Raw genomic sequence first — 56,581 nt, forward strand, 5'->3', positions numbered from 1 at the left:
TCTCGTATGTTTGCTACGGTTCTCAAGCGTGGACTTGAGACCGCACACGGCCTCGACGTCACCCATTGCGGCTCCCTGGAGGCGCTTCGCCAAGCAGTGGAAGCAGGCGACGGTAACTATTCCGTCGCGGTTCTCGATCTTAATTTGCCGGACGCGCCCAACTGCGAAGCACTTGAATATGTGATTTCCCAGAACATAGCCGCAATCGTTTTCACGGGCTCGTTTAACAGCAGCACGCGCGAGGACATCCTTTGCCGCAGGGTGGTCGATTGCGTTATCAAGAGCCAGCCGGATTCGATCAGCCATGTGATCTCGGTGGTCGACCGCGCGCTGACCAATATCGAGACGAATGTGCTGCTGGTGGATTCGGACCCGGCGTCGCGGGCGGAGCTTTTGAGCCAGTTGCGGCAACAGCAGTTTTGCGTGACGCCGGCGAGTGGCGGAAACGAAGCATTGCATCTGCTCGATACCAGCGATGGCTTCGATCTGGTTGTGACCGATTTTTCGCTGTCCGACATGTCTGCCTGTGCGCTGCTTGGTGAGATCCGTCAGCGATATGGCGAGGATACGCTAAGCGTCATCGCTCTCGCCGCAGCTGACGATCGTCAGCATGCCGCACGGTTTTTACAACGCGGTGGTACCGAATTCATCCAGAAGCCATTTCTGGTGGATGAGTTCAATAGCCGGGTGTTTCAGGTTGCCAGCATCCAGAAGCGCATCCAGGCGCTGCATGGGATCGCTGCGCGCGACTATCTCACCGACATCTACAACAGGCGCTACTTTTTCCAGCACGGCCCTCGGCTTGTCGAGCAGTGTTTGCGCCGGGGCGAGACGACGTCGATTGCCATCCTTGATATCGACCACTTCAAGCGCCTGAACGACACCTATGGCCACGAGGTTGGCGACTTGGTGCTGAAAGCCGTTGCTACGCGCCTGCGCGGGCTTGTCGGAGAGGAGCATCTGCTTGCCCGCTTGGGCGGGGAAGAGTTCGGTGTGCTTTTCAATGGGCTCGATGTCGCGGCCGCCAGCGATTTCTGCGAGATGTTGCGGCTCGATCTGGCGCAGGCAAAGGTGATTGCCGACGATGAGGAATTGTCAGTGACCGTCTCGATCGGGCTTGCCACGATCGAAGGGCTCGAAACCTTCGACAACTACCTGAATGCTGCCGACCAATTTCTCTACATGGCGAAATATGATGGGCGAAACCGGATCGTCTCCGAACTGACCCTGCTCAAATCCATGGCGTCGTGAAATGTAGGGCGGCGCCAGGCTGGTATGCCGCGCCGCCGCCTTCGCAGAGGGAATGCTTATCGCGCTGCCTGCAGGGTCAGCTTGCGCTCGGCGCGCTCCTGCTGAGGCGAACGGTTATAGAGTTCGCGATAACACTTCGAGAAATGCGAAGCCGAGACGAAGCCGCAGGCGACAGCGACTTCAACCACCGGCATGGCCGACTGCACCAGCAGGTGCCGGGCGCGGTCGAGGCGGATTTCAAGATAGTAGCGGGCAGGGGAACGGCCCATTTCCTGGCGGAACAGCCGCTCGATCTGGCGGCGCGACAGACCGGCACCATCAGCGATTTCCAAAAGCGATAGCGGTTCGGACAGATTGCCTTCCATCAGCTCGATGATCGAGAGGACCTTGGCATTCTGCACGCCGAGACGGGCACGAAGCGGCAGACGCTGGCGGTCATGCGGTCCGCGGACGCGGTCCGTCAGGGCCTGTTCGCAAACGCGGTTGACCAGATTCTCACCGAAATCCTGATCGATCAGGTTCAGCATCATGTCGAGCGAGGCCGTGCCGCCGGCACAGGTGTAGATGTTGCTGTCGATCTCATAGAGATCGGCATAGACATCGACCTGCGGAAAGGTTTCGGCAAAGCCCGGCAGATTTTCCCAGTGGATGGCGCAGCGCTTGCCCGTCAACAGGCCGGCCGATGCCAGCACATGGGCGCCCGTACAGAGGCTCCCGACCGAGACGCCGCGATTGTAGACCTCGCGCAGCCAGGCATTGACCGACTTGTTGTTGAAGTCCTCGACATAGATGCCGGAACAGACCAGCACCATCGAAGGGCGGTTTTCTCCGCCCAGAAACTTCCGTTCGTCGGCAAGCGAGGTATTGACCTCCAGGCCGATACCACTCGATGACAGCACCTGGGTGCCGTCGGTCGAGGACAGGCGCCACGTATAGGCTTCATAGCCCAGCATACGGTTGGCGATGCGCAGCGTTTCGATCGCCGCAGAAAACGGCAGCATCGAGAAGTTGGGCACGAGAAAGAAGACGAGAGATCGCTTTTTGGTCAGTGGCTTGTTCATCGAAGGTCCCATGCGCCGCAGATGTCGCATTTGTCACGTGGAAAAGCGCTATCGAGCTTTCCTGAACGCGACATTGACATGGACGCCAGCGACTGGGAAGAAATAAATACTGCGCCTATTGGCCGGTGTGCCGCCGAAAGTGGCAAACTGATCAGAAAATGGCCGAAAGCTTCGTTATTAACGACATAAATGTCGCATTTTAGTCTTGCCTCTCCGAGTTGCAGTCCTGTTGTTCGATGCGTTTCCGGAGTTGTTTTCGACAATTTGCGACGTATAGGAACGGCAGCCGCAAGTGTCGGAAATAGGCCACGCAAGCTTCGATGTCGAAACAAGCAAAAAGGGCATTCCGCCGTCATGGCCGAAATGCCCTTTGCTAACCACGATTGACGGTTTTTCGACACGGCTGACCGTCACAGGCCGTTGCTGCCCGCATCATCGCGTCGACGTGATATTGGTCCGGTCGGCGGATGGGAAGCCGATATCCTTCAAAGTGTCATAGGAGAGGCCTTCGAGGGCCCGCTCGGCGCGACGGCGCTTCCACGAGGCGACAGCACGCGCGCGCAGGCCGAAAAGGGCCGAAGCAAAGGACGAATGCCTTGGCTTGGAGCTATGTTCTAAAGTTAAGAATGCCATTGTTCTGGTTCCTTTTGATTGGGAGGATTCAAAAGGTCGCGACCATGAGAGAGATATGCCGGATGGCCATTCATCATTCAAGCGAATATAATTGATCTCTTACATCAATAATCATGATGTATCCGGACTTTGGAACATCGTTGCCATGCAGGTCAAAACGGCAGAAAAAGCCACTTCCGGCGGCGATATTTCTAGGATTTTTTCGCCGACAGCCGTGGTGTCTCTCTTGCTGGTGATGGTCGCGTTTGTTCGGCGGTCTGGGCTGTCATGGCGGCTTTGACCAGATCAAGAGCGGTCTCGGGCGCTGTTCCATTCGACATCTCGGTCTTGACACGGCGCAGCCAGAGTTTGAGCTGAGCGTCGCTGAAGATTGGGCCGGGTGTCATTTTGGGTTTCTCTGAATCGGATAAGTATACAATTATCCTCATGTTGTTTTTTTTGTCAAACAAGCGTCGAAAACCATAAAATTGAAGGGGTTTATTGTTGCCTCAACTGGTATTTTTCAATGATGAATATCCATAGTTGAATATATTGTCTAAATTAGCGCAACATGGAGTGTCAAATAACGACAAGGCTGGAGCGCATGATGAAACCGCAGTCTCATATCGTCGATCTTCTGGGAGCCGCAAAACTTCTGGCCGACAACCAGTGTAATGTTCTGTTGAGCTACATCATCAACATGGCGATGATCGAAGCCTCGACAGGGATTGGGATCAGAAAGAATGAGGACGGCAAGAGCGGCGTTCACGCAGCCTAGGTGCTGATTGATACCGCCAACGGGCAGGTGGCTCTTAAACACCAATAGCCGATGGCTGAAATTATCGGGACTTTTTGAAGGGCTGGTCGGGAGACTGGCCTTTATTCATTTATGCGCTGTCTGATCGGCGGATCGCCGGCAGTTGCTGCCTGCCGGCGATCGTTGACACCATCAATATCAGTGTCGGGCTGCTGGCGATCAATCCTCTTCCTGGAAGACTGCTTCGCGCTTGGCCTTGACAGCAGGCAGGAAGACGACGACCAGCACGGCAAGGGCGATCAACAGCAGGATGGCACTGATCGGCCGTGTCACGAAGGTGGTCGCATCGCCGCGCGACAGGATCATCGCCCGCCGCAGGTTTTCTTCCAGCAGAGGCCCGAGTACGAAGCCGAGCAGGAGAGGTGCGGGCTCGCAGCGCAGCTTGACCAGCGCATAACCCGCCAAACCGAAGAAGGCGACGGCATAGAGGTCGTAGACGTTGGAATTGACGCTGTAGACACCGATCGAGCAGAAGGCCATGATGATCGGGAAAAGCACGTAGTAGGGGATCGTCAGCAGCTTCACCCAGAGGCCGATCAGCGGCAGGTTGAGGATGACCAGCATCAGGTTGCCGATCCACATCGAGGCGATGATGCCCCAGAACAGCGCCGGCTGCTCGACTGCAACGTTCGGACCGGGCACGATGCCCTGGATGATCATCGCACCCACCATCAGCGCCATGACCGGATTGGCAGGAATGCCGAGCGTCAGGAGCGGGATGAACGAGGTTTGGGCGCCGGCATTGTTGGCCGATTCGGGTCCCGCGACACCGGCGATCGCTCCATGGCCGAACTCCTCCGGATGCTTGGAGATGCGCTTTTCGACCGTATAGGAGGCGAAGGCGGCAAGAATGGCGCCGCCACCGGGCAAAATGCCGAGTGCCGAGCCGATTGCCGTACCGCGCAGGACAGGCGCAACCATCTGTTTGAAATCGTCGCGCGTTGGCAAAAGGCCACTGACCTTGGCCATCAGTATCGTTCGGGTCTTTTCACCCTCAAGATTGCGCAGGATTTCGGCAACACCGAAGACACCGACGGCGACGGCGACGAAGTTCAAGCCATCGGCATATTCGCGGATGCCAAGGGTGAAGCGTGGGGTTCCCGTATAAATGTCGGTACCGACGAGGCCGAGCAACAGTCCAAGCGCCACCATAGCCAGCGCCTTGACGATAGAGCCATGGGCAAGCGCGATCGACGATACCAGGCCAACGATCATCAGCGAGAAATATTCGGCCGCGCCAAACTGAAGAGCGATGGCCGTCAGCGGCAGGGCGAAAATTGCCACGAGGAAGGTCGAGACCGTTCCGGCGAAGAACGAACCAAGCGCTGCGATGGAAAGGGCTGCTCCGGCCCGGCCTTTGCGGGCCATCTGGTAGCCGTCAATGGCGGTAACGGCGGACGAGGATTCACCGGGCATGTTGATCAGGATGGCGGTGGTCGATCCGCCGTACTGTGCGCCGTAATAAATGCCGGCGAGCATGATCAGCGAGGAGACAGGCTCGAGCTGGAAGGTAATCGGCAACAGCATGGCGATGGTTGCGGTGGCGCCGATGCCAGGCAGCACGCCGATCAATGTGCCGAGCAGCACGCCGATCAGGCAAAAGAGGAGGTTTTCGGGCGAGCCGGCCGTGGTAAAGCCGAGTGCGAGATTGCTGAAAAGTTCCATCGTGACGTCCTACAATCTGACCCAGGGGCCGAAGCGCTGAAAGGGCAGGCCGAGCGCGTAGCTGAACACGGCAACCGAAAAGATCGTCAGGGCGACCGACAGTGCAAGTGCCGTCAGTGGCTTCATGCGCTGGGACGCGAAGCAGGCGATCAGGGCGGTGAAGAACAGCGATGGCACGAAGCCGAGGCCGCGCACGGTCAGACCGAAGAAGATCGGCGCTGGCAGGATGAACAGCATACCGCGCCAGGCGACCGGTCCGAGCGGCTCGCCTTCGACACGGGTCGATTGAACGATGATGATGATGCCAAGCAGGCTCAGGATGGCGGCGAGCACCAGCGGAAAGTAGCCCGGTCCCATCTTGAATGCCGTGCCGAGCTCAAGCCCAAGGCTTTGATAGACGAAAAAGCCGCCCAGTCCGATGAAGAGTGCGCCGCAGAGCGCGTTGGTGGTGTCGAAGGATAAGGATTTCATGATGCCTCCTTGATTTCAGCCCGGTCTCCTGTGCCCACCTGCTCATCGCACGGCCGTCGAAACGACATTGGGCAAACGCCTTCCTCTTTCAGGAAAGAGGAAGGCGGAGGGGCATATGACCCGTATCGGGTGTGATCAGTCGGCGTACTGACCAGCTGATTCGATCACCGGCTTCCAGCGGGCAATTTCGCTTTCGAGCTTGGTCTTCAGAGCCGCAGGCGTTGCTTCGGCTTCCGAAGACGGAACCGTGCCGAGCTCGGCGAAGCGAGCCACCACGTTCGGGTCCTTCAGAGCAACCTGAAGCGCCTTGGACAGGCGTTCGGTTGCTTCTGCAGGCGTTCCCTTCGGTGCATAGACACCGTGCCAGATGCCGACCTGGAAGTCAGCGAGACCGCCTTCGATGGCTGTCGGGACGTCTGGCAGGACCGGCAGGCGTGCAGGCGAGGTCACGGCATATGCCTTGATCGTGCCGCCGAGTATCTGCTTGGTGGTGTTGGTGGTCTGGTCGCACATGATATCGACCTGGCCGCCGAGCAGATCGGTCATGGCCGGGCCGGTGCCCTTGTAAGGAACGGTGACGAGCGGGGTTTCGATGGCGCTCATGAACATCATGCCGCAGAGGTGCGAGGCAGCGCCGATGCCGGCGTTTGCAACGGTGACGGTGTCCTTGTTGGCCTTGACGTAGTCGATCAGGCCCTTGAGGTCGGTCGGCTCAAAATCCTTGCGGGCGACGATCGTCATCGGCACGTCGGTGACGAGACCGACATATTCGAAGGCATTCAGCGTGTCATAGGCAAGCTTGCGGTAGAGCGTGGCGCTGGTGGCCATGCCGATATGGTGCAGCAGAACCGTGTAACCATCCGGATCCGCCTGCGCGACGCGGCCGGCACCCAGCGATCCGCCGGCGCCGCCGACGTTTTCGACGACGATCTGCTGGCCGAGATCCTTCGACATGGATTCAGCAACCAGACGGGCAACTGTATCGGTCGGGCCACCGGCCGAAAAAGGAACGACCATGGTGATCGAACGGTCTGGATAGGTCTGTGCATGTGCGGAAATGGAAATGAGCGAAACGGCAGCAAGGGCCGTCATGCCAAAAATGGCGGTCAGGGTTTTCATCGAAGTCCTCCCGGATGAAATATGTTGCCAGCCGGCGCAGCTCCTCCCGCGCCGATTCTGGATGGCGTATTTGCAAAGGTGGACGACCATGCGGCAATCGTTCAGGCGGAGCATTTGGTGTTTTTTGCAGACGGTGCAACGCAGCATGGGTAGAATTGGAAACAAACGGTGCCAAGCGCGGGTGGATTTCCACCCATTGCGTGATCAAACAACGTAGTCGTCATCCACCACGGACATCTTTTTATCGAGTCCGTATTTCTGCATTTTCTCGTAGAGCGTCTTTCGGGAGATACCGAGCAGCTCATAGACCGGGCGCAGACTACCGCCATGGGCGGCAAGGGCGCTGGCGATGATGCCACGCTCATAGTCGGCAACCTTGTCCGCTAGTCGCTGCTTTTCCGGTCGCGCTTGCCCTTCATCCGGGTTCAGGTCGAGACCAAGAACAAGCCGGTCGGCGGCGTTGCGCAACTCGCGCACATTGCCCGGCCAAGCGCGTTCGGCGATCTCGGTGATCAGGCTCGGGGGCACGTCGATATCGTTGCGCACATAGCGGGCGGCAGCCTCCCGTACCAGCTGCAGGAAGAGAAGCGGGATATCGGCCTTTCGCTGCGCCAGCGACGGCACATGCAGCGTTGCGACATTGAGCCGGTAGAGCAGATCGGCGCGAAAACGTCCGGCGGCAACTTCCGCCTCGAGGTTGACCTTGCTGGTGGCAAAAAAGCGCACGTCGAGCGGCACGATCTCGTTCGAGCCAAGCCGGGTAATCACCCGTTCCTGCAGCACCCGGAGAAACTTGGCCTGCAGGTCGAAGGGCATGGAGCCGATCTCGTCGAGCAGGATAGTGCCGCCACGGCCATGTTCGAACTTGCCGTAGCGCGGCCTGAGCGCGCCCGGAAACGCGCCGGCTTCATGGCCGAACAGCTCGCTCTCGATCAGATTTTCCGGCAGGGCGGCGCAGTTGATGGCAATCAGCGGCCGGTCGGCACGGGCGCTGATATCGTGTAGCGCACGGGCAACGACTTCCTTGCCGACGCCGGTTTCGCCGATGATCAGCGTATCGGCATCGGTGGCGCCAATGGCGCGCAGGCGGTAGCGCAGCTCGACCATCGCCTGGGTTCGCCCCGGCAGCCTTGCCTCGATATCGTCGCGCTTGCCAGCCACAGCCCGAAGGCGCCGGTTTTCCAGAACCAGACTGCGCCGGTCGAGCGCGCGCCGCGCAATCGCTGCCAGATGCTGGGCGGTAAACGGTTTTTCGAGGAAGTCATAGACACCTTCACGCATTGCCTTGACGGCAAGTTGCACGTCGGCATGGCCGGTGACGAGGATGACCGGGATCTCGGCATCGACCTCGCGGATACGCTGCAAAAGGGTCATGCCATCCATGCCAGACATGCGGATATCGCTGATGACGACGCCGGAAAAGCTGTAGCCGATCAGTTCCAGCACATCCTCGGCGCTGGAGAACGTATCGACATCCAGACCGAACAGGCCGAGCGCCTGTGCGGTGGAGTGGCGCATTTCCTCTTCGTCGTCGACCAGCAGCACGCGTGCATCACTCACTCAGCAGCCTCCCGGGCAGCAGTCGCGGCCTCAAGCTCGATACGGAAGACGGCACCGCCATCCGGATGGTTGGAAACGGACACGCTGCCGCCGAAATCCTTGATGATGTTGTAGGAGATCGACAGACCAAGTCCGAGACCCTTGCCAACACCCTTGGTCGTGTAAAAAGGGTCAAAGATCCGGTCGGCGATCGCTGCTGGCACGCCGGCACCATGATCCCTGACTGTCAGGATGATCTTCTCGTTCTGCCGTTCCGCCGAGACATGGATACGCCGGTCGGCAAGGCCTTCGATCGCATCCGCGGCGTTGGTGATGATATTGACGAGCACCTGCTGCAGCCGCACGAAACCGGCGTGAACCATAACGGCATCGCTCCCGAGTTCGATCAGCAGATCGGCATCGGCGGTCTTCAGGCGGGCAGAAACGATCTCCAGTGTATCGGCGATGACAGCATCGAGTTCGACCGATCCAAGCTTTTCGTTCGGCTTGCGGGCAAAATTGCGCAGGTGGCGGCTGATCGAGGCCATGCGATCGATCAATCCGGATATGCGCCTGACATTGTCGCGGGCTTCCGGCACACGTTCGAGATCGATCAGCATTGCAGCACTATCGGCATAGGTCTTGGCGGCGGCCAGCGGCTGGTTGAGTTCATGGGAAAGGGCCGCCGACATCTGTCCAAGCCCCGCGAGCTTGCCCGCCTGGATCAGGTCGGCCTGTGTCTTGCGCAGTTCCTGTTCGGTCAGGCGCCGCTCGGCGATTTCCTCCTCGATCCGCTCATTGACCAGTGCGAGGTCTGCCGTGCGTTCCTCGACGCGGTGTTCCAGCTCATTATGGGCCTCCAGCTGCATGCGCATGCGTTCTGCGAGGCGGGCGCGGCGTTGCATGACGATGGCAAGTGCCAGGCTGGCAAGGGCCAGAAACAGCACGATCGCAATGATGGTCGTGCGCGCCTGGGCGCGGACGGAGGCTGTGTCCATCAGCACGTTCACGGTCCAGTCGGCCTCGGGCATATATTGCGACAGGACCAGATATTCGCGGCGCTCCGCCGTGGTCATGGCGATCAACTCATGATTACCAAGCATGCTGCGGGTGATCGGCAGTGGTGCGATGTCCGTCTCGGCGTAGCGCCGCGAGACCTGTGTCCGTTTCAGGCGTTCGCTCGTTAGCGGCAAGGTGCTGGCATAGAGCCATTCCGGGCTGCCGGTCATGAAGACAATGCCTTCCGGGTCGGAGACGAAGATTTTGTACTCGCCGCCGCGCCATGAGGCCTCGATGGAGCTGATGTCGACCTTGAAGACGATGACGCCGGTAATCCGGCCGTTGACAAGGATCGGTGACGCGAAAAAATAACCGCGAACAAACGAGGTTGTGCCCAACGCGTAAAAACGCGATTGCCTGCCCTTGGCAGCATCCTGAAAATATGGGCGGTAGCTAAAATTCTGGCCGACGAAGCTGGTCTTCAGATCGTAGTTGCTGGCGGCAATGGTATCTCCGTCGAGGGTTATGACGTAGATATCTGACGATTCCAGCAAGCTGTTGATTTCCTTCAGATAGACATTCGCCGCGTCGCGCAGGCTCTTATCATCCGGGTGGGTGATCAGCTCCTTGATGTCATCGTGATCGGCAATCAGGGCCGGCAGAGGTTCATAGCGGCTGAGATGTCCACTCAGCGCCGACACCGCCAGACGCAAGGCCGAGTTCGCCTGAAGCGATGCCTCGTCCATATAGCTGCGCGTCGCCCATGTGCCGCCCTGGAAAACCACGGCAAAAAGCAGGAGGGGGGCAGCGCACAATGCGGCAAGCAGGCGAACTTTCACGGATTAAAGGCTCCTCCCTCGTTTCCAGCCAGCGGCTATGCGCCACTGGCGGCGAGTTTAGAGGCCTGCGCCGGAGTTTCCAAGGGCTGTTCTCAGGCGGTCCTCGCTTAACGCTGATCCAGAGCGATGACCGTGCCATCGGAAAAAGCCAGATCCTGTTGTAGACTGGCGGGCAGATGCGAGATTTCGCGCCGGGTTGCCATGCGCGTGTCAGCGATTTTGCGGACCTGGTGGCTTTCGCTCAATTGCTGGATGAGCGGCGTAAACACTTGACGCATGGAGAATGTGAAGCCACCGGCGCTAAGCCGAACGGCGTTTGTGTCAACCTTTGTGGTGTCGTGTTGCAGGGACATGGGAAGCTCCTTTCATCACGTCTTCGATGTTTGCAACTTGACTATCGCGCCCCTTTGAGGTTCAATCAAACGAAATGAAGTGATGCTCTTATTCAGAAAATCTGATCCGTGAGGCTCCCATGAACATGATGCTGCGGCATGTCCTTCCGCTTCTTGAACTGGACATCCTGAAAACCTTCGTCGCCATCGCCGAGACCGGAAATTTCACCACGGCGGCCGAGACCGTCTATCGAACGCCGTCGGCCGTTTCGATGCAGATCAAGAAGCTTGAAGAGATGCTGGGTTGCGTCCTGTTTCTGCGCGATGCCCGCTCTGTGTCGCTGACGCCGAAGGGCGAGGTGCTGCTCGGGTTTGCGCGGCGCATGCTGGCGCTCAACAACGAGGCCGTGTCGCGCTTCCTTCTGCCGGACATGAACGGTGTCGTGCGTGTGGGCGCACCGGAAGATATCGGCGAGCGCATCCTGCCGGAAGTGCTCAAGCGCTTTTCCGAGTCCTATCCAAACGTCACTGTTGATGTCACCATCGGCAACAGCAGCGTTATGCGCAAGCGTGTCGACGAGCACCGCATGGACATCGCCATCTTCAACAGCATGGCCGGCGAAAACACCGGCGGCGGTGAAATCCTCGTTTCCGAAAAGCTGGTCTGGGCGGGCACCAAATGCGGGACGGCCCACACGCGCGAACCGCTACCGATCTCGATGTGGGAAGATGGCTGTGTCTGGCGTGCCGATGCCGTGGAGCAGCTGACGCAGTCCGGCCGCAAGTTCCGTGTGGCGTTTTTGAGTGCCCACACGACGGGTCAGCGCGCCGCCATTCAGGCCGACCTCGCGATTGCGCCTTTGCCGCGTTATCTCGTCAAGGGCGATCTGGTTGCACTCGGCGAGGCGGAAGGCCTGCCTGAACTTGGCCATTACAATATCGGCCTGCAAGTCGTCGACAATGCATCGCCGCCGGTTCTGGCCGTTGCCGAGCATGTCCGCACCGCATTCATCGGATTACAATAAGCGATAGGCAAGGGCGGCGGCAGTTAAATGCCGCCCTTCTTCAGCCAGCGCTGTACCCGGATCTCATCCTGGTCCATCCAGCGCGTCAACGTCTCGCTGCGGCTTGGCCGCATCTTGGCTAGGTTCGCGAGCGTGCCGCTCTCAAACCCCTCAAAAATCTTTGGATGAATATAGGACGACCGGCAGACGGCGCGGGTGTTAACCAGCCGTGCCGCAACCGCATCCACCACATCGTTGATCTGCCGTTTCACCTGCCGTTGGCTCGGGCCGGGCTTGATCATGCAGAGTGCGGTTGCTGCCATGCGTGTTGCACCCCAGGTGCGGAACTGCCTCGAAGAGAAATCGGCACCCGCGGCGTCACGGATATAGGCGTTGACGTCCTGCGAGCGGATCGCATGGCGTCGGCCGTCCTCGTCGAGATATTGGAAGAGCTGTTGGCCTGGCAGTTCCTGCAGCATACGGATGGATTTGGTAATGCGCCGGTCGTTGTGGCTGAGGCGCCATTCCTTGCCGGATTTCCCCTTGAAGTTAAAGTGAACGCTGGAGCCTTCGATCTTGACGTGGCGATTGCGCAGCGTCGTAAGCCCGTAGGAGCCGTTCTCCTCGGCGTAGGTCGCATTGCCGACGCGGATATAGAGATTGTCCAGCAGCCAGACGATCGTCGCCAAAGCCTTGTCCATTCCCGGCTTGCGCATGCGTAGATCGCTATCGACCCTTTCGCGGATTTTTGGCAGCCGCGCGGCGAATTCCGGAAATTGGGCAAATTTCGTTTTGCCGCGCTCCGCCGACCATTCCGGATGGTAGCGATATTGCTTGCGGCCGCGTGCATCCCGGCCGGTTGCCTGCAGATGCGAATGCGGATCGACCGATATCAGTACGTCGGTATAGGCGGGTGGAATGGCGAGCGCGGCGATCCGGTCCAGTTCGGCCCGGTCCTCGATCCGCCTGCCATCGGCATCATAGTAGAGGAAGGCGCGTTTACCGGGCTTGCGGCTTATGCCACCCTCGAGATTGGAAAGGTAGACGAGCTCAGCCGCCGCCTTCTGCATGGCGTCGCGCGATGAGGTGTCGGGTTTGTGCGAGAGCATCTGATCCACAGTGACGCAAAAACGCCGCCGGGATCATTTGGTTCCCGCTGGTCGAAAGCCGTTATTCGCGGCTGCGACGTCTGCGCCTGCCGCCGCCGTCTCCACCATCATCGGACATCACCTTGCGTTCGGGCAAAGTGACGACTGCCGACAATTTCGGGAAGGTGTCGACCTTGTTGGGCAGCGCCATCGCATAGACGAAATGCTCCTGAAACTTTGATTCAAGAGCGGTCTCTATCTTCTCGATTTTGCTGACCATTTGCTCGATCTCGCGGCGATGGCCGCGGTTTAGCAACGCCATCAGGGCCCCGGTGCCGGCCGCGTTTCCGACAGCCTTGACCTCGGACAGGTCGCAGTCGGGAATGAGGCCGAGAACCATCGCATATTTCGGATCGATGAAGGAGCCGAAGGCGCCGGCAAAGCGGATCGTATCGACGTGCTCGATGCCAAGCTTTTCCATCAGCAGCTTGATACCAGCGTAGAGCGCTGCCTTGGCAAGCTGGATGGCGCGCACATCGTTCTGTGTCACGGTGATGCGCTGTTCGCCGTCATGCAGAAGATAGGAGAAAGTGCGGCCGTTCTGCAGGATGCGCGGGCTCTTTGACGCCATGCCGCCATCGACCACACCGTCCTCCGAAATGATCCCGCAGAGATACATTTCCGCGACGACCTCGATGATAGCCGAGCCGCATATGCCGGTGACGCCGACGGCCGCAGTTGCTTCGGCAAACCCCTCTTCATCCGACCACTTGTCGGCGCCGATAACGCGGAATTTCGGTTCCAGTGTTTGCGGATCGATGCGTACGCGCTCGATCGCGCCGGGAGCTGCGCGCTGGCCCGATGAGATTTCGGCACCTTCAAAGGCAGGGCCGGTGGGCGAAGAGGCTGCGACGACGCGATCCTTGTTACCCAGCACAATTTCGGCGTTGGTGCCGACATCGACCAGCAGCATCATCTTGTCTTGCCGGTAAGGACCTTCGGCAAGCGTTGCTCCCGCCGCATCCGCGCCGACGTGGCCGGCGATGCAGGGCAGCATGTAGAGACGGGCGCCACGGTTGACATCGATATCGATCTCGTGCGCCCAGTATTGCAGCGCGCCGGAAACGGCGAGTGCGAACGGTGCCTGGCCGAGTTCTGTCGGATCGATGCCGAGGAACAGGTGATGCATGATCGGATTGCCGACAAACACCATGTCGAGAATATCGTGGCGATCGACTTCGCCCTCGGCACAGACCTTGCCGATCAGCACGTTGATGGCTTCGCGCACCGCCTTAGTCATCGCCTCGCGGCCGTCCGGGTTCATCATCACATAGGAGACACGGCTCATCAGATCCTCGCCGAAGCGGATCTGCGGATTGGACGTGCCCGACGACGCAACGATGCGGCCGGACAGCAGAGAGACGAGATGCATGGCAATGGTGGTCGAGCCGATATCGCAGGCGATGCCATAGGCCTCGTTCTTCAGGCCGGGCCAGAGACCGACGATGAACGGGCGAGAACTGTCCATGTCGCGGTGGATCGCCGCGGTAACGCCCCAATTGCCCTTGCGCAGGATACCCTGGATTTGCGGGATCAGGTGCGGCGCGATCAGCGGATCCTTCCAGCCCCAATCCTTTTCCAACAGGACCTTCAACCGGTCGAGATCGCCGAGTGGCTTATGCATGTCGGGCTCATCGACCTCGACATAGCAGAGCTGCACAGCAGCATTGCGCTCGATCACCCGGTCGGTCGCTGCCTTGCGCACGACCTGGGCATTGATGACCGTATCCTGCGGCACGTCGATGACGAGATCGCCGAGGATCTGCGACGAACAGGAAAGGCGGCGGCCGTCGGGCAGTCCGCGAATACTCTCGTAGCGCTCTTCCTTCGGCCCCTTGGCGGAGATGTGGTCAAGCGAGGAGACGATCTTGTGCTTGGCGAAATTGCCTTCCTGCACGGACACCTGACAGCGCCCGCAGGTCGCACGGCCGCCGCAGACACTCTCGACATAGACGCCGAGCATGCGCGCGGCATCGAGCACCGGCGTGCCCACAGGAAAGCGGCCACGCTTGCCCGATGGCATGAAGAGGACGAGGGGATCGCTTTTGTTCTGTTCTGCCGACACGGTCAGTTCATTCCTATTTGCTCAAACGCTGTGCATTGGCACGTACCCGCTTGCCGAAGGGTTTCAGCGCCGCCACGGCGACACGGTCGGATGCACCAGCCATGCCGGCGCAGGTGCCGGTGGCGAGTGCCGTTGCGGCGATCATGCCTTCTTTCACCATCGCCATATTGACGGCCATAGCGCTTTCGGTGGCAGCCGAGAGTTTTTCGGTGATCATCTGGCCGATTTCGCTCGCTCCGCCTGGCGATCCACTCATCCCCGAGAGTGCAAAATCCTGCATTCGCGAGGAGATGACCATCGGGGCCTGGAACCAGAGGCTGGCGAATTCGTCGAGCAGATCGGTACTGAAAAACATGATGTCTCTTTTCTGGCGGTTATTCCGCCTTTGCTTCGGCCGGTTCATCTGCCCGGCCGCCGCCGCGTCCAGCACGGCCACCGCGACGCCCACTTGAGGCGCCTGGCGCTGATGCGGCCGGAGCCGCATGGCCACCTGCCGGATTGTGATCGCGGTAATTCATGATCCAGCTACCGCAATTCTGGTCGGTGCCGTTCAGGACATTGGCCGCGCGAACGGCTTCCATTTCCTGCGGACGGCAGGGATTCATGATCGCCGACGTCATGCCCGCACCGATAACCATGGGGATGAAGCCGGCATTGATGCCGTGGCGATGCGGCAGGCCGAACGAGATGTTCGACAGGCCGCAGGTAGTATTGACCTTCAATTCGTTGCGCAGGCGGTAGAGAAGCGCAAAAACCTGCCGGCCGGCATCGCCAAGCGCGCCGATCGGCATGACCAGCGGGTCAACGACGATATCGTGCGGCTTGATACCATAGTCCATGGCGCGTTCGACAATTTTCTTCGCAACTGCGAAACGGACGTCCGGATCCATCGAAATGCCGGTCTCGTCGTTGGAGATGGCAACCACCGGAACATCGTATTTCTTGCAGAGCGGCAGGATGGCTTCGAGCTTTTCTTCCTCGCCGGTGACCGAATTGACCAGCGGACGGCCCTTTGCAACCTTGAGGGCTGCCTCGATCGCGGCGGTGACCGAGCTATCGATCGACAAGGGAACGTCGACAAGGCCCTGAACGATTTCGAGCGTCCGGACGAGCAGAGCTGGCTCGGTTTCGTTCGGGTTGACCGAGGTGACGCCGGCATTGACGTCGAGCATGGTGGCGCCTGCAGCCACTTGTTCCAGCGCATCCTTGATGACGGTGTCGAAATTGCCGACGATCATCTCGGCGGCCAGCTTCTTGCGGCCGGTCGGGTTGATGCGCTCACCGATGACGCAGAAAGGCTGGTCGAAGCCGATGATGATTTCGCGGGTGGCGGAAGCGACGATGGTGCGGGTCATATCTGATCCTTAGGGTCGGTGAGCGCGTTCCGCTTGGGTGGCGCCGAATGGTTTGTCAAAAGGTGGCCGTGACCGGCCTTGTTCGTTCACGGTCTCGTCAATGCTGATGGTGCGCGGCAGCGTCCGCCATTTCCTGCTGATGCTCCGTCTTGCCGTCCTTCAACTCTTCCAGGCGCTGGGCAACCATGCTGTCACCGAGATTTTGCTCGCGCTTCCAAGGGGTCCGGCCCTTGAGAACGCCCGATTCGTGCACAATTTCGGCGACAAATTCTTCCTGCCGGTAAGCCATGACGTGCACGCCGGAAACGCCCTTGATCTCCTTCACCTCGTTGATGATGTCGATGCAGAGCTGCTTGCCTTCCTTCTTCTGGTCCTGCGCGCCTTCCAGCCGCTTGATGATCGCGTCGGGAATATGAATGCCAGGCACGTTGTTGCGGATCCAGTTGGCTGTTTTGGCAGAGGCCAGCGGTCCGACGCCGACAAGGATGAAGCATTTTTCATCGAAACCGAGATCGCGCACCTTGGTCATGTAGTCGCGGAACATCGGAATATCGAAGCAGTACTGGCTCTGGACGAACTGGGCGCCGGCCTCGATCTTCTTGCCAAGCCGGTAAGGGCGGAAATCATAAGGCGGCGCGAACGGGTTGATCGCGGCGCCGAGAAACACTTTCGGCGGGCTGGTCAGCTTGCGGCCGGAGAGGAATTTGCCGTTGTCGCGCATGATCCGCACGGTTTCGAGCAGCGACATGCAGTCGAGATCGAAGACAGGCTTTGCACCTGGCTGATCGCCGGCCTGCACGCCGTCGCCTGTCAGGCACATGATGTTGGCCACGCCCATGGCCGCAGCCCCCAACACATCGCCCTGGATGGCAATGCGGTTCTTGTCGCGGCAGGCAATCTGCATGATTGGCGCATAGCCCATGCGAGTCAAAAGCGCGCAGATGCCGACCGAGGACATATGGCAGTTGGCGCCGGAGGCATCGACTGCGTTGATCCCGTCGACCCAGCCTTCGAAGATCGCGGCGCGCTCGTAAACGTCTTCCGGATTGGCACTGTCGGGCGGGTTGAGTTCGGCCGTGACCGCAAATTCGCCGCGGCGCAGGACGCGCTCCAGGCGGCCGAGCGAGGAATGGCCGGGCAGGGGATCGAGAGGAAGATCGCGGCCGAGCGGGTTTTCGTCGATATGGGCCATGGCTCAGATGTCCTTGGCAGCGGCTGCTGCTTCGCGTGCTTCGGCGGCCTGCGCGGTGACGCGCAGCCAGGACGAGGTTTCGCGCAGCGACTGGTTGACGGGTTTCTGCACGTTCAGGATCGCATCTCCCTTCACCATGTTACGCGAGCCCTCCCAGGCCTTGACCCAGACACAGGGCATGTCGGGCTCGACTTCACAATTGCCGTTGGTGCGGACGCCGCCGCAGGGGCCGTTGCGCAGTTGCTTGGGGCAGTTCATCGGGCAGGACATGCCGGTCGATGACAGAGCGCACTGGCCGCACATGCGACAGTCGAACAGAAGGCCCTTGACGTTGCGCTCTATGAAGGTGATCGGCGTTTCCACCCGGCTGTAGCCGATTGCCTTCCAGAGCGGATGAAGCAGCAGGAACACATCGGCGAAGCGGTGGTAGAACCATTCGAGGAAACGCGAATGGCGCACGGCCCAGAGGCGGATGGTGTAGCTGCGGCGCGAGCGGCGATTGGGTGAAACGCCGGATGGCGTATAGGCGCCGGTGGCGGCCTTCTTGGCAGGCGCAGCGTTGCCGGGTTTTGCGTCAGCCATTGTCTTTGCCGCCGGATTTGACCAGAGCAACCAGCCGCTCCCTGTCATAGGCTGCTTCGAGTTCGGCGGCGGCTTTGTCGGCCTCCATTTCGAGATCGTCTGAGACCGGTGTCGGGTCGGCCTTGCGCCAATCGGCGAGGTAATCGCCGCTCTCGGCAGCGCCCGTGCGCATCGCACACATATCGATCGCCTCGGTAAAGCGCAGGGTCAGCTCGCGCTTGGCGGTCTTGCGCCCCTGCTTGATGATGACCTGCGCCGGAATATCGCGCCAGTAAACAATAATGCGATCTGCCATATGCCCGAATTCTCCTCTTGCCCGACAATGCGCATCTTGGCGCATCAGGGCTCACCTTGGCACGACGCGCGTCATGCTCAAAAGCGACTTGTCCCCAATGTCGACGATATAACTACCAGATGCCGCGTGTCACGCCGTTCCAGAGCCACGTCCAGACCGGCGGATGATACCATTGGCGGGAATTGCCGTTTATCGGCAGAGGCTTGAGATTGCCCGACAGCGCATCCTCGACAGCGCGGATCGCAATCTCCGTGGAGGCTGCTGTCTGCAGCAGCGGATAGGTGTGCATCGTGTCGTTTTTCGACGGCGTCATGCGCGATTGATAGAGAATGCCGCCGGTATCGACACCCGCATCGACCAGGTGCACCGTTGCGCCGAAATTAGCCTCGTCATTTTCCACGCGCGCCCAGTATCCGCCCATCAGGCCACGATATTGTGGATTTATGCCTGCATGGAAATTGATGACGGGGCAGGGCATGGCCGACAGCGTCGATGCAGAAAGCATGCGGCAGCTGACAAGGAACACGACTGCCGGATTTATCGCTCGAATTTGTTCGATTGCCGCTGAAGTATTGACCGATTCGACGGCGCTCACTGGAATAGCCGGACTTTCCCGTTCATCCACATCGTATTGCCGCAAAATCTCTGCCGTGCGTTTCTCGGTGAAGCGCTTGCCGAACTTCGAGGCCACCATAGTCGCAAACTGGCCAAGCGCTGTGACCAGCCCCAGTTTGCGGATACGGCGCTTCAGGAAAACGGACTTGGATTCAGGCTGTTCGAGCAGAACGGTGACATGGCCAAAACGGGCGTGCAGCGCATTGATCAGGATCTGTGGATTGTGTCCCCCGGCGGTCACGACGAGGATCTGATTGTTAGCTGGGGAATTCATGCCGGCGGCCTGTCTCAAAAGATGAAAGTCAGGAGCGCGCCTGCGGCCAGGATGACAGTGCCTGCGACGGCAAGGGAGACGATGCCGATCAAAGCACCGGCGATAAGACCAAGGCCATCCCGCTCCGTATGGGCAAAGCCGATGACCGCAAGCGCGAACGCAGGCAGCCAGTTGCCGAATGGAATGGGCAGGAAGATCACCACCGCGAGTATGAGAGCCAGCAGGCCGATCAGCCGCTCGGCAAACCGGCTGCCGAGAAACCAGCCGCGCGGCTTGATCAGGGTTTCGGCGCGTTGCAGCCAGGGCGAGATACGGTTGACGAACACGAAGAATGTGGTGTTGTCAAAGGCGTAGTCGCCCATGCGCTTCGGCAGCCAGATGCGGGACTGGCGGGAGGCAAACATCTGCCAGGCAATGAATATCAGCGGCAGGCCAAGGATGAAGGTCGCGCCCGGCGGCAGCGGGATGAGGTTTGGCAAGGCAAAGACGACAAGAAAGGCACCGAAGGATCGGTCTTCCATTGCGACGGCAAGCTCGCGCAGGGTAATTTTCGAGCCGGCGTTGAGCGAGAGATTGCGCAGGAGCTGGGAGAGTTGCTGCGGGTGATGACTGTGTGCCGCCGTCCTTGACGATAGGTCCGTTGCAAAAATGTCCGTCATCCCCGCCACCTTTTGTTGTGTTTGTTCGGGCGAGTGTGGCGGGCAGCCGTTACGAACGACTTAAATCAAATGCAACCGTCGCGGCAAAATTCGGCGCAAGGCTAACAAATGGTTTCGGAGCGGGTCCGTCAGGCGTGCAGAAGCGCTGGCGTTAAATCGCCATAACCGGTGAAACGATATTCATAGGCGAGCCCCAGTGTTTTGGCGGCGGCCTTTGCCTTGTCCTGCAGTTTTTCATCCTCCACCTGCGAGAGGTAGATAAGCTTCTTGTAATGGCCAAAATACATGTCGCGCAGTTCCGGATGGCGGTCGAGGCCGAGCGGTTCGACGACGAAGGCCTCGAATTGGCGGGCGAGAAAATCCGTCAGGAAAAACGACGTGAAATCGTCGTCCCATCCGGCTTCAAAAGCGGCATTACCGGCGAAGAAGGAAAAACAGTGCGGGCCGGCAATGCGCTCGACCTTTTCTTCTTCGCAGAGCCTGTCCAGCAGGCCACCGGTGCCGCAATCCGCATAGGCAACGAAGATGCGCTCGAAGCCTTCGGCGCGGGCTTTGTCGATAGCGATCTTGATGCCGGGCGTGATCTTGTCGGGGGTATTGTGCCAGATGGCGGGAAGACAGGTTAAGTCGACATGATCGAGCTTGTTGGCCTCGCAAACGGCAAGGATTTCACGCGCAATCGCGCCGCAACCGATGACGTGAACTTTTTCCGCTTTCATGCGTTCCATAGCCGAAGATCTTTCTTCCACGTCCATTCACCTGTCACCAGTCTCAAGGAACCCCGTCATGACAGCAAAGACAATCGCCACCATCGGTCTCGTGCTCTTCTCGATCACTACGCTCGCGTCTTGCGGCAACACCATTCGTGGCATGGGCCAGGATACGGCCAATACGGTGAATGCGACACAGGATGCCGGCCGCAAGGTCGAGCGCGCCGCCAACTAAGCGTCTCGTCCCAATATAACAAAACCGGCCGCACTTTTCATCAGCGCGGCCGGTTTTGTGTGTTCAAACGGATGTGATCAAGCGCCAGCCAGCTGGTTGTGCTTGCGCTTCATGAATTCCTTGGCGGTTTCGACTGCGACTGCGGCGTCGCGGCAATAGGCGTCTGCACCGACGGCCCTGCCGAATTCCTCGTTCAACGGTGCGCCCCCCACCAGAACAACGTAATCGTCGCGCATGCCTTTTTCCTTCATCGTATCGATCACGACTTTCATATAGGGCATGGTCGTGGTCAGAAGGGCGGACATGCCGAGAATATCCGGCTTTTCGCGCTCGATGGCATCGAGATAGTTTTCGACCGGGTTGTTGATACCAAGGTCGACAACGTCGAAGCCGGCGCCTTCCATCATCATGCCGACCAGATTCTTGCCGATGTCGTGGATGTCGCCCTTGACGGTGCCGATGACCACTTTGCCCTGCTTTGGCGCGCCGGTGGCGGCGAGCAGCGGGCGCAGGATGAACATGCCGGCCTTCATGGCGTTGGCAGACAACAGAACTTCGGGAACGAACAGGATGCCGTCGCGGAAATCGACGCCGACGATGCGCATCCCTTCGACCAGTGCCTGGGTAAGCACGTCATAGGGCACCCAGCCGCGCTTCAAAAGGATATTGGTCGCATCCTCGATTTCTTCCTTCAGGCCGTCATAGAGGTCGTCATGCATCTGCTGCACGAGTTCGTCGTCGGAAAGATCCTCGAGAATGATTTCGTCGTCTGCCATGATGGTTTTCCTCGGTTCCTGGCGCTGTCAGGCTCAAACCTCCCCGACGCAATTACTATACTTAGCTTTGTTGGTTCCAAAAGCTCTTTTCGAAAGCGACGTCGCATACGATGAAAAACGACGGCGGCCTCGTGTCGGCAGCATTTCTACCGGGTTGATCCTAACAAAAACAACATATTGTCCGCATCCGGCGGAAGAAAATATGTTATCCGGAATGTCGATTGAACTGCCGTGAAGGCGCTGATAGCAAGCAGCCGATAGAACACGAGAGCCCGGCAAGCTCCGATCGTGTCCGAGTTGCGCCACTCGTTGGCGCATTGAGAACCGTTCGGATTCTGCGGCTTGGTAGCATAGGCTCGACAAGTGCGCAGACAAGGCGCGGGAGAGGATAAAGAAATGGTAGATGTGACCGAGCAAACGGAAGAAACTGGCGGACGCCGTTCCCGCGGCGAGGGCCGGGGTGCCGCAGCCCGCCGTGCTTCGCGCACCGGCGGCGGCGCACCGCCATCGCTTCCCTATATCACCCGCAAGATCCGCGAGTATGAAGTTCTCGATGAGGACGGCCTGGCGCTGATCGAAGCCAATGCTGATCTTATTCTTGAAGAGATCGGCATCGAATTCCGCGACGACGAAGAGGCGCTGGCGCTGTGGAAGCAGGCCGGAGCCGATGTGCGCGGACAGCGGGTGCATTTTCCCAAGGGCCTGTGCCGCGAGCTTTTGAAGACTGCGCCCTCCACCTTCACCTGGCATGCCCGCAATCCGGAGCGCAACGTCCAGATCGGCGGCAAGGCGACGGTGTTTGCACCGGTTTACGGACCTCCCTTCGTGCGCGACCTCGAAGGCCAGCGCCGCTATGCGACGATCGAGGATTTCCGCAATTTCGTGAAGCTCGCCTATATGGCCCCGTCGATGCATTCGTCAGGCGGCACCGTCTGCGAGCCGGTCGATATCCCGGTCAATAAACGCCATCTCGATATGGTCTACAGCCATATCAAATATTCCGACAAGCCGTTCATGGGCTCGGTGACGGCGCCGGAACGCGCCGAAGACACGATCGCCATGGCTAAGCTGGTGTTCGGCGATGATTTCGTCGAAAACAATTGCGTCACGCTGAACCTGATCAACGCCAACTCGCCGATGGTATTCGACGAGACCATGGTTGGCGCCCTGAAGGTCTATGCCCGGCACAATCAGGCCTGTGTCGTGTCGCCGTTCATTCTTTCCGGCGCGATGAGCCCGGTGACGGTAGCGGGAACGTTGACGCAGATTCTGGCCGAAGTGCTCGCCGGTGCTGCATTCACACAGCTGATACGGCCCGGTGCGCCGGTTCTGTTCGGTACGTTCGCGGCGTCGATCTCGATGCAATCGGGTGCTCCGACTTTCGGTACACCTGAGCCGTCGCTGGTTTCTTATGGCGCCGCCCAGCTTGCTCGCCGTCTCGGCCTGCCGTTCCGTACGGGTGGCTCACTCTGCGGATCGAAGGTTCCGGATGCGCAAGCGGCCCACGAATCGGCCAATACGCTGAACATGACGCTGCTGGCCGGTACCAACTTCGTTCTACACGCCGCCGGCTGGCTCGAAGGCGGGCTGGTGTCGTCCTACGAAAAGTTCATGATCGATCAGGATCAGCTCGGCATGATGCAGAAGATGGCCGAAGGTGTGGATCTTTCCGAAAACGCGCAGGCGCTCGATGCCATTCGTGAAGTCGGCCCCGGCAGCCACTATCTCGGCTGCGCCCATACCCAGGCCAATTTCCAGACGGCGTTCTACCGCTCGGCGCTTGCCGACAACAATTCCTTCGAACAATGGGAAATAGAAGGCGAGAAGCGCGTCGAGCAGCGTGCCAACGCGCTCGCCCGCAGCTGGCTGGAACATTATGAGCGTCCGCCGCTCGATGCCGCGATCGACGAAGCCCTTCTCGACTATATCGCCAAGAAGAAGGATTCGATGCCCGACGCCTTCACTTGAAAAGAGCCCGAACAAGCCAGGGAGCAAGGCGGAGCGGCGCAAGTGGCAGATTTCATTCAGAAAGATGTCTGGCGCCCACATTACGACAGGCAGGGACCGAAACCGAAATGACCGGTCCCGTGACATCCAACGATGTTTTGAGTGAACTCCGTGCAGCGCTTGCGCCGCACGGAGTTTTTTTACGCGGTGTGGTTGGCTTTGCCGACGGCGAAACGGCGCCGGTCTTGAACGGCGGGCAGGCGGCGCGCAGTGTCGTTTTGCTGGGAAATGCCGGTGGTTCAATCTGGCCGGCGTTTGAAAACTGGCGTGACAGCGCGCCTGACCGCGGCGGTGAAAATCCGCTCGATGCGTGGTCGAAGACCGTGATCGAACCGGTGGCCCAGGATCTTGGCGCCACGGCCTATTTCCCGTCCGATCCCCCTTGGCAGCCGTTCCAGCAATGGGCGATGCGGGCGGAGGGCTTGAAGGCTTCGCCGCTCGGCATTCTTATCCATCCACACTATGGCCTCTGGCATGGATATCGTGGAGCGCTGGGTTTCGCGCAGGCTCTGCCACCAATAACGAACTCCATTCAACGCCATCCCTGCGACCACTGTCCCGATAAGCCGTGCCTGTCCAGCTGTCCGGCGCAGGCTGTGCTGTCATCCGGATTTCAGGTGATGCCGTGTCGAGCACACCTGAAAACCAGGGAGGGGCGGGCGGGCTGCATGGCCGCAGGATGTCTGGCCCGAAATGCCTGTCCGGTCGGAACCGGATATCGCTATACGGTGGAACAACTGCATTTTCATATGGCTGCCCTGAATTTATAAAGCGCCTGCCTCCATTTTGCTGTTGTCGCGCGACAGGGTCGGGCGGGTATAAAATGAGGTGGGTATGTTTCGTTCTTTAAGCATCGGGTTGGCCATGACCGCATCTATTCTTTCCACCGGGGAAGCCGAGGCTGCCTGCCGTAAGGTGATGCACCTGACGCAAAGTTATGCAGTTTGCAGCTTTGACCCCGCTGTCAGCGATATCCGTATCCTTCATCGCGGCCGCGATGGCCGGCCTTATTCAGGCTTTGAGCCGCTCTTGAAGGACCTGCGGCAAGAGGGCGAATATCTGGAATTCGCCATGAATGGCGGCATGTACGAGCGCGATCTGTCATCGGTCGGATTGTTGGTCACCGATGGTATCGAGCGCAAGGCGATCGACCAGGGGCATAGTTGGGGCAATTTTTACCTGAAGCCCAATGGCGTATTCTTCCTGCAAGGCGGCCGTGCCGGCGTTCTGGAAACCGAGGCCTATATCGATGCGGCGATCAAACCGGATTTTGCGACCCAATCCGGGCCAATGCTGGTGATCGATGGGGAATTGCACCCAGCCTTCCTGCCGCAAAGCGACAGCCTGCAGATCCGTAACGGCGCTGGCGTTGATCAGAACGGCACGGCTGTTTTTGCGATTTCGCTGGAGCCGGTGCGCTTCCATGATTTCGCGACACTGTTTCGCGATCGGCTAGGCTGCGCCAATGCGCTGTTCCTCGATGGATCAATCTCCAGCCTGTTTGCGCCGGCGCTCGGGCGCTATGACAACACCCATCCGATGGGGCCGATCATTGCGGTGACGCGGAAAATGCCGGGATCGTAAAAATAATTCCGGTCCTTACCCAAGGATCGGCCAAGGTCGAACGTCTCAGTACCAGTTGCAACAAATCCGGGCGGGTGATTTGGACGAGGATCTTATCGAACGTGCGCAGAAGGGGGATCGAAATGCCTTCGGCGTGCTCGTCGAACGGCATTATGATTTCGTCCATGCGGTTGCGTGGCGCTGGTCCGGAAATGCAGGCGATGCCGAAGATATCGCCCAGACGGTATGCCTGAAGCTGGGGCAGGCGATCAGGGCCTTTCGCGGTGCCAGCCGTTTCCGCACATGGCTCTATACGCTGACCCTGAATGCCGCCCGCGATCATCAACGCGGCCAGTCACGCGAAAGGCGCAACGCCGCAAATTTTCTGGCTGACCCGACCAGCACTGCGGCAAACGATAACCACGATCAGGCCGAGGCGCTTTGGGAAGCCGTGCGGCAATTGCCCGACAAGCAGGGGGATGCCGTTCTGCTTGTTTATGGCGAGGGATTGTCTCATGCGGCAGCGGCTGACGTCATGGGATGTTCCGAGACAACGGTGTCCTGGCATGTACATGAAGCCCGCAAACGGTTGAAAATCCTGCTCGGCAGGGAGACGATGTGATGAATGACGATCTGAAAAACCTTGGTCAGATGACCCCACCGGTGCCGTCCCCGGCTGCGCGCGCTCGCGCACTGTCATTGGCGATGGAAGCCTTCGACGCATCCGAAAATAATTCCGAAGCACCCCAAGGAACCACCGGTGCGCGGCGTCAAAGCTCCATATTCAACAGGCTATGGAGCCCCGTCATGAACAGGAAATTTCTCGCAGGTTCAGCACTCGCCACGCTTCTGGTGGTGCCCGCTGCCGCTTTTCTCACGCTGGAATTGACGCGGCAGGGATTGCCGGTGGCTACGAGCGAGCAGGGAGGCTTGGTGACGGATCGTAAGGAAAGATCAGCAGAAGGGATCAAAGTCCCCGGGCAGCTGAAAAGTACCGCCGAAGTTCAGAGACTTCGTGAAGAGGCTGCCGGGCAAAGCTCCGGGCGCGCGCTTTCCAAGCCTTCACAAAGCCAGAGTGTGAACGCTGAAAGAAAACGGTCGAATTTTTCTGCCGACGAGGTGGCCGCGCTTCTCAACAAACGGGATCAGCAAGGCGCGGGTCAAAAATTTCTGGGTGGAGCAAAACGGACAGCGCCCACCCCGACCGCCGATGGTGGCGTTGCTGATACTGAATCCGAACTGTCGCCGCAGGCTCAACGGCAGTTCATGCCAGCTCCGGTCGTTGCGGCTGAGGCGCCGATGATGGAGATTTATTCGGAGCCGCGAATCGTCTCAAGCCAAGAAACCCATGACAGGTTCACCGCGGCCAATACTAACCCGGTCAAATCTGTTGCCACCGACCCCGTCTCCACTTTTTCGGCGGATGTCGATACCGCTTCCTATTCCTTCGTGCGCAAATCGCTGATGGCCGGGCAGATGCCGGAGCGCGACAGTGTGCGTGTCGAGGAGATGATCAACTATTTCCCCTATGACTGGCCGGGTCCGGACAGCAAGGACGCGCCGTTCAAGGCGACGGTCACCGTGCTGCCGACGCCGTGGAACGCCAATACGCGGCTGATGCATGTCGGGATCAAGGGCTATGACGTTGCTCCTGCAACAGCACCACGCGCCAACTTGGTGTTCCTGATCGATGTCTCCGGCTCCATGGATGAGCCGGACAAGCTGCCGCTGTTGAAAAGCGCCTTCCGTCTTCTGGTCGAGAAACTGAAGCCCGAGGACACCGTTTCCATCGTCACCTATGCCGGCAATGCCGGCACGGTGCTGGAGCCGACCGCGATCAAGGACAAGGCAAAGATCCTGTCGGCGATCGATACGTTGCAGCCGGGCGGCTCGACAGCGGGCGCGCAAGGGCTGGAAGCGGCTTACAATCTGGCGCAGCAGGCCTTCGTCAAGGGCGGCATCAACCGGATCATGCTGGCGACTGATGGCGATTTCAATGTTGGCCCATCGAGCGATGACGACCTGAAGACGATGATCGAGCAGAAGCGCAAGAGTGGTATCTTCCTGTCTGTGCTCGGCTTTGGCCGCGGCAATTACAACGATGCGCTGATGCAGACGCTGGCACAGAACGGCAATGGCACCGCTGCCTATATCGATACGCTGGCCGAAGCGCAGAAATCGCTGGTCGAGGAGGCGGGATCGTCGCTATTTCCCATCGCCAAGGATGTGAAATTCCAGGTCGAGTTCAATCCGCAGCAGATCGCAGAATACCGCCTGATCGGCTACGAGACCCGCGCCCTGAAACGCGAGGACTTCAACAATGACAGGGTCGATGCCGGTGATATCGGTTCCGGCCATCGGGTCACCGCGATCTACGAGATTACGCCGAAGGGAAGCCCTGCCGTTCTCAACGATGACCTGCGCTATGGTGCTGCCCCGGCTGAGCAGGCCGGCGTCAAGCCTTCCGGGGAGCTGGCATTCCTGAAGATCCGCTACAAGCAGCCGGATAGCGATACCAGCGCGCTCATCACTACGCCGGTAACGGAAGGCGATGCCGTGGCGACACTTGAGCAGGCTGGACAGGATGTCCGCTTCTCCGTCGCGGTCGCGGCCTTTGGCCAGAAGCTACGGGGAACGGATGCCGTTTCCACCTATCCCTATGGTTCGATCGTTGACCTAGCGTCCGGCGCAAAGGGCGAGGATGGCGACGGCTACCGGGCGGAGTTTCTCAACCTGGTACGGCTCGCCAAAAGTCTCAGCGGCGAATGATGCAGCTGTCTTGAATGGTAGCTGAACGCCCTCCGGCGAAACGGAGGGCGTTCACCGATCGGCTTCTTGAGGCAGGGTACATTGCTCGCTTATTCAGGCCTTCGGATAGGCCTTTTCCAATCCGCCCGAACGGATAAGGCCGATACGGAATGCCTGATAGGCCGCATGCTGGCCGGATTTGGCTGCTTCCATCAGACGGATTTGCAGCCGGGCAGGGGCGCTGGAACCCAGCCACTCACCAAGCTTTTCGAGTTTGAGCGAATTCAGCAGTTTTGCTGCCGAGGCAAGGTCGAGCTGACGGTAGAGACCTTCAATCAGATTTTCATCCTGCGCGGCATTTTCCATCAGCAACAGGAGATAGGCTTTTTCGCTTTCTCCGAAGTCGGCCAGCTTTTCGGCAACAGAATCGCGGGCGGGAAACGGGGCGGGTGTACCGTTCATCTCTGGGCTTTCTTTTGTTCACGTTATGTCAGTTTGGAGGAGGGGTATCGGTCGAGGCTGGGGCAAGACTGGATTCACTCGCAAGGCTGGCGCAGCCTTGTTGGTGCTAATGGGCGGCTATTCGAATGTTTTCCGCGGCTGCCGCCGCCGAATGGAAGTTCGAGTATTTTTGAAATGGTGACTCGTATGGCCCAGCTTTCAATCTGCATGCCAAGCAACCGGCCGTTGACGAAGTCGCTCGGCGCGATCGAGAGTGCGCTCACCTATGCCGAAAAAACCGGTGCCCGGCTGATTGTATGCGACAATTCCCGTGATCCGGAAAAACGAGCATTTCTTGAAAACCACTCGCCCAACCTGCTTTATCATTATTCGCAGAGCGAGGATGTTTCCGGGAACTGGCAGGAAGCCATGTCACTGGCCGATACGCCGTTCCTGCTGCCGATGGGCGACGACGACGAAATTCATTTCAGCGCAAGCGAAACGCCTGTCGATCTTTCGTCGCTGCCGGATGACGTTATCGGCGTTCGTCCGCAAACGCAGATCTGGACCGCGGAAAACGGGGTCTGCCAGACGGAATGCTATACGATCGATGCGTCGTCGCCGGGCGATCGGTTGCAGGAATTCACCCGTAAGGTGATGGGCAACAACAGCATTTACTACAGCATATACCGCACGAATGTGTTCGTGCCGCTGTTGCGGTTTTTCACCCAGGCGCATCCGACCAATGGTGCCTATTGCGACTGGAGCCTGTCTCTTGCGTTGATCAGCGCCGGTAAAATGATCCACGATCCATCTCTGATTTACCGGTACGATCTCGGCGTCTGGGCGACGGAGCAAGGGATTGCTGCCGCCTCCAGCGATCTCTACCAGAAGGCAGGGCTTCCGGCGGACAGCGAAAAATTTGCCGCCCTTTTGCGTTTTTTAGATGTTCACGTTTTTACGCTTCGCGGTTCTCTGGCGCTTAGTCCGGCAGAGCGTGATGAGGTGCTCCTGATGAACGGCCGCCTTGCCATGGCGGAGTTTCTGCAGAGTGTGCGGACCAATGCTGCAGATTATGATGAGGTGGTGGTCTATCTCGCCGAAATGATCGAACAGGAGCGGGATATCCAGTCGATCTTCCATCTCGCGCTGCTGATGACCGACTGCATCAAACCCGGTCTGAAAGACGGCTATATTCGTTTTTTCCAGGCCGCTGCCTTGGCTTGAAGAGTGTGGGGCCTGCAACACGCCTCGTCTGTAACAAGAAAGGCCTGAAAATCAGCTGATTTTCAGGCCCAATCTCTTGATGAAAGCGTGGAACGATCAGCCGCGACGACGGCTGCCGCGCTCGCGCGCCGGGGCAGACGGAGTTTCGTTGGCGGTCTTGTTGCGCATCGGGCCGATGCGCTCGACAATGGCTTCGACGGTCGGCCGTTCGCCCGGTACATAAGTGTCGAGCGCCACCCGCATCGCGGCCAGATGCTCGCACGACGTGCCGCAGCAGCCGCCAATGATCTTGGCGCCGGCATCGCGGGCAAGGCGCGCGTAATCTGCCATCAGCGGCGGGGTGCCGGAATAGTAGATTTCTGAACCACGGAATTCCGGAATGCCGCAATTGCCCTTGATGATGATGTTCGCCTCTGGATTGGCATCCGTCATGTCGAGCAGAGACGACAGGATGTCGGACGCGCCGACGCCGCAATTGGCGCCGGTTGCGACCGGGCCTTCGCCGATATCCTGTGCGACCCCGAACATATCCTTCGGATGCAGGCCCATCATGGTCTTGCCGGCCGTGTCGAATGATCCGGTGTAGACGTAAGGCAGCCCGACTTTGACGGCTGCTGCAGCAGCAGCACGGATTTCGTCAACGGCGGACATTGTTTCGATCCAGGCGACTTCAGCGCCGCCGGCCTTCAGGCCTTCGATCTGTTCGACGAATGCTTCGACTGCATCCTCATAGCTCATGGCGCCAAGCGGGATCAGCAATTCACCGGTCGGCCCGACCGAGCCAGCGGTGATGACCTTGCGCGGTGCCTTGTCGGCAACGGCACGGGCGATTTCGGCAGCGCGTTTGTTGAGATCGTAAACCCGATCCTGCGCCTGATGCAGTTTCAGGCGATGGCGTGTGCCGCCGAACGAATTGGTCAGGATGATGTCGGCGCCGGCATCGACGAAATCCTGGTGCAGCTTGGTGATGTTTTCCGGCTTGGCCTCGTTCCAGAGTTCAGGTGCCTCGCCCGCTTCCAGTCCCATCGCAAACAACGAGGTGCCGGTCGCACCATCGGCGAGAAGCACGCCCTTTTCGGCGAGCAGTTCGGAAAGCGGATTGGCGTGCACGGTCATGGGGAATCCTGATTTCATCGGGGTTTTGCAATCATATAAAGATATCCTTATATGATTGCAAGCGCATTGCCCGATGGTCTCAATCCGTATTGTGCCGCAGGTTACAGCGCGCTGCCATGTTCAACCCGAAAACCGCCAGTGCCAGAAGCATCCACTGCGGATCGGCGCGGTTCAAGATGAAGGATTCAAGCATGCCGTTATAGGTCATGAAGATGATGACCATCATGCAGAATTCGGAGAAGTTGCGGCTGCCGCTGCGGCGGGCCGCACGAAGATAATCGGTAAGCGGTTTTACGAAGAGAAGCAGGATCATCACCGCGCCACCAGGAATGCCGAACGTCAGCAGTGCATCGAGATACGTGTTGTGGGCCGATACGATACCGCGCACGTCCCAATCCGCTTCGAAATTGGCTTCCATGCCGCGAATGACCGGCGACTGCCAAAAGCTGGCATAGCCATGCCCAAACCAGGGATGGGCGGCGATGCTTTCCGATGCAAACTGCCAGATCGCATCACGGCCGGTGAATGTTGGATCATCCAGCACGGCTGCGGTCATTGCAAGGAGATGGGGAGAGTAGATCGTTCCGACGGTGAGGCAGGTGACGATCACCGCGAAACACAGATGCACGATGACGATTGCACCGGAACTCCGGATGGCGTTGCCACAGAGCACGATACCGATTGCCAGGGGCAGGAAGCCGATCGTCGTCTTTGAGCCGGTATGAAGAACGAAAATGACGGCAAGCAGCGTGATGGCCCACCCGCGCAAACGCGCGCCTGATCGCATGCAGTAGATGCCGAACATGGCGAGCACCGAAAACACCGGGGCCGCTACGTTCTTGTGCGAGAGATGACCGCGCCAGTAGCCAGCATGCCAGGATTCCAAGGCGGACGCCTGATGGATGGCCCTTTCGGGCAGCAAGACAAGAGCGGCGTAGTTGACGACCAGCAGCAGCAGAACCGCATTGGCACAGGCCTCGACAAAGTCTTTCTCGCTGCGCGGCAACACCAGCACGCCGGCGACGATGAGCATGGCGACGAGACTGAGCGTCACGCCGCGTGCCGACGCGGATGGGTCATAGGACTGCATGCACGAGAAATAGGCGATGGCAAAGATGATCAGCCAGCTGGGGGAAAGCAGCTTCAGCAATGTGCGGGGATCAACGGAGGCCAGCATGGAAAAGATGAACAGCCCGCCCAAGCCGAGATAGCCGACCTGGTTGACGACATTCGCTGTACTTCCGACATCGCCCTCGGCGAAGGTATCGCCCATGAAGGGATTGAGGGTGAAGATCATGATGAACAGGCCAAAGCCCGACAGCAATGTCGTTGCAGCCCGCATCATCGTCGCAGCCCCTTCGGGCGCCCGCTGCGGTATGATTATTTTGGCATCTGCGTTGCGCAAGGCGGTTGTCCGTGACTGACGGCGAAGACGATGGCGACTGTTGCCACCCATCCATCTTCAGGTGCCGTCAGTGCCCGGCAACGCGACGCGCGTGCGCGAAAGCGGTTTGGGCTGCCTTATCGCACAGTGCCTTCACATGGTTAAATCGGGGTAAAGATCGTTTTTCGCCGTCAAAGGCGTGTTGACGCTGGTGATGATCATTCTGGTGGTCGCCACCGCGTTGCTGGTTCATTGAACGAAAAGCCTGGCATTCGCCGTCGAAGGCAATTGCAGGCAGATGGGGGAGCGAGCCCCGCAGGGAAGGCCTGGGACAGGCCGGCTTTCCCGCCCTGTCCTCCTGAGGCAAGTAGTTTCAGGCTGCTTGCAATTCATGGCCGATCGGCGTCACCATGGCCGAAATGATCGTGCGAAGATCGAGCGATCCGACTGGCCGGCCATTGGCATCGACGACATGGGCAACGTTCTGGTTGGCTAGCGTCATCATGCGAGCAGCACTTTCAAGCACGGTTCCGATCGTCACCGGCACGCCCTCCGGATTTCCGGAGAGCGGTTTCATGATCGTTTCGACATTGATGACGCGGCCACGGTTCACTTCCTTGACGAAGGCGGTGATGTATTCGTCGGCCGGTTTCAGAACGATATCCTGTCCCGTTCCCTGCTGGATCACCTTGCCGTCGCGCAAGATGGCGATCTTGTCGCCGAGCCGAAGGGCCTCGTCGAGATCGTGGGTGATGAACACCACGGTCTTCTTCAGTTCCTTCTGCAGGTCGAGCAAAACCGTCTGCATATCGACGCGGATGAGCGGATCAAGCGCCGAATAAGCCTCGTCCATCAGGAGGATGTCAGCATCGTTGGTCAGCGCCCGGGCGAGGCCGACACGCTGCTGCATGCCGCCCGAAAGCTGGTTCGGATAGTGGTTCTCGAACCCCTTGAGGCCAACGCGTTCAATCCAGCCCTGCGCCCGTTTGCGGCTTTCAACCATCGGAACGCCCTGAATTTCCAGGCCGTAGACGGTGTTTTCGATGATTGTGCGATGCGGCAGCAGCGCAAATTTCTGGAACACCATCGCTGTCTTGTGGCGCCGAAATTCGCGCAGGTCGTTTTCGTTCATCTTGCAGACATCGACGCCATCATAGAGCACTTCGCCGGCCGTCGGATCAATCAGGCGGTTGATGTGGCGGATCAGCGTCGATTTACCCGAGCCTGATAGGCCCATGACCACCATGACGCCGCCGGCGGGCATGGAGATGTTGATGTCCTGCAGGCCGAGAACATGGCCATGCTTTTCATTGAGTTCGTTTTTGCCAAGTCCGGCCTTGACCTGATCGACATAATCGCGGCCGCGTGGTCCGAAGATTTTGTAGAGGTTCTTGACCTCGATTGCATGACTAGCCATGGATCACCTCCGAATGCTTCTGCAGCCGCTTGCCATAGGCCTGGCTGGTCCGGTCAAAAATGATGGCGATCGCAACGAGCGCGAAACCATTGAAGAAGCCGACGGTGAAGAACTGATTGTTGATGGCCTGCAGAACGTTGCGGCCGAGGCCGCCGACGCCGACCATCGATGCGACCACGACCATGGCGAGCGACATCATGATGGTCTGGTTGATGCCGGCCATGATGGTCGGCAGCGCCAGTGGCATCTGGACGTTCTTCAGCCGCTGCCAGGGCGATGAGCCGAACGCGTCTGCTGCTTCCAGAACTTCCTTGTCGACCAGCCGTATGCCGAGATTGGTCAGGCGGATCATCGGCGGCACGGCATAGATGACGACGGCGATCAGGCCGGGAACCTTGCCGATGCCGAAGATCATCACCACAGGGATCAGATAGACGAAGCTCGGCATCGTCTGCATGACGTCGAGGATCGGATTGATGATCGATTGGGCGCGCTCGGAGCGGGCCATCAAGATACCGATCGGAAGGCCGACGATGATGGCGATGAACGTACAGACAGTGACCATGGCGAGCGTCACCATGGTGTCGTTCCATAGACCGACCAATCCGATCAAAAGCATGGAAACGATTGTGCCAAGAGTGACGCGGATATCGCGGCTGCCGTAATAGACGATCGCGACCATCACGGCCAGGATGATGACCCATGGCGAACTGACGAAGAGCTTTTCGAGATAGTTCAAAAACCATTGAAGCGGTTGGACGAGAGCATCGATGATATTGACATACTCGCGCACGAGGGCCTTGAAGCCATCATCGACGCTTTTTCGAGCCATTCGTATCGTCGTATCGTCGATTGCCGGAAATTTACAAAGCAGATCTGGCAAGTAACTGCATATTGCCATGTTGTTCCCCTTTAAACCGGAAGTTTTATAGTGCCGGCTGCGTCGTCGATGCCTGTTTCAGGCTTGTGCGCAGACTTGGGTGGTTTCTTTCCGAACCCCGGCATGTCGAAAATGTGACAGCTTTTCGTCACAAGCGACTATGCCGTTTGCGACGATTTTCGTTTTCATATCCATATCTGGTGGAAATACCGGCGGCATCTCGGGTCGCCGGTATCGAGGTCTCCTGTCTTCCGGCGCTATGGCAAGGTGCCGTGTTATCGGCCGAAAGCCGGCAGCGAAGTCTGCTCCGCTGCCGCTAAGGCAATCCCTTAGAGGGCTGCCTTGACCTTTTCGGCAACATCCGGTGCGACCCACTTGGTCCACATGTCCGGATAGGTTTCGAGGAAGTACTTGGCTGCGTCTTCGTTCGTGCCCTGATTGTCGGTCATCCAGGCGAGAACTTTGTTGACGGTGCCGTTGTCCCACTGACGGACCTTGACGTAGTCCATGGCGACACCAGCCTTCTCGGAGAAGGCCTTTGTGACGACCGTGTAGACGTCCGAGGTCGGGTAGGAGTTTACCTTCGGATCCGCGCAATCCGGAACCGCGGTGCAGGCATCCCAGTCTGCTTTGTTGTGCTCGACGCCGAAGCTCAGGCGGGTCATCTGGTACTTGCCTAGGATGGCTGTTGGGGCCCAATAGTAGCCGAGCCAGCCGGACTTCTTTTCAAAGGCGTTGGAGATGGAACCGTCGAGACCGGCAGCCGAGCCAGTGTCGACCAGTTCAAAACCGGCCTTCTCAGCGCCCAGCGCCTTGTAGAGGTTTGCGGTCGAAACCTGGCAATTCCAGCCCGATGGGCAGTTGATGACGGCGGCCTTTGAAGGGTCTTCAGGTGCCGGGAACAATTCAGGGTGCTTCAGCGCGTCCTGAACGGTCTTGATGTCCGGGTGGGCGTCAGCCAGGAACTTCGGAATCCACCAGCCTTCAACGCCACCTTCGCTGAGCAGCGGTGCTGCTTCGATCAGGCGGCCTTCCTTGATCGCGGCATCGAGCGGCGTACGCACGGCATTGACCCACAATTCGGGCGCCATGTCGGGCTGGGCCTTCTCGTTCATGGAGGTAAAGGTCGGCATCGTGTCGCCGGTCACCAGTGTCACGGTGCATCCGTAGCCGTTTTCAAGAATGTACTTGTCGACGTGGGCGGCGACGCCGGCCGATGCCCAATTCATTTCTGCGATGCTGACTTCGCCGCATTCTGCGGCTTGAGCGGAACCGGCAAGCGCGTAAACGCCGGCGGCGAGGATGGTGGAAGCGAGGAGCTTCTTCATGGTTAAGACCTCCCAGTCTTAATGCAGCCAAAATCTTGGGGTCCATCGGGATACTGCATCTCCCGGAAACCCAATCGTTCAGGTTGAAGCAGATCGGGGGGCTCTTGTGGCAAGGCCAATCTTTCATCCCCGCTGCGACGGCGTTGGAGTTTTGTTGTCTGGCCGCGGAACTCTGTCGACAGCCATCTCTCTTTTTACCGTTGGGGGCAGCGTAAGTATTCCACAGGAGAAATCAACCTCCGGAATCGTTTTAGGCCGAGCGCGCGGCGTTTGCGGGGCCCCAGAAGGTGCGCGCAAGCTGTTGAATTTTAATGAGCCGGGCAAGATTTTTGTGCAAACGCACCGCTCTTTGGCGCAAAATTAGCACTGCTTCACACAAGAGTTGCATCGCGTGTTTTATCCCAGACAAATTGTGTTCCGTATGCGTCTTCACATTGATTTTCATCTGGCGTGAAAAAAAGTGAAAAAAAGGCGGAATTCACCTTTGGTTAAGCTCCCGCTAACCATCCGGTAACACTGTCAGGCTAATTGTTTTCCTGCGGCGGGGGATCCTTGGCCGCCCTGCCGGATCAGGTTTTGCGTCCCGGCTTGAGCGATCTCCGGGTGTATGCCGGAGCGGCCATGTGTAATTTTGGCAGACCGCACGGTTCCGGAAGGAGCGGGTGCGGTTTTCGCGTTTATGGAATGTCGCTACCCGTAGAATAGGCACAAAAAAACCGCGCGATCCGAAGGGAGGCGCGGTTCGAAGTGTCAGTCTGGGAGAAGATGTCAGCCGACGCTGCGTGTCCGGATGAAGCCGAGCGGGCCGAAGGGTGCGGACATGACCGTGTTGCGAACACGCGACTGGCTGTCGGGAACCTTCGAGTTCCAGGCGATCTGAACGAAATTGGGCTTGCTGAAGATGAACAACATCGGGGTTTGACCTTGGGTGTGGAGCGCCTTTTGCTCCGTGCTTTGATGATGCTCATATACGCTTGTTTTTGCCGAAAGCAACGAGTGTTTTTGCCACGAAATGTCGCTTTCCAGATAGTTAGGCGGGCGCGCTGAACAAGCCTTGCAGCAGCCTGAAATGTCGCGTGAAAAACACGCACCAAAGACGACGGAAATGCGGCGGAATATGGCTTTTCTTGCGGTTGCCGCGATGCTAGGTGAAGTGCCATGACAAAGACGATCATGCTCCAGGGAACCGGCTCCGATGTCGGAAAAACGGTACTCGTGGCGGGGCTCTGCCGCATCGCTGCCAACCGCGGTGTGAGGGTCGCTCCGTTCAAGCCGCAGAACATGTCGAACAATGCTGCAGTTTCAGATGACGGCGGCGAGATCGGCCGGGCACAATGGCTGCAATCGATGGCTGCCCGCATTCCATCGTCGGTGCATATGAACCCGGTTCTCTTGAAACCCCAGTCGGAGACCGGCAGCCAGATTATCGTGCAGGGCAAGGTGGCAGGGCAGGCGAGAGGGCGCGATTATCAAGCTTTGAAACCGAAGCTGATGGGCGCCGTTATGGAAAGCTTCGAAACGATCCGCTCAGGCGTCGATCTGATTGTCGTCGAAGGAGCCGGGTCGCCAGCCGAAATCAACCTGCGGGCGGGCGATATCGCCAATATGGGGTTTGCCACCCGCGCCAACGTCCCGGTCGTTCTGGTCGGCGATATCGACCGAGGCGGCGTCATCGCCTCTTTGGTCGGTACCCACACCATTTTGTCCGGCGAAGATCGCGCCATGATCAGCGGTTATATCATCAACAAGTTCCGCGGAGACGTGTCGCTGTTTGACGATGGCATCGCGGCCGTCGACGGTTTCACCGGCTGGTCCTGTTTCGGCGTCGTGCCGTGGTTGAGAAGTGCCGCCCGATTGCCGGCCGAAGATTCCGTCGTTCTGGAAAAGCTGGCGCGCGGGACCGGCAGAGCTTTGAAGGTCGCCGTGCCGGTTCTGTCGCGCATTGCCAATTTCGACGATTTCGATCCGCTGGCGGCCGAACCGGAGGTCGATCTCATCTTCGTGCGGCCGGGCGAGAGCCTTCCTGCCGATGCCGGTCTGGTCGTCATTCCGGGGTCGAAGGCGACGATTGCCGATCTCGCCGATTTTCGCGCCCAGGGATGGGATCGTGATCTGCAGGCACATGTGCGGCGTGGCGGCCGTGTCATCGGCATTTGCGGCGGTTATCAGATGCTCGGAGACCGGGTCACCGATCCGCATGGCATAGAAGGCAATACCGCCGAAATCCGCGGGCTTGGCCTTCTGGCGGTCGAGACGGAGATGGCGCCGGAAAAAACGGTGCGCAACAGCAGTGCCCGCTCGGCGGTTTACGATGTTGCGCTGGAAGGTTACGAAATCCACCTCGGCCGGACGACCGGCGCGGACTGTGCTCGCCCCTCGGTGATCATTGACGGCCGGCCGGATGGGGCGGTGTCAGCTGATGGCATGATCAGCGGAACCTATCTGCATGGGCTGTTTAGCAGCGACGCTTTTCGCGCGGCCCTTCTGAAAAGCTTCGGCATCGAGGGCGGCGGCGAAAACTACCGGCTATCGGTTGACCGTGCGCTCGACGACGTTGCGGCGGAGCTGGAAGCGGTGCTGGAGCCGAGATGGCTTGATAGCCTGATGTCCTGACCAGGGCTTGGTTCAAATCTCTCCCGAAGCTTCACGGCGCCTGCGGTCCAGTTCTTCGCTGTAGCGGCGCAACGTGTGGCTTTCTGTCAGCAGGCCGACGACGCGCCGTTCGATGAGGTTGTTGACCACGGCCAGCGCATCGCTCTCCGTCGTGTCGAACAGGGCGGCCGCCTGCTTGGCATTCATATTTGGCTGCAGGAAGTCATTGGCAAGCCGGATGAAGCCGGAGAGGTCCTGTCGCTCTTCGGTGGCCTCGATGGGGCTGGCATAGATTTCGGGCACCTGAATGATGCCGGCATATTTTGCGCCATCGACGACGACGACCCGTTGCGTTGACCCCAGCGGAAAGTCGCGGCGGAAATCCTCCAGCGATGCCTGGATATCGATCGTGCGGACATCGGTGCGCATCAGACGGCCGACAGTGAGGTTTCTGATCCAGCCGACATCATGGGCGCTGCGGATACTTTCGCCGCGCAGGTGGAAGCGCCATGTGGCGAACGAGTAGCCGAAGGTGGTTCGCACGACCAGCGATGAGGTGATCACGGCTGCAAGAACGAGGACAGTGATCGGAAAGTCGCCGGTGATCTCCAGCGCCAGGAAGGTCATGGTCAGCGGACCGCCGATGACGGCGACCGCCAGCGAGCTCATGCCGACGACGGCATAGATGACCGGTGTCAGCGTCGCGTGGGCAAAGATGTAGGGCGCGGAAAAGGCAAACAGCTTGCCGAGCAGCGCGCCCATGAACAGTGACGCGAAAAACAGGCCGCCGCGAAAACCGGAGCCGATCGATACCGCCGAGGCGAGCGATTTCAGCAGGAACAGGCCGATCAGCATCGGGATTGCCGGCGAACTGGCGAGATTGAGGTGCAGGGCGCCGTGACCGGCTGAAAGCACCTGCGGAGAGACGAGCGCCAAAAGGCCGACGACGATGCCACCGAGCGCGGGGCGTATGGGAGCGGGGATTGAGCTGCGGCGGGCAAGCCCCTCAATCAGCGAGACGCCCTTCATCAAAAGGATGCCCATGCCGGCGCAGAAGCAGCCGAGCAGCAGCGCCGGCAGATAGTCGGCCGGAACGACCGCGCCGAACTGGCCGACATCGATGGTGAAATCGCCAGCATAGAGCCATCGAGCGACGAGGTTGGCAACCAGGGCGGAAACGATGACGGGTGTCAGCGACACGATCGTATAGGTGCCGATGATCAGCTCGAAAGCATAGAAGGCGCCGGTCAGCGGGGCATTAAAAGCGGCAGCAATGGCACCGGCAGCGCCACAACCGACCAGGGTGCGCAGGTCCGAGCGGCGAAGCTGCAGCGAAATGCCAAGCTTGGAGGCAATGCCTGACGCAAGCTGCGTGTAACCGGCCTCAAGCCCGACGGAGGCGCCAAAACCATTGGAGATCAGGTTCTGGACTGCGACGATAATGCTGTCTGTCAGAGAAAGGCGGCCGCCGTGCAGCGCGTTTGCTTCAATCGGGTCGACCATCGGCTTCTTGCGCCACGACGCCAGCAGGATCATCACCAGGCCAAGGATGATGCCGCCGACGACCGGCGCGATCAGTACGGAAATTTCGCCCTGAAGATCGCTCGCGCTCAGGCGCTGGTCATCTGAAATTCCAAAAATCAGGCTGTGCATGCGGCTGGAGATGATGCTCATCGCCGTCACGGCGAGGCCTGACGTGATACCAACAATGACGCCCGCCACCACCAGTCCGAGTTCACTTCGCCGTGCAAAGGCCCGCATCCGCCCGATATCGAAAAGCAGCGAGAGATAGCCGAGCCGCCGCAGGTCGAGTTTCGGTATAATTTTCATCTTCATCGCCTGGCCATCCTGTCTCTGCGCCGTCCTAAAAGGCATGGCATGGGAGATCAAGTGAAGTCTTGCCGAAGCCCGACCTAACCATGGGGCGGGAGATAGTGCCGCAATTGACTTGATCCAGGTGAGCGCCTAATCATCAGCCATTGGATGGTTCCCGGTATGCGGTTGCATGCTGGGAGTAAATGGGAATGCGACGGGCCGGACCCAGACCGGGCGTCCTTATCGCAGCCGACCCCGCGACTGTAGAACGGTCAGGGTTCGCCATCCGGGAAAGCCAAGCCTCCGGACTGTGCGCATTTCGCGGCAGCGGCAAGGATCGGCCCAACCGGAAAAGCCACTGGAGTGGCATCACGATCAGCCGGGGCCGGACGCCTCTAAGTCTACGAATCGTCCACCTCTTCGTGATGTCCGTCGATTGCGACAGCGCAATCTGGCGCAAAACACTCCGGGAAGGCGAGGCGAACCCGTTCGTGCCCCTTGAGGGTGCGTGGCGCCGTGAGCCAGGAGACCTGCCATCCTCAAGGGCCCCATCTTAGCTTGGGGTTCGCCCGATCCAGGGAGAGACACTCCCGATGCCAGCACGGAGGTTGTCATGGCACTATCATCCCGTTCCCGGAACGGCCCATCTTGCGTTGCCGCAAATCCCGGTTTGCGTTGCCCAGGGATTGCACTTTCTGCCGGCTTACGCTGAGGCCTGGATCATTCCATGACATCGATACAGTCAGGCAGCGTGCTGGTTCTGGGCGGCGCGCGTTCCGGTAAATCCGCCTTCGCCGAGAAACTTGTCAAGGCGTCGGCTCTCGACATGCATTACGTCGCGACCGGAAGGGCGTGGGACGGCGAGATGCAGGCAAGGATTAGCGAACATCGCGATCGCCGCGGGGGGGATTGGCAAACCCATGAAGAGCCACTTGACCTTGCCGCCTGCCTGGAGGCGATCGACGCACCCGATCGCATCATTCTGATCGATTGCCTGACCCTGTGGGTCACCAATCTGATGATGGAAGAACGCGATATGGTCGCTGAATTTGAAACACTCGCGGCCTATGTGCCGCAGGCCAAAGCCCGGCTGGTGTTCGTTTCCAACGAGGTCGGGCTGGGCATCGTGCCGGAGAACCGGATGGCGCGCGACTTTCGCGACCATGCGGGCCGGCTGCACCAAATCATTGCGGAGATATCCGCAGACGTCTATTTTATCGCGGCTGGATTGCCGCTGAAAATGAAGGGTTGATCCATGACCACCGAAAAAGCCGCCCACGGTAAGATCCCGGCCACTGTCATCACCGGTTTCCTCGGCGCCGGCAAGACGACGATGATCCGCAACATCCTGCAGAATGCCGGCGGCCGCCGCATTGCGCTGATCATCAACGAGTTTGGTGATCTCGGCGTCGATGGCGATGTCTTGAAGGGCTGCGGCGCAGAAGCCTGCAGCGAGGACGATATCATCGAGCTGACCAATGGCTGCATCTGCTGCACCGTCGCCGACGATTTCATTCCGACCATGACCAAGCTTTTGGAGCGCGAGAACCGCCCGGACCACATTATCATCGAGACATCCGGTCTGGCGCTACCGCAGCCGCTGATTGCTGCCTTCAACTGGCCGGATATCCGCACCCAGGTGACGGTTGATGGTGTCATCACCGTTGTTGACAGCGCCGCCGTTGCCGCCGGACGGTTTGCTGACGATCATGACAAGGTCGATGCGCTGCGCGTCAACGACGACAATCTCGATCATGAAAGCCCGATCGAGGAATTGTTCGAAGACCAGCTGACCGCCGCCGACCTGATCATTCTCAACAAGACGGATCTGCTCGATTCGACCGGCCTTGCCTTTGTCCGCAACGAGGTTTCGTCGCGCACCAGCCGCAAGCCAACGATGATCGAGGCGAAGAACGGCGAGGTTTCCGCTGCCGTGCTGCTCGGCCTTGGTGTCGGTACCGAAAGCGACATCGCCAACCGCAAATCCCATCACGAGATGGAACACGAGGCAGGCGAGGAGCACAGCCATGACGAGTTCGACAGTTTCGTCGTTGAATTGGGCTCGATTGCCGATTCGGCAGCCTTCATCGAAAAGCTGAAGCCGATCATTGCCGAGCATGACGTGCTGCGTCTAAAGGGCTTTGCGGATATTCCCGGCAAGCCGATGCGCCTGCTGATCCAGGGTGTCGGTGCCCGCATCGACCAGTATTTCGACCGCCCCTGGGCTGTAGGCGAAGTGCGCCGCACTCGTCTGGTCGTCATCGGCCTGCATGACATGGACGAAGCAGCCGTACGCGCTGCCATCGCAGCGGCGATTTGAAAATGATGAGCGCGGCATATCTCCCTCTATCCTGCCGGACACTTCCCCTCGAGGGGGAGATGTCACGTCGTGACAGAGAGGGGTATTGCCGCCCTCGAGGAATATCATGCATCTCCTCCTAGCCCAGAAGGGCACGATCACTGACGGCGAGGAAGCGATTGACCTTGGTCAATCGCCAGCCGACATCCTGTTTCTTTCGGCTGCCGATACCGAGCTTTCGTCGATTGCCGGTGCGCAGCGCACGCGTGGGGCCGGATCGACCCTTCGGGTGGCAAGCCTGCTGACGCTCAAGCATCCGATGTCGGTCGATACCTATGTTGAGCGCACGGCACGCCATGCCAAGCTCATCATCGTGCGGCCGCTCGGTGGCGCCAGCTATTTCCATTATGTGCTGGAGGCGCTGCATGCGGCGGCTGTCACCCATAAATTCCAGATTGCCGTGCTGCCGGGCTGCGACAAGCCCGACCCGGGATTGGAGCCTTTTTCGACCGTCTCCGCTGAAGACCGCAACCGGATGTGGGCCTATTTCACCGAAGGTGGTGCCGATAACATGGTCCGGCTGCTGCGCTATGCCGAGGCACTGATCGACGGCACGGAAAAACCGGAATCCGCAGCGCCGTTGATGAAGGCGGGGATCTGGTGGCCGGGCCAGGGTGTGATCGGGGTTGACGCCTGGAAAAAAGCCGTGGGGCGTATCGTTCCTCATCCGGGAAACGGTCCCGTTGTCGCCCTCAGCTTTTACCGCGCGCTGGTTCAAAGCGGCGAAACCAAGCCTGTCGAAGCTCTGATAGAAGCACTGTCCGCCGAAGGCATGACGGTGCTGCCGGTGTTCGTGTCCAGCCTCAAGGATGCCGTGTCGATCGGAACGCTGGAGGCGATCTTCGGTGAAGTGCCGCCGACGGTAGCCATGAATGCGACGGGGTTTGCGGTTTCCGCGCCCGGCGCCGACCGCAAGCCGACAGTGCTCGAGTTTTCCGACGCGCCGGTCCTTCAGGTGATTTTCTCCGGCTCGTCGCGGGCCGCATGGGAAACCTCGGCGCAAGGGTTGATGGCGCGCGATCTGGCGATGAACGTGGCGCTGCCGGAAGTGGATGGGCGCATCCTGTCGCGGGCCGTCTCGTTCAAGGCCGCTGCTGTCTACGATACGGATGTCGAGGCCAATATTGTCGGCCACGAGCCCTTGGCCGACCGCGTCATTTTTGCCGCCAAACTGGTCGCCAACTGGGCGAGGCTACGCGAGGCAGCGCCGGCTGCGCGCCGCGTGGCGATCATCATGGCCAATTACCCCAATCGCGACGGACGGCTCGGTAACGGCGTCGGCCTCGATACGCCCGCCGGTACCATCGAAGTGATGAAGGCAATGGCTGCCTCCGGCTATGCTATCGATTCCATTCCCGCAGACGGCGATGCGCTGATCCGGCACTTGATGGACGGGCCTACCAATTCAGCGCGAGCGGATTGCGACATCCGCGAAACGCTTTCCTTGAGTCAATACAACGCCTTCTTTGCGACACTTCCTGTTCAGATTCAGGCTGAGGTTACAGGCCGATGGGGCAAGCCGCAGGACGATCCGTTCTTCCGTGACGGCCGGTTTGCCCTGCCGCTGACGCGGTTTGGCGAAACCCTGGTCGGCATCCAGCCGGCACGCGGCTACAATATCGATCCGAAGGAAACCTACCACTCGCCGGACCTTGTGCCGCCGCATGGCTATCTGGCCTTTTACGCCTTCCTGCGCCGAGAATATGGCGCGCATGCCATCGTCCACATGGGCAAGCACGGCAATCTCGAATGGTTGCCGGGCAAGTCTTTGGCGCTGTCGGAGACCTGCTATCCGGAGGCTGTCTTCGGTCCGATGCCGCATCTCTATCCGTTTATCGTCAACGATCCGGGTGAAGGTACGCAGGCCAAGCGCCGCACCAGCGCCGTCATCATCGATCACCTGACGCCGCCGCTGACCCGGGCCGAATCCTACGGCCCGCTGAAAGATCTGGAAGCGCTGGTCGACGAATATTACGACGCTGCCGGCGGCGATCCGCGCCGTTTGCGGTTGCTGAGCAAGCAGATCCTCGAACTGGTGCGTGATATCGGCCTCGACCACGATGCCGGCATTGCAGGCACGGACGCAGAGGATAAGGCGCTCGAAAAGCTTGATGCCTATCTCTGCGATCTCAAGGAACTACAGATCCGCGATGGCCTGCATATCTTTGGCGTGGCTCCGGAAGGGCGCTTGCTGACGGATCTGACAGTTGCTCTGGCACGTGTGCCGCGCGGGCAAAGCGAGGGCGGCGACCAGAGCCTGCAGCGCGCGATTGCGGCGGATGCTGGGCTGGGGGTTTCCCCATTGATCTCCCCCACAGGGGGGGAGATCAAGCCGGAGCAATCTTTTGACCCGCTCGATTGCATCCTGTCCGATCCTTGGGATGGCCCGAAACCGGCCATTCTTATGGAGGTATCGGACGCCCCATGGCGCACCGCTGGCGACACCGTCGAGCGGATCGAGTTGCTGGCCGCCCGCTTCGTCTCGGGCGAATTGCCGTGCCCTGAAGACTGGAGCGCCACCCGCGCCGTTCTCCACGAGATCGATACCCGCCTCAAGCCTTCGATCACGCAATCCGGGCATGCCGAAATCGCAGCGCTGATGACCGGCCTCGATGGCCGATTCGTCGCCCCTGGACCATCCGGTGCCCCGACGCGCGGGCGGCCGGATGTCTTGCCGACGGGGCGCAACTTCTATTCGGTCGATAGCCGCGCCGTGCCGACACCGGCGGCGTTCGAGCTTGGCAAGAAATCGGCGGAGCTGTTGATCCGCCGTTATCTGCAGGATCATGGCGACTGGCCGACCTCATTCGGCCTGACCGCCTGGGGCACGTCGAACATGCGCACGGGGGGCGATGATATCGCCCAGGCGATGGCGCTGATCGGCACCAAGCCGGTCTGGGATATGATGTCGCGCCGCGTCACCGGCTATGAGATCGTACCTCTTGCGGTACTGGGCCGTCCGCGGGTCGATGTGACCTTGCGTATTTCCGGTTTTTTCCGCGATGCCTTTCCCGAGCAGATCGCGTTATTCGACACGGCGATCCGCGCTGTCGGAGCGCTTGAAGAAGATGACGCCGACAATATGATTGCAGCCCGCATGCGGGCGGAGACCAAACGACTGGAGGCCGCTGGTGTTTTGTTGAAGGAAGCGTCAAGACGGGCGTCCTACCGTGTGTTCGGGGCGAAGCCTGGTGCCTATGGTGCCGGGTTGCAGGCGTTGATGGATGAGGGCGGCTGGGACAATCGTGCCGACCTTGCCGACGCCTATCTCACCTGGGGAAGCTACGCCTATGGCGCCGGCGAAGACGGCAAGGCCGAGCGCGGGCTTTTGGAGGCGCAACTGAAGACGGTCGAGGCCGTCGTGCAGAATCAGGACAATCGCGAGCACGACCTGCTCGACAGCGACGACTATTACCAGTTCGAAGGCGGCATGAGCCTGGCCGTCGAGCAGATGGCGGGCACGCGGCCAACCATCTACCATAACGACCACTCCCGTCCGGAAAAGCCGGTGATCCGCTCATTGGAAGAAGAGATCGGCCGGGTGGTGCGCGGACGTGTCGTCAATCCGAAATGGATCGAGGGCGTGATGCGCCACGGCTATAAGGGCGCCTTCGAGATCGCCGCCACTGTCGATTACATGTTTGCCTTTGCGGCAACGACGGGCGCTGTCCGCAGCCATCATTTCGAGGCTGTCTATCAAGCCTATGTGATGGATGAGCGCGTCCGCCGGTTCATGGAAGACAAGAACCCGGATGCCTTGCGCGAAATGACCGACAAGCTGATGGAGGCGATCGACCGCGGCCTCTGGTCGCCTCGCTCCAACTCCGCCCGCTTCGAGCTGCAGGGCCTTTCGGCGGCGGCGGAGTAGCGGCGATGATGGACCCGCGCGGGTTGCTGGCGACATTCAGGGACTATCTGGCTGCAATGGATGCGCCGGAGGTTAGGCGTTTCATCGCTGGTTTCGATTTGGACCTGCCATCCCGGCAGCTGGCGGCGGCTGATATCCCTGTCATTGAGCGTCTGCATTCGATCGAGACCGGACGGGGCGATGTGCTTCTTGAATCGCTCCTGCGGTACGCGCCCGATCTTCATTGGGCACGCACCTATACGTCGGCCGACTTCGGCAATCATTTTTTGCAAAACTATGGCTGGGTAGAAATGTTCGGTTCACGCGGACATTTTGTCAGTGACGAAATGGCTGGTGGTTTTCTGGTGCTCGGGTCCGGTATTGACTATCCGGATCACCATCACGCCGCCGAAGAAATCTACATTCCGCTGACGGACGGATCGCTTTGGAGCAAGGATCGAGGCGCTTTCACAGGCCGTAATGCAGGCGAGGTGATCCATCATCCATCCGGCGTCAATCACGCCATGAAAACCAAGGACCGGCTGCTTGTCGCACTTTACCTGTGGCGCGGCGGGCCGCTTTCAGAAAAACCAAAATTTCAAGGGGACACACCATGAGTGAAGACGACGTACAGGCAACCGAGACCGCCCCCGTGCATGACGAGGCGCGCCATGCCATGAAGATGGCAAAGAAGAAGACCGCGCGCGAAAAGATCATGGCGACAAAGACGGACCAGAAAGGTCTGATCATCGTCAATACCGGCAAGGGCAAGGGCAAATCGACGGCCGGCTTCGGCATGATCTTCCGCCATATCGCCCACGGCATGCCGTCAGCCGTCGTCCAGTTCATCAAGGGGGCGTGGGAAACCGGTGAGCGCGACCTGATCGAGAAGCATTTTGGCGATGTCTGCCAGTTCTATACGCTGGGTGAAGGCTTTACCTGGGAAACACAGGATCGTTCACGCGATATCGCCATGGCCGAAAAGGCCTGGGAAAAGGCCAAGGAGCTGATCCGTGACGAACGCAATTCCATGGTGCTGCTCGACGAGATCAACATCGCGCTGCGCTACGATTATATCGATGTTGCTGAAGTCGTGCGGTTCCTCAAGGAAGAAAAACCGCACATGACCCATGTGGTGCTGACCGGCCGCAACGCCAAGGAAGAGCTGATTGAAGCGGCCGATCTCGTCACCGAGATGGAATTGATCAAGCATCCCTTCCGCTCCGGCATCAAGGCGCAGGTCGGCGTCGAATTCTGAGCGGCCCTGATTTTACCAGCCAAGCCAGATCCGGACCGGGTGGCCCGGATCTGCCAGAAGCTTGATCGCCAGTGCGATGCAGGTGACGACCAGAAGCGGCTTGATGATCTTGGCGCCGTTCTTCATGGCGAAACGTGAGCCAACCTGCGCGCCGGCAAACTGGCCGACGCCCATCACGAGGCCGACTTTCCACAGAACCACGCCGTAGAACGCAAAGACGATGAAGCCGCCGACATTCGAGCCGAAATTGAGGAATTTCGTGTGTGCCGTCGCCTTCAAGACGCCGAAACCGGCCAAGGTCACAAACCCCAGCATGAAGAAGGAACCTGTGCCGGGGCCGAAGACGCCGTCGTAGAAGCCGATCAGTGGAACGAAGATGAGGCCGAATAGAAATGGCGTCATCCGGCGCGTCCGGTCGGTGTCGCTGATGTTCGGCTTGAGGCCGAAATAAAGGGCGATGGCGATCAGGAAAAATGGCAGCGCCACCTTGAGAACGTCTCCTGGAACGATCGTTGCAAGTGCTGCACCCAGCCCGCCGCCGATGAGCGCAAGCGCCACCATCGGCAATTGCTCCACCAGATTGACGTGGCCGCGCCGCGCATAGGCGATGCTGGCGGAGCCTGATCCGAACAGGGATTGCAGCTTGTTGGTTCCGAGCGATTCGAGCGGCGGAATACCGGCAATCAGCATGGCTGGGATGGTGATCATCCCACCGCCCCCGGCGATAGAATCGATGAAACCGGCAAGGAACGCGGCTGCAAACAGGAAGGCGAGGAGATGGGGAGCAAGATCGTGCACGGGGAGACTCGGACAGCCAGAGCGGATGGAAATTCAGCCACTGTGTGTCAGAGGTTTGCCGGAAATGCAAAGACAGGGGAAGGATCGTGCCGACCCCTCCTGAAAATCGCGCCGGGTTTATGCCCTATTTGAAATGCGCTTCGGTCAGCACATAGCTGTCGCGACGGTCGCGCCCATAGGCCTTGCGCGCGATATCCTGGACCGAACTGCGCGCCGCATCGAAGGCCGCAAGGCAATCGGCTTCGCTTGGAGCGCGCGAGGCGATCTTCGAAAATGCGCCGATATCGACGAAGAATTTCACTTCGAACATGCCGTCATGGCCGAGAAAGCGGACGCGTCTCGCGGTTTCATCGTAACTGCGGCTGGTGTTCGGAAACGTCAATGCCATGAAGCGATATGCCTTGGATTATGGAGGATTAGGTATTTAACGCATGCCGGACCGTGTGGCTTACAGAAGACGGTTGTCTTCGACGGTGCGCAGCATGCGGCGATGCCGGCCATCGCTATCGGGCTTGCTCGCCGTCTTGATCTTGATCTCGGCTGGGTAACGCGCCGGTTTGGGTACCGCTATGGCGAGGATCTTGATCAGGGCGGGTTTTCTCTTGAAAAACATCATGCGGCCGTCCTCCTGCATTGCACCGGCAAGCGGGAATGCGGTTTCGTTAAATGCCCGCGCGCCGAACGCGCAACGCTCTGCGGTTCGTGACGTCACTCATGTTGTTTGGTGGCGCGGTGACAAGCAGCGAATGGGGCTCGTCATCGTCAGAAATGTTCCAAAGCGGAATGCGGTGCCGCAGGCGTATGCGTCTTTAGTGGGGCACCTTTCCGAGGCGTGGGCGTCAAATGAGGTTTAAGTGAGTTCAAATTGCTGATGGGCGAATTTGACATTCAAAAGGCTGGTATTCGCCTGTATGACGCAGGCTGTTTCGCGAATGACGCAATCCGGTTTGACCGGGCAGGTGGCCTCCGGTAAACAGGAGGAACGTGCGACGGCGCCCATCACGGTGGGCTGAAAGAGCGTCCGGTACGGCCGACCCAGTCAGGGGGCTTCATCCGGTGCTGTCCAGACCGCTTCGACGCTTTTGGCTGTCGAAGGCCCCGGCGCATCTCGATTGTGCGGCTCGGGAGGCCCGTTTTAGTGATGCATCTGGATATCGGCGATCAGGCAGGCCGCAGGCCGGTCGTTCTGGGCCTTGGCTGCGAGCGCGGCACGCCTTGCGACGAAGTGATCGCGCTTGCCGAGGAGGCGTTGCGCCTCTCGGGTTTCGATCGCCTTTTGCTGACCGGTATTGCGTCGCTGGATAGCCGCGAGAGCGAGCCCGCAATGCTCGTCGCCGCCACTCATTTTTCCGTGCCTTTCATGGTCTTCGACGCTGATACGCTGGAGGCGCAGTCACCACGGCTGGAAAATCCGTCAGATGTTGTCTTTGCATTGACCGGTTGTCATGGTGTGGCGGAGGCTGCGGCACTGGCTGCTGCAGGCAAGGCGGGGGCCTTGATCGTTCCCAAGATCAAGTCAGCCCATGCGACCGCGGCGATCGCCCTTGGGGTATTTTCCGAATCAAGTCAGGATGTTGCCGCCGGGAGTTGGCAAAATGATTCTGCATCCTCATATCGAGAATCAGGTTGCGTTATGTCCGGCTTATCAGGAGCCGCATCATGACCGACGCATTGTTTTCCGGTCTGCCAGAACTGGCGCCGGGCTCGGTCTGGCTTGTTGGCGCCGGTCCCGGTGATCCCGGCTTGCTGACCCTTCATGCGGCCAATGCGCTGCGCCAGGCCGATGTCATCGTTCATGATGCTCTGGTCAACGCCGACTGCCTGAGCCTGGCAAAGCCCGGTGCTGTTCTGGAGTTTGCCGGAAAACGTGGTGGCAAGCCGTCGCCCAAACAGCGCGACATTTCCCTGCGGCTGGTCGAGTTGGCGCGTCAAGGTAAGCGCGTGCTGCGGCTGAAGGGCGGTGATCCCTTCGTGTTCGGCCGTGGCGGCGAGGAGGCCTTGACGCTGGTCGAGCATGGCATCCCGTTCCGCATCGTGCCGGGCATTACCGCCGGTATTGGCGGGCTTGCCTATGCCGGTATTCCGGTAACGCATCGCGAGGTCAATCACGCTGTGACGTTCCTGACCGGGCATGATTCTTCCGGACTGGTTCCTGACCGGATTCACTGGGAAGGCATTGCCAAGGGATCGCCTGTCATCGTCATGTATATGGCGATGAAGCATATCGGTCAGATCGCGGCCAATCTGATTTCCGCCGGCCGCTCGCAGGACGAACCGGTCGCCTTCGTCTGCAATGCCGCGACCCCCGAACAAACGGTGCTGGAAACGACGCTTTCGCGGGCCGAGGCCGATGTGGTTGCGTCCGGGCTTGAGCCGCCCGCCATCGTCGTTGTCGGAGAGGTGGTCCGCCTGCGCGCGTCGCTCGACTGGTTGGGTGCTCTCCATGGCCGCGTTCTGATTTCCGACCCTTTGTCGAGCCGGGCTTACAAGGACCCGGCATGAGCGGACTGCTGATTGCTGCGCCATCGTCCGGTTCCGGAAAAACCACCGTGACCCTTGGCCTGATGCGGGCCTTGCGCAATCGCAGCGTCGCTGTGGCGCCTGGAAAAGCCGGGCCGGATTACATCGATCCTGCCTTTCATACGGCCGCAAGCGGCAGGGCCTGCCTCAACTATGACCCCTGGGCCATGCGGCCGGATTTTCTGCGCGCCAATGCGGCCAGCCAGGCTGCCGGTGGCGAGGTGCTGATTGTCGAGGCCATGATGGGGCTCTTCGACGGGGCGATGGATGGAACAGGCTCTCCTGCCGATCTGGCGGCAATGCTGGGACTGCCGGTTGTTCTGGTCGTCGATTGCGCCCGCATGTCGCAATCCGTTGCCGCCCTTGTGCGCGGCTATGCGTCCCATCGCGATGATGTTCATGTGGCCGGCGTCATCCTCAACAAGGTTGGCAGTGATCGCCATGAAATGATGTTGCGCGGCGCGCTGGCGGCAAGCGGAATGCCGGTGCTTGGCGTCCTGCGTCAGAACGAGGCCTTGAAGCTGCCGGAACGCCATCTCGGCCTCGTGCAGGCGACGGAACATGGCGGTCTGGATGCGTTCATTGCCCATGCTGCAGCGCAGGTTGAACAGGGCTGTGATCTGGATGCCATCCTGTCTCTGGCCCGATCACGGACGGCAAATCATGCGCAGGTCCATGTCCAGCCGCTGAAGCCGTTTGGCCAAAAGATCGCCATCGCCCGCGATATCGCTTTTGCCTTTTGCTATGAGCACCTTCTGTCCGGCTGGCGGAGTGCCGGCGCCGAGCTGACATTTTTCTCGCCCTTGGCCGACGAGGCGCCCGCAGACGATGCGGATGCCGTCTATCTGCCGGGCGGTTATCCCGAGCTTCACGCCGGCTCTTTGGCCAATGCCGGGCAGTTCAAATCCGGGATGACGGCAGTGCGGGACCGTGGCGCGCGCATTTTTGGAGAATGCGGCGGCTACATGGTGCTGGGTGAGGGGCTTGTCGCAGCCGATGGCAAGCGTTACGGAATGCTCGGTTTTCTTCCGCTGTCCACCAGTTTTGCCGTGCGCAAACGGCATTTGGGATACCGGCGGGTCACGCCGCTTGATGGCATTTTTTTTGATGGTTCACTGATGGCGCACGAATTTCACTATGCCACGATCCTGTCGGAGGGCAATGCCGACCGGCTGTTCGACACCGCTGACGCTGCCGGGACGCCGCTTGGGCCTGCCGGGCTGCGGCGCGGGCAGGTCGCTGGGTCTTTCATGCATCTCATCGATACGGCCCAGTCCGTATGACTGCCCCGATCGTGCATGGTGGCGGCATCACCGAGGCAGCGGCGGCTTTTGGCGGCAGGCCCGAGGATTGGCTTGATCTTTCGACCGGCATCAATCCCAACCCGGTGACATTGCCCGATATTCCGATGCAGGCCTGGCACCGGCTGCCGGATCGCCATCTGGTGGATAGCGCCCGGCATGCGGCTGCCCGCTATTATCATAGCGGTGATACTCTGCCGCTTCCTGTTCCCGGCACACAATCGGTCATCCAGCTTCTGCCGCATCTCGTCGCACCGGGCAGGCGTGTCGCCATTTTCGGGCCGACCTACGGCGAATATGCACGGGCCTTCATCAGTGCCGGTTTCGAGATCGACGAGATTTCCAAGTCCGATCAGTTGTCGCCGGATCATGGGCTGGCTGTTCTGGTCAATCCCAACAATCCGACCGGGCGCGCTTTTCTGCCGGCTGAGATCATCGATATGGCAAGCCGCATGAAGGTCCATGGCGGGGGGCTGCTTGTCGACGAGGCGTTTGGCGATACCGGGCCGCATCTCAGTGTGGCAGCGCAGGCCGCCGGTCACGACAATCTCATCGTCTTTCGCTCCTTCGGTAAATTCTTCGGGCTGGCGGGACTGCGGCTTGGTTTCGTGATTGCCGCGGAACCGGTTGTTTCGGCGTTTCAGGAATGGCTTGGTCCCTGGGCGGTGTCGGGACCGGCGCTGGTGACGGCGACAAAACTGATGGATGGCGATACGCAGGCGGTGCAGGCGCTGATATCGGTACGTCAGGAAGGTCTGGAAGCTGTGATCCGGCAGGCCGGGCTGGAGATCATCGGCGGCACGCCGCTGTTTACACTGATCGAGCACAAACAGGCTTCAGAACTGCATGAACACCTGTGTCATGCCCGAATTTTGACGCGAAAATTCAGTTATGCACCCGCTTGGCTGAGGATTGGACTTGCGCCGGATACCGCTGGCGATACACGCTTGGCGGATGCCCTGCGCAGCGCGCACCTCGCCTGAACGGACCCCCCTTGATGTCGACCGGAATTCTGCTTGTCCTGATCGCTGCCCTTCTGCTCGACCGGATCATCGGCGATCCCGATTGGCTCTGGCGCCGGTTGCCGCATCCGGTCGTCCTTTTCGGCGCGATGATCGGTTGGTGCGACCGGACGTTCAACCGCAAGCGTCTGGGAGAGGACGCGCTGCGGATCAGCGGCGTTCTGGTCATCGCCGGATTGCTGCTATTGAGCCTTCTTTGCGGCTGGGCGCTGCATCGGTTGTTCATGCAGATCGGGCTTTTCGGCTGGCTGCTTGAAATCATCGTCGTCGCGGTATTCCTGGCGCAGAAGAGCCTCGCCGACCATGTGTCACGGGTGGCCACCGGTCTTCGGACGGGTGGCCTGGAGGGCGGCCGCAGGGCGGTGTCGATGATTGTCGGGCGTGATCCCGAGACCCTGGACGAGCCAGCCGTGTGCAGGGCGGCGATCGAAAGTCTGGCGGAGAACTTTTCCGACGGTGTCGTTGCGCCTGCCTTCTGGTACGCGCTGCTCGGGCTGCCCGGGTTGCTGGCTTACAAGATGCTCAACACCGCCGATTCGATGATCGGTCACAAAAGCCCGAAATATCTCCATTTCGGCTGGGCTTCCGCTCGTCTCGACGATCTCGCCAACATTCCGGCTGCCCGGCTATCGATTTTGCTGATTGCAGCCGGTGCTGCCTTGATCACTGGGCGGCGCGCGGCTGGCAATGCCCTTGGGGTCGCGTTACGCGATCACGGCTTGCATCGTTCGCCGAATTCCGGCTGGCCGGAAGCCGCGATGGCCGGCGCGCTCGATGTGCAGCTGGCTGGCCCGAGAATTTACGCTGGTGCTGAGGTAAACGAGCCGATGATCAATGGAGCGGGCCGGGCAGTGGCAACGGTCGCAGACGTAGAGACCGGCGTTTCTATATTCTACGGTGCCTGCGGAATGCTCGTAGTTTTAGCAATGATTGTGGTCACCCTCGCCGGTATAGTTTGAAGACATTACTCAAATCGAAAAATCTTATTCGTGCGCGTTAACGCAGAATTTTCCAATTGTCTTAAACGTCTATCATTTCAAAGGCTGTAGAGTCTGTGTCGTGTTGGGACACCAGTAAAAAGGTGCGTACTTTTCGGAGAGAGTTTTCATGCGTAAATTCTTTTTTGCTTCTTTGGCCGTCTTGTTGATGCAATTTCATTCGCCTTCGGCCTTTGCAGCCAATCTTGTTGCAAGGGTCAGCCTTTCTTCTCAAACCATGACTGTGTCGCAGAATGGTTTCGTCCGGTATCGCTGGAAGGTTTCGACTGCCCGGAAGGGTTATGTCACACCGCAAGGAAGCTGGAGCGCCAAGTGGCTGTCGAGAGATCATCGCTCACGCAAATATGACAACGCGCCGATGCCTTATGCCGTTTTCTTCAACGGCGGTTACGCCGTTCACGCAACCTTCGACCTCAAGCGTCTCGGCCGTCCGGCTTCGCATGGCTGTATCCGCCTGCATCCGGAAAATGCTGCCGAGTTTTTCGCGCTGGCCAGTGAGTACGGTCTGAAAAACACCCAGATCGTCGTCAGCCGGTAAGATAATGTCCTGAGGTCGGCAGCGCGCCGATCTCAGGACATCTGCCGATTTCAATTCAGCTCGATGATGATCTTGCCGAACGGACCGCTGTCGAGATGGTCAAGCGCCTGATGCAAATCTTCCAGCGGATAGCGGGCATCGATCACCGGTTTAATCCCTGTCTTATCGATGGCGTCGGCGAAATCCTCCAGCGATCGCCGATGGCCAACGCTGATTCCCTGGATAACGGGTGATTTCAACAAGAGCGGTGCTGCAGGCCCGGCGACCTCGAAACCTTCGAAAACACCGATGACCGAGATCTGTCCATGCACGGCCACAGCACGGATGGACTGCCCGAGATTGGCGCCGCCGGCGATTTCCAGGATGTGATGGGCACCTTCGTCACGGGTGATTCTATAGACGGCTTCGACCCAGTCTTCCTTGCTGCTGTTGATGCCGTGGTCGGCGCCCAGCGTTTTGGCGCGTTCCAGTTTCCCGTCGCTGCGGGACGTGACGATGACATTGGCCCCATATGCCTTGGCTATCTGTAGCCCGAACAGGGCGACACCGCCGGTGCCTTGGACGAGCACGGTCGATCCGGCCTTGAGTTTGCCGAGTTCGATCAGTGCGAACCACGCCGTCAGTCCGGCGACGGGTAGGGTGCTGGCCTGCGCATCATCAAGGCTGTGCGGCGAGGCGGTAACCCAATCTTGCGGAAACACGACATAGTCGGCCAGAACGCCCTGATAGGCGCCGCCAAGGGTCTTATAGGCCGGCGTGCGGGCGTTGCCATCGTCGCGGCCGTCGACCCAGTCGGGCTTGAACATGGACATCACCCTGTCGCCGGGCTTGAAACGGGTGACACCGGATCCGATACTGTCGACCACGCCGGCCATGTCGGACGCCGGAACGAACGGTGTGGGCAAGGCGAGCCCCATGCCGGTTTCAATCACCAGCTTGTCGCGATAGTTCAGCGATGCGGCCGAAACCTTGACGCGGATTTCGCCTTGTCCCGGCTCGGGTATCGCGACGGTCTCCAGTTTCAGATTGTCACGGCCGATCGCCGGCATCGACCAGCGCCTCATTGTTTCCGTCATATTCGTCTCCTGCATTTTGGCTTCGTTCAAGCAATGAGGCGAAGCTAGCATTGCGTTTCATTCGCCAGTGGCGATATGATTTCCAATCATTGTTTCCCTCGGGGCTACAAAAGACATGAATGATCGTTTGAATGGCGTATCGGTATTCGTCGAAGCGGTTGAGGCGGCCAGCTTCTCAGCGGCTGCGCAGCGGCTCAATCTGTCCCGCTCGGCTGTTGGCAAGACGATTGCCCGGTTGGAGGAACGGCTCGGCGCGCGGCTGTTTCATCGCACCACGCGCAGCCAGACGCTGACGGAAGACGGTCAGGCTTTTTACGAGCGTTGCCTTCGGGCATTGGAAGAACTGCGGGCAGGCGAGGCCATGCTCGAATCAGGCCGCAAGGAGGTCGCAGGCCGGTTGCGGGTTTCGATGCCGGTCTTGTTCGGGCGACGCTGCGTCGCGCCTATCCTGCTGAAACTTGCCAGCCAACATCCGAAGCTGGAACTTGACCTGAACTTTACCGACAGCCAAGTCGATATCGTCGAAGACGGGTTTGATCTTGCCATCCGCAACGGCCCTCTGGGTGAACGGCCGGGGCTGATGACGCGCCGGCTGGCGCATCAGCGCATGACGGTCTGCGCTGCTCCGGATTATCTGCGTATCCATGGCACGCCGGAAAGCAGAGACGCGTTGCAAGACCATCACGCGATCCTCTACGCGCGCGCAGGCCGGATCCGTTCGTGGCTTTTTC

The 56,581-nt window shown here is 59.5% G+C and carries 55 protein-coding genes and 1 riboswitch (1 of these 56 running past the window's edge); of the genes, 23 read left to right on the forward strand and 32 right to left on the reverse strand.

The features are described from left to right. Window positions 1-6: 6 nt before the first annotated feature. On the forward strand, window positions 7-1,251 hold the full coding sequence (locus tag R6X40_RS03940) for a diguanylate cyclase (protein ID WP_318411106.1): 1,245 nt from the start codon (window positions 7-9) through the stop codon (window positions 1,249-1,251). A 56-nt stretch (window positions 1,252-1,307) separates the two neighbouring features. Here the strand turns inward: R6X40_RS03940 and R6X40_RS03945 are convergent, their stop codons facing one another. The 3 genes from R6X40_RS03945 to R6X40_RS03955 form a co-directional block, all read right to left on the reverse strand. Next, window positions 1,308-2,312, reverse strand: a complete 1,005-nt coding sequence (locus R6X40_RS03945) for a GlxA family transcriptional regulator (RefSeq protein ID WP_060506316.1) — start codon at window positions 2,310-2,312, stop codon at window positions 1,308-1,310. Between the two features lie 432 nt (window positions 2,313-2,744). Then, complete coding sequence (locus R6X40_RS03950) at window positions 2,745-2,945, reverse strand: hypothetical protein (RefSeq protein ID WP_318411111.1); 201 nt, start codon at window positions 2,943-2,945, stop codon at window positions 2,745-2,747. 191 nt (window positions 2,946-3,136) lie between these two features. Next, complete coding sequence (locus tag R6X40_RS03955; protein ID WP_318411112.1) at window positions 3,137-3,331, reverse strand: hypothetical protein; 195 nt, start codon at window positions 3,329-3,331, stop codon at window positions 3,137-3,139. A gap of 197 nt (window positions 3,332-3,528) precedes the next feature. Here R6X40_RS03955 and R6X40_RS03960 point away from each other — a divergent pair, with 197 nt between their 5' ends. After that, window positions 3,529-3,702: a hypothetical protein gene (locus tag R6X40_RS03960; RefSeq protein ID WP_318411114.1), complete on the forward strand. Its 174-nt coding sequence runs from the start codon at window positions 3,529-3,531 to the stop codon at window positions 3,700-3,702. 198 nt (window positions 3,703-3,900) lie between these two features. Here the strand turns inward: R6X40_RS03960 and R6X40_RS03965 are convergent, their stop codons facing one another. From R6X40_RS03965 to R6X40_RS03990, 6 genes are all read right to left on the reverse strand, one after another. Then, complete coding sequence (locus R6X40_RS03965; RefSeq protein ID WP_318411116.1) at window positions 3,901-5,406, reverse strand: tripartite tricarboxylate transporter permease; 1,506 nt, start codon at window positions 5,404-5,406, stop codon at window positions 3,901-3,903. 9 nt (window positions 5,407-5,415) lie between these two features. Next, the gene (locus tag R6X40_RS03970; RefSeq protein ID WP_318411118.1) at window positions 5,416-5,877 is read right to left on the reverse strand and encodes a tripartite tricarboxylate transporter TctB family protein; all 462 of its coding nucleotides are present in this window, start codon (window positions 5,875-5,877) and stop codon (window positions 5,416-5,418) included. A gap of 135 nt (window positions 5,878-6,012) precedes the next feature. Continuing rightward, window positions 6,013-6,996, reverse strand: coding sequence for a tripartite tricarboxylate transporter substrate-binding protein (locus tag R6X40_RS03975; protein WP_318411120.1), 984 nt, complete (start codon window positions 6,994-6,996; stop codon window positions 6,013-6,015). 204 nt (window positions 6,997-7,200) lie between these two features. After that, on the reverse strand, window positions 7,201-8,556 hold the full coding sequence (locus tag R6X40_RS03980; RefSeq protein ID WP_318411122.1) for a sigma-54 dependent transcriptional regulator: 1,356 nt from the start codon (window positions 8,554-8,556) through the stop codon (window positions 7,201-7,203). After that, entirely contained in the window at window positions 8,553-10,373 is a 1,821-nt protein-coding gene (locus R6X40_RS03985) for a sensor histidine kinase (RefSeq protein ID WP_318411124.1), read from the reverse strand. The genes R6X40_RS03980 and R6X40_RS03985 overlap by 4 nt, the downstream gene beginning before the upstream one ends. 107 nt (window positions 10,374-10,480) lie before the next feature. After that, complete coding sequence (locus tag R6X40_RS03990) at window positions 10,481-10,726, reverse strand: hypothetical protein (protein ID WP_318411126.1); 246 nt, start codon at window positions 10,724-10,726, stop codon at window positions 10,481-10,483. 119 nt (window positions 10,727-10,845) lie between these two features. Here R6X40_RS03990 and R6X40_RS03995 point away from each other — a divergent pair, with 119 nt between their 5' ends. Next, window positions 10,846-11,730 (forward strand): LysR substrate-binding domain-containing protein, encoded by an 885-nt coding sequence (locus R6X40_RS03995; protein ID WP_318411127.1) that lies wholly within the window; start codon window positions 10,846-10,848, stop codon window positions 11,728-11,730. A gap of 23 nt (window positions 11,731-11,753) precedes the next feature. On the opposite strand, the gene R6X40_RS04000 is transcribed toward R6X40_RS03995, so the two are convergent. The 10 genes from R6X40_RS04000 to R6X40_RS04045 all read right to left on the reverse strand — a co-directional run bounded on the left by R6X40_RS04000 (window position 11,754) and on the right by R6X40_RS04045 (window position 20,643). After that, window positions 11,754-12,818: a DNA topoisomerase IB gene (locus tag R6X40_RS04000; RefSeq protein WP_318411129.1), complete on the reverse strand. Its 1,065-nt coding sequence runs from the start codon at window positions 12,816-12,818 to the stop codon at window positions 11,754-11,756. A gap of 61 nt (window positions 12,819-12,879) precedes the next feature. Next, window positions 12,880-14,880, reverse strand: a complete 2,001-nt coding sequence (locus R6X40_RS04005) for an ASKHA domain-containing protein (protein WP_318411323.1) — start codon at window positions 14,878-14,880, stop codon at window positions 12,880-12,882. Window positions 14,881-14,935: 55 nt separating this feature from the next. Next, window positions 14,936-15,277 carry a hypothetical protein gene (locus R6X40_RS04010; RefSeq protein ID WP_318411131.1) on the reverse strand — a complete coding sequence of 114 codons (342 nt, stop codon included), beginning with the start codon at window positions 15,275-15,277 and terminating at the stop codon, window positions 14,936-14,938. Between the two features lie 19 nt (window positions 15,278-15,296). Beyond that, on the reverse strand, window positions 15,297-16,277 hold the full coding sequence (locus R6X40_RS04015) for a methyltetrahydrofolate cobalamin methyltransferase (protein ID WP_318411133.1): 981 nt from the start codon (window positions 16,275-16,277) through the stop codon (window positions 15,297-15,299). Window positions 16,278-16,374: 97 nt separating this feature from the next. Next, window positions 16,375-17,469, reverse strand: coding sequence for a methylenetetrahydrofolate reductase (locus R6X40_RS04020; RefSeq protein WP_318411134.1), 1,095 nt, complete (start codon window positions 17,467-17,469; stop codon window positions 16,375-16,377). A 3-nt stretch (window positions 17,470-17,472) separates the two neighbouring features. Continuing rightward, window positions 17,473-18,051 carry a methylenetetrahydrofolate reductase C-terminal domain-containing protein gene (locus R6X40_RS04025; RefSeq protein WP_318411135.1) on the reverse strand — a complete coding sequence of 193 codons (579 nt, stop codon included), beginning with the start codon at window positions 18,049-18,051 and terminating at the stop codon, window positions 17,473-17,475. Next, window positions 18,044-18,346: a virulence factor gene (locus tag R6X40_RS04030; RefSeq protein WP_318411136.1), complete on the reverse strand. Its 303-nt coding sequence runs from the start codon at window positions 18,344-18,346 to the stop codon at window positions 18,044-18,046. The genes R6X40_RS04025 and R6X40_RS04030 overlap by 8 nt, the downstream gene beginning before the upstream one ends. Window positions 18,347-18,458: 112 nt before the next feature. Beyond that, entirely contained in the window at window positions 18,459-19,235 is a 777-nt protein-coding gene (locus R6X40_RS04035; protein WP_318411137.1) for a formyl transferase, read from the reverse strand. A 14-nt stretch (window positions 19,236-19,249) separates the two neighbouring features. Further along, window positions 19,250-19,894 (reverse strand): exopolysaccharide biosynthesis protein, encoded by a 645-nt coding sequence (locus tag R6X40_RS04040; RefSeq protein WP_318411138.1) that lies wholly within the window; start codon window positions 19,892-19,894, stop codon window positions 19,250-19,252. A 128-nt stretch (window positions 19,895-20,022) separates the two neighbouring features. Beyond that, complete coding sequence (locus R6X40_RS04045; RefSeq protein WP_318411140.1) at window positions 20,023-20,643, reverse strand: DUF1638 domain-containing protein; 621 nt, start codon at window positions 20,641-20,643, stop codon at window positions 20,023-20,025. A gap of 37 nt (window positions 20,644-20,680) precedes the next feature. Here R6X40_RS04045 and R6X40_RS04050 point away from each other — a divergent pair, with 37 nt between their 5' ends. Then, window positions 20,681-20,839, forward strand: a complete 159-nt coding sequence (locus tag R6X40_RS04050; RefSeq protein ID WP_318411142.1) for an entericidin — start codon at window positions 20,681-20,683, stop codon at window positions 20,837-20,839. Window positions 20,840-20,916: 77 nt separating this feature from the next. On the opposite strand, the gene R6X40_RS04055 is transcribed toward R6X40_RS04050, so the two are convergent. Then, window positions 20,917-21,615, reverse strand: coding sequence for a B12-binding domain-containing protein (locus tag R6X40_RS04055; protein WP_318411144.1), 699 nt, complete (start codon window positions 21,613-21,615; stop codon window positions 20,917-20,919). A 396-nt stretch (window positions 21,616-22,011) separates the two neighbouring features. Between R6X40_RS04055 and R6X40_RS04060 the strand changes: the two genes are divergently transcribed. From R6X40_RS04060 to R6X40_RS04080, 5 genes are all read left to right on the forward strand, one after another. Then, entirely contained in the window at window positions 22,012-23,583 is a 1,572-nt protein-coding gene (locus R6X40_RS04060; protein ID WP_318411146.1) for a trimethylamine methyltransferase family protein, read from the forward strand. Between the two features lie 107 nt (window positions 23,584-23,690). Next, the gene (locus tag R6X40_RS04065) at window positions 23,691-24,392 is read left to right on the forward strand and encodes a ferredoxin (RefSeq protein WP_318411147.1); all 702 of its coding nucleotides are present in this window, start codon (window positions 23,691-23,693) and stop codon (window positions 24,390-24,392) included. A 94-nt stretch (window positions 24,393-24,486) separates the two neighbouring features. Then, window positions 24,487-25,206, forward strand: coding sequence for a phosphodiester glycosidase family protein (locus tag R6X40_RS04070; RefSeq protein WP_412178313.1), 720 nt, complete (start codon window positions 24,487-24,489; stop codon window positions 25,204-25,206). A gap of 79 nt (window positions 25,207-25,285) precedes the next feature. Continuing rightward, a complete protein-coding gene (locus tag R6X40_RS04075; RefSeq protein ID WP_318411151.1) occupies window positions 25,286-25,807 on the forward strand; it encodes an RNA polymerase sigma factor in 522 nt (173 codons plus the stop codon). After that, entirely contained in the window at window positions 25,807-27,954 is a 2,148-nt protein-coding gene (locus R6X40_RS04080; RefSeq protein WP_318411153.1) for a VWA domain-containing protein, read from the forward strand. Before R6X40_RS04075 ends, R6X40_RS04080 begins: the two co-directional genes overlap by 1 nt. A gap of 93 nt (window positions 27,955-28,047) precedes the next feature. Here the strand turns inward: R6X40_RS04080 and R6X40_RS04085 are convergent, their stop codons facing one another. Then, window positions 28,048-28,395: a hypothetical protein gene (locus tag R6X40_RS04085; RefSeq protein ID WP_318411155.1), complete on the reverse strand. Its 348-nt coding sequence runs from the start codon at window positions 28,393-28,395 to the stop codon at window positions 28,048-28,050. Between the two features lie 186 nt (window positions 28,396-28,581). Here R6X40_RS04085 and R6X40_RS04090 point away from each other — a divergent pair, with 186 nt between their 5' ends. Next, window positions 28,582-29,601: a hypothetical protein gene (locus R6X40_RS04090; protein WP_318411157.1), complete on the forward strand. Its 1,020-nt coding sequence runs from the start codon at window positions 28,582-28,584 to the stop codon at window positions 29,599-29,601. Between the two features lie 96 nt (window positions 29,602-29,697). On the opposite strand, the gene bmt is transcribed toward R6X40_RS04090, so the two are convergent. From bmt to R6X40_RS04120, 6 genes are all read right to left on the reverse strand, one after another. Continuing rightward, the gene (gene bmt / locus R6X40_RS04095; RefSeq protein WP_318411159.1) at window positions 29,698-30,717 is read right to left on the reverse strand and encodes a betaine--homocysteine S-methyltransferase; all 1,020 of its coding nucleotides are present in this window, start codon (window positions 30,715-30,717) and stop codon (window positions 29,698-29,700) included. A 79-nt stretch (window positions 30,718-30,796) separates the two neighbouring features. Next, on the reverse strand, window positions 30,797-32,122 hold the full coding sequence (locus R6X40_RS04100) for an O-antigen ligase (RefSeq protein ID WP_318411161.1): 1,326 nt from the start codon (window positions 32,120-32,122) through the stop codon (window positions 30,797-30,799). Between the two features lie 352 nt (window positions 32,123-32,474). Then, complete coding sequence (locus R6X40_RS04105) at window positions 32,475-33,518, reverse strand: glycine betaine/L-proline ABC transporter ATP-binding protein (RefSeq protein ID WP_318411163.1); 1,044 nt, start codon at window positions 33,516-33,518, stop codon at window positions 32,475-32,477. Further along, window positions 33,511-34,419 (reverse strand): proline/glycine betaine ABC transporter permease, encoded by a 909-nt coding sequence (locus R6X40_RS04110; protein ID WP_318411165.1) that lies wholly within the window; start codon window positions 34,417-34,419, stop codon window positions 33,511-33,513. Before R6X40_RS04110 ends, R6X40_RS04105 begins: the two co-directional genes overlap by 8 nt. 308 nt (window positions 34,420-34,727) lie before the next feature. Beyond that, a complete protein-coding gene (locus R6X40_RS04115) occupies window positions 34,728-35,726 on the reverse strand; it encodes an ABC transporter substrate-binding protein (RefSeq protein WP_318411167.1) in 999 nt (332 codons plus the stop codon). Between the two features lie 768 nt (window positions 35,727-36,494). After that, the gene (locus R6X40_RS04120; RefSeq protein ID WP_112834591.1) at window positions 36,495-36,638 is read right to left on the reverse strand and encodes a hypothetical protein; all 144 of its coding nucleotides are present in this window, start codon (window positions 36,636-36,638) and stop codon (window positions 36,495-36,497) included. Between the two features lie 246 nt (window positions 36,639-36,884). Between R6X40_RS04120 and R6X40_RS04125 the strand changes: the two genes are divergently transcribed. Further along, entirely contained in the window at window positions 36,885-38,339 is a 1,455-nt protein-coding gene (locus R6X40_RS04125) for a cobyric acid synthase (RefSeq protein WP_318411171.1), read from the forward strand. Between the two features lie 12 nt (window positions 38,340-38,351). Here R6X40_RS04125 and R6X40_RS04130 read toward each other — a convergent pair whose 3' ends face one another. Continuing rightward, window positions 38,352-40,142, reverse strand: coding sequence for a chloride channel protein (locus tag R6X40_RS04130; RefSeq protein WP_318411324.1), 1,791 nt, complete (start codon window positions 40,140-40,142; stop codon window positions 38,352-38,354). A 143-nt stretch (window positions 40,143-40,285) separates the two neighbouring features. Beyond that, window positions 40,286-40,686: riboswitch (cobalamin riboswitch) on the forward strand. A 174-nt stretch (window positions 40,687-40,860) separates the two neighbouring features. On the opposite strand from R6X40_RS04130, the gene cobU reads away from it, so the two are divergent. The 5 genes from cobU (at window position 40,861) to cobO (ending at window position 47,597) form a co-directional block, all read left to right on the forward strand. Continuing rightward, window positions 40,861-41,385: a bifunctional adenosylcobinamide kinase/adenosylcobinamide-phosphate guanylyltransferase gene (gene cobU / locus R6X40_RS04135; RefSeq protein WP_318411173.1), complete on the forward strand. Its 525-nt coding sequence runs from the start codon at window positions 40,861-40,863 to the stop codon at window positions 41,383-41,385. Between the two features lie 3 nt (window positions 41,386-41,388). After that, entirely contained in the window at window positions 41,389-42,453 is a 1,065-nt protein-coding gene (gene cobW, locus R6X40_RS04140) for a cobalamin biosynthesis protein CobW (protein ID WP_318411175.1), read from the forward strand. 106 nt (window positions 42,454-42,559) lie between these two features. After that, window positions 42,560-46,360 (forward strand): cobaltochelatase subunit CobN, encoded by a 3,801-nt coding sequence (gene cobN, locus R6X40_RS04145; protein ID WP_318411177.1) that lies wholly within the window; start codon window positions 42,560-42,562, stop codon window positions 46,358-46,360. 5 nt (window positions 46,361-46,365) lie between these two features. Beyond that, a complete protein-coding gene (locus R6X40_RS04150) occupies window positions 46,366-46,956 on the forward strand; it encodes a dimethylsulfonioproprionate lyase family protein (RefSeq protein ID WP_318411179.1) in 591 nt (196 codons plus the stop codon). Next, window positions 46,953-47,597 (forward strand): cob(I)yrinic acid a,c-diamide adenosyltransferase, encoded by a 645-nt coding sequence (cobO, locus tag R6X40_RS04155; RefSeq protein ID WP_318411181.1) that lies wholly within the window; start codon window positions 46,953-46,955, stop codon window positions 47,595-47,597. The genes R6X40_RS04150 and cobO overlap by 4 nt, the downstream gene beginning before the upstream one ends. A 12-nt stretch (window positions 47,598-47,609) precedes the next feature. Here cobO and R6X40_RS04160 read toward each other — a convergent pair whose 3' ends face one another. From R6X40_RS04160 to R6X40_RS04170, 3 genes are all read right to left on the reverse strand, one after another. Continuing rightward, on the reverse strand, window positions 47,610-48,395 hold the full coding sequence (locus R6X40_RS04160) for a TSUP family transporter (RefSeq protein WP_318411183.1): 786 nt from the start codon (window positions 48,393-48,395) through the stop codon (window positions 47,610-47,612). A gap of 124 nt (window positions 48,396-48,519) precedes the next feature. Then, window positions 48,520-48,783, reverse strand: a complete 264-nt coding sequence (locus R6X40_RS04165; protein ID WP_318411185.1) for a DUF1488 domain-containing protein — start codon at window positions 48,781-48,783, stop codon at window positions 48,520-48,522. Between the two features lie 60 nt (window positions 48,784-48,843). After that, a complete protein-coding gene (locus R6X40_RS04170) occupies window positions 48,844-49,011 on the reverse strand; it encodes a hypothetical protein (protein ID WP_318411186.1) in 168 nt (55 codons plus the stop codon). A 525-nt stretch (window positions 49,012-49,536) separates the two neighbouring features. Between R6X40_RS04170 and R6X40_RS04175 the strand changes: the two genes are divergently transcribed. From R6X40_RS04175 to R6X40_RS04200, 6 genes are all read left to right on the forward strand, one after another. After that, a complete protein-coding gene (locus R6X40_RS04175; protein WP_412178326.1) occupies window positions 49,537-50,058 on the forward strand; it encodes a cobalamin biosynthesis protein in 522 nt (173 codons plus the stop codon). Further along, a complete protein-coding gene (cobA, locus tag R6X40_RS04180; protein WP_318411187.1) occupies window positions 50,055-50,897 on the forward strand; it encodes a uroporphyrinogen-III C-methyltransferase in 843 nt (280 codons plus the stop codon). The genes R6X40_RS04175 and cobA overlap by 4 nt, the downstream gene beginning before the upstream one ends. Beyond that, window positions 50,894-52,198 carry a cobyrinate a,c-diamide synthase gene (locus R6X40_RS04185; protein ID WP_318411188.1) on the forward strand — a complete coding sequence of 435 codons (1,305 nt, stop codon included), beginning with the start codon at window positions 50,894-50,896 and terminating at the stop codon, window positions 52,196-52,198. Before cobA ends, R6X40_RS04185 begins: the two co-directional genes overlap by 4 nt. Next, window positions 52,195-53,199, forward strand: a complete 1,005-nt coding sequence (gene cobD, locus R6X40_RS04190; protein ID WP_318411189.1) for a threonine-phosphate decarboxylase CobD — start codon at window positions 52,195-52,197, stop codon at window positions 53,197-53,199. Before R6X40_RS04185 ends, cobD begins: the two co-directional genes overlap by 4 nt. Window positions 53,200-53,213: 14 nt before the next feature. Continuing rightward, window positions 53,214-54,197: an adenosylcobinamide-phosphate synthase CbiB gene (gene cbiB / locus R6X40_RS04195; protein ID WP_318411190.1), complete on the forward strand. Its 984-nt coding sequence runs from the start codon at window positions 53,214-53,216 to the stop codon at window positions 54,195-54,197. A 148-nt stretch (window positions 54,198-54,345) separates the two neighbouring features. After that, on the forward strand, window positions 54,346-54,774 hold the full coding sequence (locus R6X40_RS04200; RefSeq protein ID WP_318411192.1) for a L,D-transpeptidase: 429 nt from the start codon (window positions 54,346-54,348) through the stop codon (window positions 54,772-54,774). A 50-nt stretch (window positions 54,775-54,824) separates the two neighbouring features. Here the strand turns inward: R6X40_RS04200 and R6X40_RS04205 are convergent, their stop codons facing one another. Beyond that, entirely contained in the window at window positions 54,825-55,850 is a 1,026-nt protein-coding gene (locus R6X40_RS04205; RefSeq protein WP_318411194.1) for an NAD(P)-dependent alcohol dehydrogenase, read from the reverse strand. 115 nt (window positions 55,851-55,965) lie between these two features. Between R6X40_RS04205 and R6X40_RS04210 the strand changes: the two genes are divergently transcribed. Continuing rightward, window positions 55,966-56,581, forward strand: partial view of a LysR family transcriptional regulator gene (locus R6X40_RS04210; protein WP_318411196.1) — the 5' portion only. 290 nt of this gene lie beyond the right edge of the window; only the first 616 of its 906 coding nucleotides appear in the window; it begins with the start codon at window positions 55,966-55,968; its stop codon lies beyond the right edge, outside the window.

Origin of the sequence: Rhizobium sp. PL01 (assembly GCF_033447125.1) — a bacterium.
GTDB lineage: Bacteria > Pseudomonadota > Alphaproteobacteria > Rhizobiales > Rhizobiaceae > Pararhizobium.

Bases quoted from the DNA above. Each gene is read 5' to 3' on its own strand.
- R6X40_RS03940 (WP_318411106.1), top strand. From the start codon at position 7: ATGTTTGCTACGGTTCTCAAGCGTGGACTTGAGACCGCACACGGCCTC.
- R6X40_RS03945 (WP_060506316.1), bottom strand. From the start codon at position 2,312: ATGAACAAGCCACTGACCAAAAAGCGATCTCTCGTCTTCTTTCTCGTG.
- R6X40_RS03950 (WP_318411111.1), bottom strand. From the start codon at position 2,945: ATGGCATTCTTAACTTTAGAACATAGCTCCAAGCCAAGGCATTCGTCC.
- R6X40_RS03955 (WP_318411112.1), bottom strand. From the start codon at position 3,331: ATGACACCCGGCCCAATCTTCAGCGACGCTCAGCTCAAACTCTGGCTG.
- R6X40_RS03960 (WP_318411114.1), top strand. From the start codon at position 3,529: ATGATGAAACCGCAGTCTCATATCGTCGATCTTCTGGGAGCCGCAAAA.
- R6X40_RS03965 (WP_318411116.1), bottom strand. From the start codon at position 5,406: ATGGAACTTTTCAGCAATCTCGCACTCGGCTTTACCACGGCCGGCTCG.
- R6X40_RS03970 (WP_318411118.1), bottom strand. From the start codon at position 5,877: ATGAAATCCTTATCCTTCGACACCACCAACGCGCTCTGCGGCGCACTC.
- R6X40_RS03975 (WP_318411120.1), bottom strand. From the start codon at position 6,996: ATGAAAACCCTGACCGCCATTTTTGGCATGACGGCCCTTGCTGCCGTT.
- R6X40_RS03990 (WP_318411126.1), bottom strand. From the start codon at position 10,726: ATGTCCCTGCAACACGACACCACAAAGGTTGACACAAACGCCGTTCGG.
- R6X40_RS03995 (WP_318411127.1), top strand. From the start codon at position 10,846: ATGAACATGATGCTGCGGCATGTCCTTCCGCTTCTTGAACTGGACATC.
- R6X40_RS04000 (WP_318411129.1), bottom strand. From the start codon at position 12,818: ATGCTCTCGCACAAACCCGACACCTCATCGCGCGACGCCATGCAGAAG.
- R6X40_RS04005 (WP_318411323.1), bottom strand. From the start codon at position 14,880: ATGCCATCGGGCAAGCGTGGCCGCTTTCCTGTGGGCACGCCGGTGCTC.
- R6X40_RS04010 (WP_318411131.1), bottom strand. From the start codon at position 15,277: ATGTTTTTCAGTACCGATCTGCTCGACGAATTCGCCAGCCTCTGGTTC.
- R6X40_RS04015 (WP_318411133.1), bottom strand. From the start codon at position 16,277: ATGACCCGCACCATCGTCGCTTCCGCCACCCGCGAAATCATCATCGGC.
- R6X40_RS04020 (WP_318411134.1), bottom strand. From the start codon at position 17,469: ATGGCCCATATCGACGAAAACCCGCTCGGCCGCGATCTTCCTCTCGAT.
- R6X40_RS04025 (WP_318411135.1), bottom strand. From the start codon at position 18,051: ATGGCTGACGCAAAACCCGGCAACGCTGCGCCTGCCAAGAAGGCCGCC.
- R6X40_RS04030 (WP_318411136.1), bottom strand. From the start codon at position 18,346: ATGGCAGATCGCATTATTGTTTACTGGCGCGATATTCCGGCGCAGGTC.
- R6X40_RS04035 (WP_318411137.1), bottom strand. From the start codon at position 19,235: ATGAATTCCCCAGCTAACAATCAGATCCTCGTCGTGACCGCCGGGGGA.
- R6X40_RS04040 (WP_318411138.1), bottom strand. From the start codon at position 19,894: ATGACGGACATTTTTGCAACGGACCTATCGTCAAGGACGGCGGCACAC.
- R6X40_RS04050 (WP_318411142.1), top strand. From the start codon at position 20,681: ATGACAGCAAAGACAATCGCCACCATCGGTCTCGTGCTCTTCTCGATC.
- R6X40_RS04055 (WP_318411144.1), bottom strand. From the start codon at position 21,615: ATGGCAGACGACGAAATCATTCTCGAGGATCTTTCCGACGACGAACTC.
- R6X40_RS04060 (WP_318411146.1), top strand. From the start codon at position 22,012: ATGGTAGATGTGACCGAGCAAACGGAAGAAACTGGCGGACGCCGTTCC.
- R6X40_RS04065 (WP_318411147.1), top strand. From the start codon at position 23,691: ATGACCGGTCCCGTGACATCCAACGATGTTTTGAGTGAACTCCGTGCA.
- R6X40_RS04070 (WP_412178313.1), top strand. From the start codon at position 24,487: ATGACCGCATCTATTCTTTCCACCGGGGAAGCCGAGGCTGCCTGCCGT.
- R6X40_RS04080 (WP_318411153.1), top strand. From the start codon at position 25,807: ATGAATGACGATCTGAAAAACCTTGGTCAGATGACCCCACCGGTGCCG.
- R6X40_RS04085 (WP_318411155.1), bottom strand. From the start codon at position 28,395: ATGAACGGTACACCCGCCCCGTTTCCCGCCCGCGATTCTGTTGCCGAA.
- R6X40_RS04090 (WP_318411157.1), top strand. From the start codon at position 28,582: ATGGCCCAGCTTTCAATCTGCATGCCAAGCAACCGGCCGTTGACGAAG.
- bmt (WP_318411159.1), bottom strand. From the start codon at position 30,717: ATGACCGTGCACGCCAATCCGCTTTCCGAACTGCTCGCCGAAAAGGGC.
- R6X40_RS04105 (WP_318411163.1), bottom strand. From the start codon at position 33,518: ATGGCTAGTCATGCAATCGAGGTCAAGAACCTCTACAAAATCTTCGGA.
- R6X40_RS04110 (WP_318411165.1), bottom strand. From the start codon at position 34,419: ATGGCAATATGCAGTTACTTGCCAGATCTGCTTTGTAAATTTCCGGCA.
- R6X40_RS04115 (WP_318411167.1), bottom strand. From the start codon at position 35,726: ATGAAGAAGCTCCTCGCTTCCACCATCCTCGCCGCCGGCGTTTACGCG.
- R6X40_RS04120 (WP_112834591.1), bottom strand. From the start codon at position 36,638: ATGTTGTTCATCTTCAGCAAGCCCAATTTCGTTCAGATCGCCTGGAAC.
- R6X40_RS04125 (WP_318411171.1), top strand. From the start codon at position 36,885: ATGACAAAGACGATCATGCTCCAGGGAACCGGCTCCGATGTCGGAAAA.
- cobU (WP_318411173.1), top strand. From the start codon at position 40,861: ATGACATCGATACAGTCAGGCAGCGTGCTGGTTCTGGGCGGCGCGCGT.
- cobW (WP_318411175.1), top strand. From the start codon at position 41,389: ATGACCACCGAAAAAGCCGCCCACGGTAAGATCCCGGCCACTGTCATC.
- cobN (WP_318411177.1), top strand. From the start codon at position 42,560: ATGCATCTCCTCCTAGCCCAGAAGGGCACGATCACTGACGGCGAGGAA.
- R6X40_RS04150 (WP_318411179.1), top strand. From the start codon at position 46,366: ATGATGGACCCGCGCGGGTTGCTGGCGACATTCAGGGACTATCTGGCT.
- cobO (WP_318411181.1), top strand. From the start codon at position 46,953: ATGAGTGAAGACGACGTACAGGCAACCGAGACCGCCCCCGTGCATGAC.
- R6X40_RS04165 (WP_318411185.1), bottom strand. From the start codon at position 48,783: ATGGCATTGACGTTTCCGAACACCAGCCGCAGTTACGATGAAACCGCG.
- R6X40_RS04170 (WP_318411186.1), bottom strand. From the start codon at position 49,011: ATGATGTTTTTCAAGAGAAAACCCGCCCTGATCAAGATCCTCGCCATA.
- R6X40_RS04175 (WP_412178326.1), top strand. From the start codon at position 49,537: ATGCATCTGGATATCGGCGATCAGGCAGGCCGCAGGCCGGTCGTTCTG.
- cobA (WP_318411187.1), top strand. From the start codon at position 50,055: ATGACCGACGCATTGTTTTCCGGTCTGCCAGAACTGGCGCCGGGCTCG.
- R6X40_RS04185 (WP_318411188.1), top strand. From the start codon at position 50,894: ATGAGCGGACTGCTGATTGCTGCGCCATCGTCCGGTTCCGGAAAAACC.
- cobD (WP_318411189.1), top strand. From the start codon at position 52,195: ATGACTGCCCCGATCGTGCATGGTGGCGGCATCACCGAGGCAGCGGCG.
- cbiB (WP_318411190.1), top strand. From the start codon at position 53,214: ATGTCGACCGGAATTCTGCTTGTCCTGATCGCTGCCCTTCTGCTCGAC.
- R6X40_RS04200 (WP_318411192.1), top strand. From the start codon at position 54,346: ATGCGTAAATTCTTTTTTGCTTCTTTGGCCGTCTTGTTGATGCAATTT.
- R6X40_RS04205 (WP_318411194.1), bottom strand. From the start codon at position 55,850: ATGACGGAAACAATGAGGCGCTGGTCGATGCCGGCGATCGGCCGTGAC.